General features: G+C 68.6%; 55 protein-coding genes (2 of these 55 cut by a window edge). 24 read left to right on the forward strand and 31 right to left on the reverse strand.

Going from position 1 to position 55559, the window contains the following annotated elements; translation table 11 throughout:
- Positions 1-1047, reverse strand: the 5' portion of a protein-coding gene (locus tag FB475_RS22390) for an acyl-CoA carboxylase subunit beta (RefSeq protein WP_141858532.1). It extends 531 nt beyond the left edge of the window; the window shows 1047 of its 1578 coding nt (coding positions 1-1047); it begins with the start codon at positions 1045-1047; the stop codon falls past the left edge of the window.
- 89 nt (positions 1048-1136) lie between these two features.
- On the opposite strand from FB475_RS22390, the gene FB475_RS22395 reads away from it, so the two are divergent.
- On the forward strand, positions 1137-2876 hold the full coding sequence (locus FB475_RS22395; protein ID WP_141858533.1) for a hypothetical protein: 1740 nt from the start codon (positions 1137-1139) through the stop codon (positions 2874-2876).
- Here FB475_RS22395 and FB475_RS22400 read toward each other — a convergent pair.
- A complete protein-coding gene (locus FB475_RS22400) occupies positions 2873-3355 on the reverse strand; it encodes an SCP2 sterol-binding domain-containing protein (RefSeq protein ID WP_141858534.1) in 483 nt (160 codons plus the stop codon). The two genes, FB475_RS22395 and FB475_RS22400, sit on opposite strands and share 4 nt — an antisense overlap.
- 158 nt (positions 3356-3513) lie before the next feature.
- Here FB475_RS22400 and FB475_RS22405 point away from each other — a divergent pair, with 158 nt between their 5' ends.
- The 3 genes from FB475_RS22405 to FB475_RS22415 all read left to right on the forward strand — a co-directional run bounded on the left by FB475_RS22405 (position 3514) and on the right by FB475_RS22415 (position 7694).
- Positions 3514-4140 carry a TetR/AcrR family transcriptional regulator gene (locus FB475_RS22405; protein ID WP_141858535.1) on the forward strand — a complete coding sequence of 209 codons (627 nt, stop codon included), beginning with the start codon at positions 3514-3516 and terminating at the stop codon, positions 4138-4140.
- A gap of 120 nt (positions 4141-4260) precedes the next feature.
- Positions 4261-6888, forward strand: coding sequence for a phosphoenolpyruvate carboxylase (locus tag FB475_RS22410; protein ID WP_141858536.1), 2628 nt, complete (start codon positions 4261-4263; stop codon positions 6886-6888).
- Complete coding sequence (locus tag FB475_RS22415; protein WP_141858537.1) at positions 6885-7694, forward strand: biotin--[acetyl-CoA-carboxylase] ligase; 810 nt, start codon at positions 6885-6887, stop codon at positions 7692-7694. Before FB475_RS22410 ends, FB475_RS22415 begins: the two co-directional genes overlap by 4 nt.
- On the opposite strand, the gene FB475_RS38410 is transcribed toward FB475_RS22415, so the two are convergent.
- Both FB475_RS38410 and FB475_RS22420 read right to left on the reverse strand, forming a co-directional pair.
- Positions 7687-7791, reverse strand: coding sequence for an MFS transporter small subunit (locus tag FB475_RS38410; RefSeq protein ID WP_420359228.1), 105 nt, complete (start codon positions 7789-7791; stop codon positions 7687-7689). The genes FB475_RS22415 and FB475_RS38410 overlap by 8 nt on opposite strands.
- A complete protein-coding gene (locus tag FB475_RS22420) occupies positions 7788-9191 on the reverse strand; it encodes an OFA family MFS transporter (protein WP_141858538.1) in 1404 nt (467 codons plus the stop codon). The genes FB475_RS38410 and FB475_RS22420 overlap by 4 nt, the downstream gene beginning before the upstream one ends.
- A gap of 141 nt (positions 9192-9332) precedes the next feature.
- Between FB475_RS22420 and FB475_RS22425 the strand changes: the two genes are divergently transcribed.
- Both FB475_RS22425 and FB475_RS22430 read left to right on the forward strand, forming a co-directional pair.
- The gene (locus FB475_RS22425) at positions 9333-9950 is read left to right on the forward strand and encodes a PH domain-containing protein (RefSeq protein ID WP_141858539.1); all 618 of its coding nucleotides are present in this window, start codon (positions 9333-9335) and stop codon (positions 9948-9950) included.
- A 38-nt stretch (positions 9951-9988) separates the two neighbouring features.
- Entirely contained in the window at positions 9989-10627 is a 639-nt protein-coding gene (locus FB475_RS22430; RefSeq protein WP_141858540.1) for a DUF1345 domain-containing protein, read from the forward strand.
- Here FB475_RS22430 and FB475_RS22435 read toward each other — a convergent pair.
- Positions 10624-11835, reverse strand: a complete 1212-nt coding sequence (locus FB475_RS22435) for a GNAT family N-acetyltransferase (protein WP_141858541.1) — start codon at positions 11833-11835, stop codon at positions 10624-10626. The genes FB475_RS22430 and FB475_RS22435 overlap by 4 nt on opposite strands.
- Positions 11836-11911: 76 nt before the next feature.
- On the opposite strand from FB475_RS22435, the gene FB475_RS22440 reads away from it, so the two are divergent.
- Positions 11912-12838: a hypothetical protein gene (locus FB475_RS22440; protein WP_238332340.1), complete on the forward strand. Its 927-nt coding sequence runs from the start codon at positions 11912-11914 to the stop codon at positions 12836-12838.
- A gap of 1 nt (position 12839) precedes the next feature.
- Here the strand turns inward: FB475_RS22440 and FB475_RS22445 are convergent, their stop codons facing one another.
- Positions 12840-13400, reverse strand: coding sequence for a GtrA family protein (locus FB475_RS22445; protein ID WP_141858542.1), 561 nt, complete (start codon positions 13398-13400; stop codon positions 12840-12842).
- A 155-nt stretch (positions 13401-13555) separates the two neighbouring features.
- Between FB475_RS22445 and FB475_RS22450 the strand changes: the two genes are divergently transcribed.
- The 3 genes from FB475_RS22450 to FB475_RS22460 all read left to right on the forward strand — a co-directional run bounded on the left by FB475_RS22450 (position 13556) and on the right by FB475_RS22460 (position 16532).
- Positions 13556-14728 (forward strand): 5-(carboxyamino)imidazole ribonucleotide synthase, encoded by a 1173-nt coding sequence (locus FB475_RS22450; protein WP_238332341.1) that lies wholly within the window; start codon positions 13556-13558, stop codon positions 14726-14728.
- The gene (gene purE / locus FB475_RS22455; RefSeq protein WP_185759395.1) at positions 14691-15236 is read left to right on the forward strand and encodes a 5-(carboxyamino)imidazole ribonucleotide mutase; all 546 of its coding nucleotides are present in this window, start codon (positions 14691-14693) and stop codon (positions 15234-15236) included. The genes FB475_RS22450 and purE overlap by 38 nt, the downstream gene beginning before the upstream one ends.
- Before the next feature lie 75 nt (positions 15237-15311).
- A complete protein-coding gene (locus FB475_RS22460; protein ID WP_141858545.1) occupies positions 15312-16532 on the forward strand; it encodes an MFS transporter in 1221 nt (406 codons plus the stop codon).
- 3 nt (positions 16533-16535) lie between these two features.
- On the opposite strand, the gene FB475_RS22465 is transcribed toward FB475_RS22460, so the two are convergent.
- Positions 16536-17873, reverse strand: a complete 1338-nt coding sequence (locus FB475_RS22465; RefSeq protein ID WP_141858546.1) for a UDP-glucose dehydrogenase family protein — start codon at positions 17871-17873, stop codon at positions 16536-16538.
- A gap of 124 nt (positions 17874-17997) precedes the next feature.
- Between FB475_RS22465 and FB475_RS22470 the strand changes: the two genes are divergently transcribed.
- Entirely contained in the window at positions 17998-19161 is a 1164-nt protein-coding gene (locus tag FB475_RS22470; protein WP_141858547.1) for an acyl-CoA dehydrogenase family protein, read from the forward strand.
- Positions 19162-19193: 32 nt separating this feature from the next.
- Here FB475_RS22470 and FB475_RS22475 read toward each other — a convergent pair whose 3' ends face one another.
- The 3 genes from FB475_RS22475 to FB475_RS22485 all read right to left on the reverse strand — a co-directional run bounded on the left by FB475_RS22475 (position 19194) and on the right by FB475_RS22485 (position 22605).
- On the reverse strand, positions 19194-20225 hold the full coding sequence (locus tag FB475_RS22475) for a YncE family protein (RefSeq protein WP_141858548.1): 1032 nt from the start codon (positions 20223-20225) through the stop codon (positions 19194-19196).
- Positions 20226-20425: 200 nt separating this feature from the next.
- Entirely contained in the window at positions 20426-20992 is a 567-nt protein-coding gene (locus FB475_RS22480; protein ID WP_202878473.1) for a polysaccharide deacetylase family protein, read from the reverse strand.
- A gap of 251 nt (positions 20993-21243) precedes the next feature.
- Positions 21244-22605: a sensor histidine kinase gene (locus FB475_RS22485; protein WP_141858550.1), complete on the reverse strand. Its 1362-nt coding sequence runs from the start codon at positions 22603-22605 to the stop codon at positions 21244-21246.
- A gap of 131 nt (positions 22606-22736) precedes the next feature.
- Here FB475_RS22485 and FB475_RS22490 point away from each other — a divergent pair, with 131 nt between their 5' ends.
- From FB475_RS22490 to FB475_RS22510, 5 genes are read left to right on the forward strand one after another with little or no spacing between them, the layout of a single operon-like run.
- Complete coding sequence (locus FB475_RS22490) at positions 22737-23405, forward strand: cyclin family protein (protein WP_141858551.1); 669 nt, start codon at positions 22737-22739, stop codon at positions 23403-23405.
- Complete coding sequence (locus FB475_RS22495; RefSeq protein WP_238332342.1) at positions 23369-24067, forward strand: ABC transporter ATP-binding protein; 699 nt, start codon at positions 23369-23371, stop codon at positions 24065-24067. Before FB475_RS22490 ends, FB475_RS22495 begins: the two co-directional genes overlap by 37 nt.
- On the forward strand, positions 24064-24735 hold the full coding sequence (locus FB475_RS22500) for an ABC transporter ATP-binding protein (RefSeq protein WP_141858552.1): 672 nt from the start codon (positions 24064-24066) through the stop codon (positions 24733-24735). The genes FB475_RS22495 and FB475_RS22500 overlap by 4 nt, the downstream gene beginning before the upstream one ends.
- Entirely contained in the window at positions 24735-27392 is a 2658-nt protein-coding gene (locus tag FB475_RS22505) for an ABC transporter permease (RefSeq protein ID WP_141858553.1), read from the forward strand. The genes FB475_RS22500 and FB475_RS22505 overlap by 1 nt, the downstream gene beginning before the upstream one ends.
- Positions 27393-27432: 40 nt before the next feature.
- Entirely contained in the window at positions 27433-28155 is a 723-nt protein-coding gene (locus FB475_RS22510) for a response regulator transcription factor (protein ID WP_141858554.1), read from the forward strand.
- On the opposite strand, the gene FB475_RS22515 is transcribed toward FB475_RS22510, so the two are convergent.
- Together FB475_RS22515 and FB475_RS22520 are read right to left on the reverse strand one after the other, a co-directional pair.
- Positions 28097-28810 carry a phosphatase PAP2 family protein gene (locus FB475_RS22515; protein WP_185759397.1) on the reverse strand — a complete coding sequence of 238 codons (714 nt, stop codon included), beginning with the start codon at positions 28808-28810 and terminating at the stop codon, positions 28097-28099. The genes FB475_RS22510 and FB475_RS22515 overlap by 59 nt on opposite strands.
- Before the next feature lie 46 nt (positions 28811-28856).
- On the reverse strand, positions 28857-29534 hold the full coding sequence (locus FB475_RS22520; RefSeq protein ID WP_141858556.1) for a response regulator transcription factor: 678 nt from the start codon (positions 29532-29534) through the stop codon (positions 28857-28859).
- Between the two features lie 112 nt (positions 29535-29646).
- Between FB475_RS22520 and FB475_RS22525 the strand changes: the two genes are divergently transcribed.
- Positions 29647-31695 (forward strand): hypothetical protein, encoded by a 2049-nt coding sequence (locus tag FB475_RS22525; protein WP_141858557.1) that lies wholly within the window; start codon positions 29647-29649, stop codon positions 31693-31695.
- Between the two features lie 156 nt (positions 31696-31851).
- Here FB475_RS22525 and FB475_RS22530 read toward each other — a convergent pair whose 3' ends face one another.
- From FB475_RS22530 to FB475_RS22575, 10 genes are all read right to left on the reverse strand, one after another.
- Complete coding sequence (locus FB475_RS22530) at positions 31852-33105, reverse strand: COG4705 family protein (RefSeq protein ID WP_141858558.1); 1254 nt, start codon at positions 33103-33105, stop codon at positions 31852-31854.
- 49 nt (positions 33106-33154) lie between these two features.
- Positions 33155-34411: a sensor histidine kinase gene (locus FB475_RS22535; protein ID WP_141858559.1), complete on the reverse strand. Its 1257-nt coding sequence runs from the start codon at positions 34409-34411 to the stop codon at positions 33155-33157.
- Positions 34402-35049: a response regulator transcription factor gene (locus FB475_RS22540; protein ID WP_238332460.1), complete on the reverse strand. Its 648-nt coding sequence runs from the start codon at positions 35047-35049 to the stop codon at positions 34402-34404. Before FB475_RS22540 ends, FB475_RS22535 begins: the two co-directional genes overlap by 10 nt.
- 45 nt (positions 35050-35094) lie before the next feature.
- Entirely contained in the window at positions 35095-35934 is an 840-nt protein-coding gene (locus FB475_RS22545; protein ID WP_141858561.1) for an HTTM domain-containing protein, read from the reverse strand.
- The gene (locus FB475_RS22550) at positions 35931-36392 is read right to left on the reverse strand and encodes a hypothetical protein (protein WP_238332343.1); all 462 of its coding nucleotides are present in this window, start codon (positions 36390-36392) and stop codon (positions 35931-35933) included. The genes FB475_RS22545 and FB475_RS22550 overlap by 4 nt, the downstream gene beginning before the upstream one ends.
- Positions 36393-36517: 125 nt before the next feature.
- Complete coding sequence (locus FB475_RS22555) at positions 36518-37723, reverse strand: ROK family transcriptional regulator (RefSeq protein WP_238332344.1); 1206 nt, start codon at positions 37721-37723, stop codon at positions 36518-36520.
- Between the two features lie 40 nt (positions 37724-37763).
- Positions 37764-39263 (reverse strand): glycoside hydrolase family 36 protein, encoded by a 1500-nt coding sequence (locus FB475_RS22560; RefSeq protein WP_141858563.1) that lies wholly within the window; start codon positions 39261-39263, stop codon positions 37764-37766.
- A 27-nt stretch (positions 39264-39290) separates the two neighbouring features.
- Positions 39291-40643 (reverse strand): ABC transporter substrate-binding protein, encoded by a 1353-nt coding sequence (locus FB475_RS22565; protein WP_141858564.1) that lies wholly within the window; start codon positions 40641-40643, stop codon positions 39291-39293.
- 36 nt (positions 40644-40679) lie between these two features.
- Positions 40680-41594: a carbohydrate ABC transporter permease gene (locus FB475_RS22570; RefSeq protein ID WP_238332345.1), complete on the reverse strand. Its 915-nt coding sequence runs from the start codon at positions 41592-41594 to the stop codon at positions 40680-40682.
- Entirely contained in the window at positions 41591-42472 is an 882-nt protein-coding gene (locus FB475_RS22575; RefSeq protein WP_141858565.1) for a carbohydrate ABC transporter permease, read from the reverse strand. The genes FB475_RS22570 and FB475_RS22575 overlap by 4 nt, the downstream gene beginning before the upstream one ends.
- Before the next feature lie 132 nt (positions 42473-42604).
- On the opposite strand from FB475_RS22575, the gene FB475_RS22580 reads away from it, so the two are divergent.
- Positions 42605-44548 carry a DUF4832 domain-containing protein gene (locus FB475_RS22580; protein WP_141858566.1) on the forward strand — a complete coding sequence of 648 codons (1944 nt, stop codon included), beginning with the start codon at positions 42605-42607 and terminating at the stop codon, positions 44546-44548.
- Between the two features lie 25 nt (positions 44549-44573).
- Here FB475_RS22580 and FB475_RS22585 read toward each other — a convergent pair whose 3' ends face one another.
- The gene (locus tag FB475_RS22585) at positions 44574-45026 is read right to left on the reverse strand and encodes an SRPBCC family protein (RefSeq protein WP_141858567.1); all 453 of its coding nucleotides are present in this window, start codon (positions 45024-45026) and stop codon (positions 44574-44576) included.
- Between the two features lie 79 nt (positions 45027-45105).
- Between FB475_RS22585 and FB475_RS38165 the strand changes: the two genes are divergently transcribed.
- Positions 45106-45702, forward strand: a complete 597-nt coding sequence (locus tag FB475_RS38165) for a TetR/AcrR family transcriptional regulator (protein ID WP_141858568.1) — start codon at positions 45106-45108, stop codon at positions 45700-45702.
- 304 nt (positions 45703-46006) lie between these two features.
- Here the strand turns inward: FB475_RS38165 and FB475_RS22595 are convergent, their stop codons facing one another.
- Positions 46007-46945, reverse strand: a complete 939-nt coding sequence (locus tag FB475_RS22595) for an NADP-dependent oxidoreductase (RefSeq protein ID WP_141858569.1) — start codon at positions 46943-46945, stop codon at positions 46007-46009.
- A 113-nt stretch (positions 46946-47058) separates the two neighbouring features.
- Between FB475_RS22595 and FB475_RS22600 the strand changes: the two genes are divergently transcribed.
- Positions 47059-47553: a MarR family winged helix-turn-helix transcriptional regulator gene (locus FB475_RS22600; protein WP_141858570.1), complete on the forward strand. Its 495-nt coding sequence runs from the start codon at positions 47059-47061 to the stop codon at positions 47551-47553.
- A 100-nt stretch (positions 47554-47653) separates the two neighbouring features.
- Here FB475_RS22600 and FB475_RS22605 read toward each other — a convergent pair whose 3' ends face one another.
- Together FB475_RS22605 and FB475_RS22610 are read right to left on the reverse strand one after the other, a co-directional pair.
- Entirely contained in the window at positions 47654-48133 is a 480-nt protein-coding gene (locus tag FB475_RS22605) for a pyridoxamine 5'-phosphate oxidase family protein (RefSeq protein WP_185759398.1), read from the reverse strand.
- Positions 48134-48143: 10 nt separating this feature from the next.
- Positions 48144-48956, reverse strand: a complete 813-nt coding sequence (locus tag FB475_RS22610; RefSeq protein ID WP_141858571.1) for a phytanoyl-CoA dioxygenase family protein — start codon at positions 48954-48956, stop codon at positions 48144-48146.
- Between the two features lie 70 nt (positions 48957-49026).
- Here FB475_RS22610 and FB475_RS22615 point away from each other — a divergent pair, with 70 nt between their 5' ends.
- The gene (locus tag FB475_RS22615; protein ID WP_185759399.1) at positions 49027-49857 is read left to right on the forward strand and encodes a helix-turn-helix transcriptional regulator; all 831 of its coding nucleotides are present in this window, start codon (positions 49027-49029) and stop codon (positions 49855-49857) included.
- On the opposite strand, the gene FB475_RS22620 is transcribed toward FB475_RS22615, so the two are convergent.
- From FB475_RS22620 to FB475_RS22630, 3 genes are read right to left on the reverse strand one after another with little or no spacing between them, the layout of a single operon-like run.
- Entirely contained in the window at positions 49835-50233 is a 399-nt protein-coding gene (locus FB475_RS22620; RefSeq protein ID WP_141858573.1) for an MAPEG family protein, read from the reverse strand. The genes FB475_RS22615 and FB475_RS22620 overlap by 23 nt on opposite strands.
- Entirely contained in the window at positions 50230-51180 is a 951-nt protein-coding gene (locus tag FB475_RS22625) for an ATP-grasp domain-containing protein (protein WP_141858574.1), read from the reverse strand. The genes FB475_RS22620 and FB475_RS22625 overlap by 4 nt, the downstream gene beginning before the upstream one ends.
- Positions 51131-52012, reverse strand: a complete 882-nt coding sequence (locus FB475_RS22630) for a glutamate-cysteine ligase family protein (RefSeq protein ID WP_141858575.1) — start codon at positions 52010-52012, stop codon at positions 51131-51133. The genes FB475_RS22625 and FB475_RS22630 overlap by 50 nt, the downstream gene beginning before the upstream one ends.
- 59 nt (positions 52013-52071) lie before the next feature.
- On the opposite strand from FB475_RS22630, the gene FB475_RS22635 reads away from it, so the two are divergent.
- A complete protein-coding gene (locus FB475_RS22635) occupies positions 52072-52566 on the forward strand; it encodes a MarR family winged helix-turn-helix transcriptional regulator (protein WP_141858576.1) in 495 nt (164 codons plus the stop codon).
- Here the strand turns inward: FB475_RS22635 and FB475_RS22640 are convergent.
- Positions 52530-53105, reverse strand: a complete 576-nt coding sequence (locus FB475_RS22640; RefSeq protein WP_141858577.1) for an ArsR/SmtB family transcription factor — start codon at positions 53103-53105, stop codon at positions 52530-52532. The genes FB475_RS22635 and FB475_RS22640 overlap by 37 nt on opposite strands.
- A 55-nt stretch (positions 53106-53160) precedes the next feature.
- Here FB475_RS22640 and FB475_RS22645 point away from each other — a divergent pair, with 55 nt between their 5' ends.
- Entirely contained in the window at positions 53161-53733 is a 573-nt protein-coding gene (locus FB475_RS22645; protein WP_238332461.1) for a dienelactone hydrolase family protein, read from the forward strand.
- Between the two features lie 62 nt (positions 53734-53795).
- On the opposite strand, the gene FB475_RS22650 is transcribed toward FB475_RS22645, so the two are convergent.
- Positions 53796-55223, reverse strand: a complete 1428-nt coding sequence (locus tag FB475_RS22650) for an MFS transporter (protein ID WP_238332346.1) — start codon at positions 55221-55223, stop codon at positions 53796-53798.
- A 97-nt stretch (positions 55224-55320) separates the two neighbouring features.
- Between FB475_RS22650 and FB475_RS22655 the strand changes: the two genes are divergently transcribed.
- On the forward strand, positions 55321-55559 hold the beginning of the coding sequence (locus FB475_RS22655) for a TetR/AcrR family transcriptional regulator (RefSeq protein WP_141858578.1). The gene runs 403 nt beyond the window's last position; 239 of the gene's 642 nt are visible here — the first part of the coding sequence; it begins with the start codon at positions 55321-55323; its stop codon lies off the right edge, out of view.

Here is a 55559-nt window from a genome sequence, read left to right on the forward strand (position 1 = left end):
GGACGCGTCGATGTCCAGCGTGCCGGCGAACTGCAGCGGCTGGTTCGCGACCACGCCGACCGGGCGGCCCTCGACCCGGCCGAACCCGACGATGATGTTCGGCGCGAACAGCGTCTGCACCTCGAGGAAGTCGCCGTCGTCGACGACCGCCTCGATCGCGGTGTGCATGTCGTACGGCTGGTTCGGGGAGTCCGGTACGAGTTCGTCGAGGGCGAGGTCGGTCTCGGTCGGCTCGAGGTCCGCGGGAGCGTCGTACACCGGCGGGTCCTCGAGGTTGTTCTGCGGGAGGTGGGCGACGAGCGCCTTCACCCACTCGATCGCGTCCTCTTCGTCCGAGCCCAGGTAGTGCGCGTTGCCGGACTTGGTGTTGTGCGTCCGGGCGCCGCCGAGCTCCTCCTGGGTGACGTCCTCACCGGTGACGGTCTTGATCACGTCCGGGCCGGTGATGAACATGTACGACGACTCGTCCACCATCACGGTGAAGTCGGTGACCGCGGGGGAGTACACCGCGCCGCCGGCACACGGGCCCATGATCAGCGAGATCTGCGGGATCACCCCGGACGCGCGGACGTTGCGGCGGAAGATCTCGCCGTACAGGCCGAGGCTGACCACGCCCTCCTGGATCCGCGCACCGCCGGAGTCGTTGATGCCGATCAGCGGGCAGCCGATCTTCATCGCCAGGTCCATCACCTTGACGATCTTCTCGCCGAAGACCTCGCCCAGGCTGCCGCCGAAGACGGTGAAGTCCTGCGCGAACACGCACACCTGGCGGCCGTCGATGGTGCCGAAGCCGGTCACCACGCCGTCGCCGTACGGACGGTTCGCCTCCAGGCCGAAGCTCGTCGACCGGTGCCGGGCGAACTCGTCCAGCTCGGAGAACGAACCCTCGTCCAGCAGCAACTCGATCCGCTCGCGGGCGGTCTTCTTGCCGCGCGCGTGCTGCTTCTCCACGGCCCGCTCCGACCCGGCGTGCACGGCCTCGTCGAGCCGGTGCTCGAGGTCCGCGATCTTCCCGGCGGTGGTGTGGATGTTCACGGTCTCTCCCATGAACGCGCAGCCTACGCGCCAGTACGCCGTACCGCCTGTGACGTCGGCCGCAACCTGCGGGTGAACCTGCTCCCCGGTAGGTTCCGGCCGTGGCGGACGCGCAGGTGAGTGCTCTGATCCGGAGAATCAACGAGCTCGTCGAGGCGGACACCGGGAGCCGGTCGCTGGCCGTCGGCGACCGGATCACCGGGGTGGTGACGCGCTCGGACCAGCGGCGGCTGCGGCTGTTCGCGGACAACCTAGACATCCCGGTCCGGCTTGCACCGCGGCACGGCGAGCCGGACCCGCGCGAGGGGATCCGGGAAGCGCTGATCGAGACCGTCGCGAGCTGCGCCGGTGTGCTGGAGCCGAGGGAACCGGCCGAGGAGTCGATCTATCCGTACGGGCGATCCCGCTTCGAAGCGGCGGTCAACCGGCTGTACGCGCAGTACGAGACGCCGCGCCTGGCCGCGGGCCTGCGTCCTGACGGGCGGCCGGACGATCTCGGCATCTTCGCGCCGCCGCGGATCGAGGGTGACGTGCTCGCCGCACATGCGGCGGTCGTGGCGATCAGCGCTCGCACCGGACGCACCGGACGGGAGGTGCTGGGAGGGCTCGTCGCGGCCGGCCGTGGCGCCCACGCTACGGCGGCGGCGCGGATGCTGCTGCAGGCGCGCCCCGATTTCGCCGCGTTGCCGGCCTCGGAGCGCAACGCGCTCACGGCGGCGATCGCCGACCACCTCGAAGCGCAGTTCGAGAACCACGAACGCGAACAGCCCGGGCCGGAGATCGGCGCCGTCCTCGCCGATCGGCAGCAGTTGGCCGAGTTCGGCTCCACCGCGATCACCACCGCGAGCCGGGACGCCGGGGAGGAGATCGACCACCTGCACCGGTTCTTCGACGAGATCGGCCGTCCGCCGGCCGTCGAGCGGGCGGAGTCCGTCCGTGAACTGTGCGTACGGATCCAGGGCGCGGTGGCCGAGCTGACCGACGCGCCCAACTCGCGGTGGGACGGGACGATCGAGCCGGACCTGGGCCAGCCGCTCGACACCACGCTGCGGCTCACCGAGCGACAGGAGGCGGCGCTCGAGGACCTGCTCAAGAGCAGCCGGACGCGCCCGCTCGCTCCGGCGGACGCGACCGCTGCCCGCGAGGCGGTCCAGGTGGTCGCGGCGTCATACGCGCGCTGGGCCGTTCCGGAGGAGTACGACGCCCGACACGAGGCCGCCGCTGAGCCGGTCGCACCGCGGTTCGCCACGATCGAGCACGCGGTCGCTACGGCCTTCGCCGAGGACCACCTGCGAGACATCGCCGACCGATCGCTGCCGTACGACCTCGCAACCCAGGTACGACAGGCCCAGCCGCCGCTCCCGGACCAGCGGTTGGCGCCGGCGGCTCGTGCGTTCGCTGCCGTTGTGGACCGCGAGGCAGGCCTCACTGCGGGCGAGACGCTGCGCCGGATGGCCGGCGAAGGTCCGGTCACGATGATCGACCCGGCCGCGGAAGAGTTGGTGGCGGTCGCCGGCGTACCGAACGTCGAGCGGCCGTTCGCGGTCCGCCGGATCTGCGACGAGACCGCCGGGCAGCTCGCGGACCTGCCGGAGGCCGCCGCGGCGGACTACGGAACCCAGATCGGCAAGGTCGCCGTCTCGATGGCCGAGCTCTACGCGGTGAATCCCGGGATGGCCCGGCGTGAGTCGCTCGTCGCGGACCGGCAGGATCCGATGTCCCGCTTCGCGTCCGGCGACCCGGCCCTGACCCGTCCGCAAGCACAGCCCGGCGCTGTCGCGCCCACGGCGAACCGGCCCGCGTCCGGACCCGACCAGAACCGCTCGGTCCTCGACCGTTAGGCCGGGCCGGTGGTGAAGAGTTTGGGGAGTCTTGCTGCTTGGGCGAGGTCGCCGCGGACCGAGAGGCGTTGTTTGAGGACGGCGAGCACTGGGTCTTCGTTGCCGGTGACGATGCGCAGCAGGGTGGTGGGGTCGGTGCGGATGGTGATGTCGGGGGCAGTCGATCCGGGCGGTACCGGCGTACAGCGGCCGTTGTGGACCTGGAGCCAGTACTCGTCGACGGCGTCCGGGCGACCGGCCCCGCCCGCGCCGGTGATCTGCCAGTTGATGACAGCATCGAACCCGGCGGCCCGGGCGGGTCGGAGGTACTCCGGCATCCGGCGAAAGATCTCGCGCAACGCGATCTCTCGTACTCCCCCGATGAGTCGATGCCGAAGCTCCCGCTCCGACGTCCGGTCGACCAGCCGAGCCAGCTCGCTCGCGTCCAAGGCGATCACACCCTCGGACTCGAGCCAACCGGCACTGCCTCGTTCGGTCATCGACCACCCCCGCGGCAGTTTGAGGAACGTTCGCCGGGCGTCCTTCGGTGCTTGCGGCGCCCATGCACGCACCTGGACACCGCAATCACTCGAAGTGCGCCCGGCGAACGTTCCTACCAGACCGTAGGAATTTCCTACGGGGCTGTTAACTTTGTCAAGTGGTCGAGGATGCCGAACGCCGGAAACGGGCGCCGCATCTCGGTCCGGAGCGGCGCCGGCCGCTGATCCTGGATGCGGCCCTGGAAGTGTTCTCCGCGCACGGGTACGCCGGTACGACGATGCAGTCCGTCGCCGATGCCGCCGGAGTCACCAAGCCGGTCGTCTACGACTGCTTCCCGAACCGCGACGAGCTGCTGCTGGCGCTGCTCGCCCGCGAGGAGCAGCACCTGGTGATCACGATCGTCGCCGCGCTCCCACCGGACCCGAGCGTCGGCACCCCCGCCGAACACGTACTCGACGGCGTGACCGCGTTCCTCACCGCCGTCGCGCAGCAGCCGCACTCGTGGCGGATCGTCTTCGGCGCCCAGTACGGCGCCGCTCCGGTCGTCGCGGAGCGCGTCCGCGCTGCCCGCGCGTTCCTGGTCGAGAGCCTCCGGCTGACACTGCTGAAGTCCCTCCCCGGCGTGACCGACCCGGACGCGAACCTCCCGGTCCTGGCCGAACTGCTCGCCTCGATGATCGAGGCCTGCGCCCGGATGCTCGTCGTCGACGGCACCGACCGCACCCCGGCCGAGCTGGCCCGCACCGTCTCCCAGGTCGTCGACGGCGGTTTCGGTGCCGTCTGACCACCTTCTCACCACCGTCCGATGCACCTACTGTGAAGTAGCTGAACGCTCGGTCACGATCGGCTTCCAGTGGGCGGACTCGGGAGCGTGATCGGGCGTCCGCCGATAGGGTGGGCGAACGTGAGCGAGACCGGAAGTGAGACCCGTACCCGCGCGCGGTTCGAGGTGCCTGAAGAACTCAGGGCCGACGTCCGCCTGCTCGGCGAGATCCTCGGCAAGGTTCTGGTCGAGTACGCCGGTCAGCCGCTGCTCGACGACGTCGAGAAACTCCGCGAGCTGACCATCGCCGGTGACGGCGCGGCGGCCGAGGAGCTGGTCGCCTCGTGGCCGCACGAACGCGCCGAGGACGTGGCCAGGGCGTTCACCTGCTACTTCCACCTGACCAACCTCAGCGAGGAGCTGCACCGCGCCCGGGTGCTCCGCGAGCGTGACCGGGCCGGCAGCGAGGCGGTGGTGTCCGAGCTGGCCCAGGCTGTCGAGCAGATCACCCGCGACAGCGGCGAACAGCAGGCCCGCGCTCTGCTCAGCGGCCTCGAGTTCCGCCCGGTGCTGACCGCCCACCCGACCGAGGCCCGGCGGCGCGCCGTACTGGCGACGATCCGCCGGATCTCCTCGCTGCTCGACGAGCGCCACGACCCGCGCGCCGGTGACAGCGACCTGGCCGAGAACCGGCGCCGCCTGGTCGAGCAGGTCGACGTGCTCTGGCGTACGTCGCAGCTGCGGACCAGCCGCCCCACGCCGCTGGACGAGGTCCGCTCGGCGATGGCGGTGTTCGAGGAGACGCTGTTCAACGTCGTCGGCAACGTGTACCGCCGGCTCGACGACGCGCTCGCCGGTGACGCGGCCGGTACGCGTACTCCGGTCGTCGCCCCGTTCGTCCACCTGGGCTCGTGGATCGGTGGCGACCGCGACGGCAACCCCAACGTCACCGCGGCGATCACCCGCGAGGCCATGCAGATCCAGGCTGACCACGTGCTCCGGGCACTCGAGCAGGCCACCGAGCAGCTAGGCCGCGCGCTGACCCTGGACGCCGCGACCACCCCGCCGTCCGCACCGGTACGGCGGATCCTGGAGGACGCCCGGGCCGTCAACCCGGAGCTGATCACCGACATCGAGACCCGCTCGCCGTCCGAGCCGCACCGGCAGCTCCTGCTGCTCGCCGCTCGCCGGCTGGCGGCCACGCGTTCCCGTGACGCCGACTTCGGGTACCCGCGAGCCGCCGACTTCCTGCACGAGCTCAAGGTCCTGCAAGACTCGCTGGTGAGCGCGGGCGCACCACGGCAGGCGTACGGCGATCTCCAGCAGCTCATCTGGCAGGTGAACACGTTCGGGTTCCACCTGGCCGAGCTGGAGATCCGCCAGCACTCCTCGGTGCACGCGAAGGCGCTGGAGGAGGTGCTCGGCGGCGGCGAGTTGTCCGACCAGACCGAGGAGGTGCTCGCGACTCTCCGGGTGATCGCCCAGATCCAGCAGCGCTTCGGTCCGCAGGCCTGCCGTCGGTACGTCGTGTCGTTCACCCGCAACGCGGGCGACCTGGCTGCGGTGTACGAGCTGGCCGACGCGGCGCTCGACGGCCGGCCGATCGAGCTGGACGTCGTACCGCTGTTCGAGACCGGCGAGGATCTGCAGAACTCGGTCGAGGTGCTCGACAACGCGATCCAGCTGACCCGGGTCCGGCACCGGCTGACCGCCAACGACCGCCGCTTCGAGGTCATGCTCGGCTACTCCGACTCCGCGAAGGACGTCGGCCCGGTGTCGGCGACGCTCGCGTTGTACGACGCGCAGGCGCGGATCACCGCGTGGGCGCAGCGGAACGCGATCCGCCTGACCCTGTTCCACGGCCGCGGCGGCGCGCTCGGCCGCGGCGGTGGCCCGGCCAACCGCGCCGTACTGGCGCAGGCCCCGGGGTCGGTGGCCGGGCGGTTCAAGCTGACCGAGCAGGGCGAGGCGATCCCGGCCCGGTACGGGAACGCCGCGATCGCGCAGCGGCACATCGAGCAGGTCACCGCGGCGACTCTGCTGGCGTCGACGCCGGCGATCGAGGAGCGGGCGGCCGCTGCGGCGGACCGGTTCGCGGTTGTCGAGAAGACGCTCGACGAGGCGGCGCGGACGGCGTACCACCGGCTGGTGAAGGCCGAGGGTTTCGCGGAGTGGTTCAGCACCGTGACGCCGCTGGAGGAGCTCGGCCAGCTGCCGCTCGGTTCGCGGCCGGCGCGGCGCGGTGTCGCGGTGTCCTCGCTGGAGGACCTGCGGGCGATCCCGTGGGTGTTCGCGTGGTCGCAGGCGCGGGTGAACGCGCCCGGTTGGTACGGTCTCGGTACGGCGCTGGCGGCCGTCGGTGACGTCGACCTGCTGCGCGACGCGAACCAGAACTGGCCGCTGTTCCAGGTGATGCTGGAGAACGCGGAGATGTCGCTGGCCAAGACCGACCGGCGCATCCTCGGCCGCTACCTGGAGCTGGGCGACCGGCCGGAGCTGACCAAGCAGATGCTGGACGAGCACGCACTGACCACCGAGTGGGTGCTGAAGGTTCTCGACGAGGAGCGGCTGCTCCAAGGACGCCGCGTGCTGGGTCGCGCGGTCGAGCTGCGGAACCCGTACGTCGACGCACTCAGCTACCTGCAGCTGCGGGCACTCCGCACACTCCGGACCGACGACTCGCTGAACGAGGAGCAGATCGTCCGTACCCGGCGGCTGCTGCTGCTGACCGTCTCCGGCGTTGCCGCAGGTCTGCAGAACACCGGATGAGTTTCAGCGATCTGGACCGGCCCCCGCTGGACGAGAAGTTCCTGCGGGGGCGGTTGGTGCGTCCTGGATCGTTCTGGACGCAGCTCGACGTTGTCGCCGAGACGCCGTCGACGAATGCTGTTGTAGCGGCCGCAGCCGCGGCTGGTCAGCCAGAGGGCCTTCTGGTCGCCGCTGAGTACCAGTCGTCGGGCCGTGGTCGGCTGGGACGTACGTGGACCACACCGCCTCGCTCCGCGTTGCTCATGTCGGCCCTGCTGCGCCCGACAAGCGTTGACGCGGCACGGTGGCAGTGGCTTGGTCTACTGGTTCCGCTGGCGGTAGCGGCCGCCGTACGGAAGGTTGCTGAGGTCCCGGCGCAGGTGAAGTGGCCGAACGACGTACTCGTCGAGAACCGCAAGCTGGCCGGCATCCTCCTCGAACGCGTGGAAGGCCCCGCCGCCGTCGTAGGCATCGGCCTCAACGTCACCCTCCGCGCCGACGAAAAGCCCCACGAGGCCGCCACCTCGCTAGCCCTGGAAAACGCAACCACGACAGACCGCGCCACGGTCATGGCCGCCGTACTCCGCGAACTAGCTGTTCGCTATCAGTCCTGGCTACACGCCGACGGCGATCCCGCGGTGGTGCTTCCCGAGTACCGCGAACTGTCGGCCACCCTCGGTCAACCAGTACGCGTAGAACTCCCGGACGGCACCTTCCTGGAAGGCACCGCCCGCGACCTGGCCGACGACGGCCGCCTGATCGTCGACACCGCCGACGGCCCGCACCCGTTGGCCGCCGGCGACGTCACCCATCTGCGGACTACTTGAAGATCTTGGCCGCGGTGATCAGCGTCTCGATGACGCCGTAGCCCAGTAGTACGGCGACCAGTAGCCAGGAGAGGACCAGGCGTGGGGTCTGGTTCATGATGCGGCCTCCACCGTGGACGAGGACTGCTCGTGGAATCGTTCGGCGACCGAGCGGATCAGCAGGTTCGCGACGAAGCCGACCGCGAGTACGCCGACCATCGTGAACAACGCGGGTCGGTACGCCGACGCGGTCAACGTGCCGGGTTTGCCCTCGTGGTCGAGGAAACCGTTGACGATCAGCGGACCGGCGATCCCGGCGGCGGACCAGGCGGTCAGCAGCCGCCCGTGGATCGCGCCGACCTGGTACGTACCGAACAGGTCCCGCAGGTACGCCGGAGCGGTCGCGAAGCCGCCGCCGTAGAACGAGATGATGATGGCCGCGAGCAGTACGAACACCACAGTGTTGGTGTGCCCAACGGTCGCGAGCAGCGCGTACGCGATGATCCCGACACCGAGGTACAGCGCGTAGATCGGCTTCCGGCCGATCACGTCGGAGGTCGACGACCAGCCGAATCGCCCGCCCATGTTGAAGATCGACAGCAGGCCGACGAAGCCGGCCGCCGCCGCGACCGCGACCGTCGACTTGCCGCCTGTGACACTGCCGCCGCGGAAGAAGTCCTGGATCATCGGGCTGGCCTGTTCGAGGATGCCGATGCCGGCGGTGACGTTGCAGAACAGCACGACCCACAGGAGCCAGAACTGCGGCGTCCTGATCGCGTTCGCCGCGGACACGTTGGCCGTGGTGACGAGCGTCTTCGCCCGGACCGCCGACGGGTCGAACCCGTCCGGCGCCCATCCGTCGGCGGGCACCCGGATGGTGAAGACGCCGAACATCATGATCACGAAGTAGCCGACGCCGAGGGTCAGGAACAGCCCGACCAGTGCGCCGCCGCCCGCGACCGACGTACTGACGTTCGGGTCGTAGTTGCCGTCGTACAGGCTGAGCAACTGGCGGGACAGCGGGCTGGCCACCAGCGCGCCGCCACCGAAGCCCATGATCGCCAGGCCGGTCGCGAGGCCCGGCCGGTCCGGGAACCACTTGATCAGCGTGGACACCGGGGAGATGTACCCGATGCCCAGTCCGATCCCGCCGATCACGCCGTACCCGAGGTAGACCAGCCAGAGCTGGCCGGTACCGATGCCGAGCGCTCCGACCAGGAACCCCGACGCCCAGAAGCAGGCGGCGACGAACATCGCCTTCCGCGGGCCGTTGCGTTCCACCCAGGTGCCGCCGATCGCGGCGGACAGGCCGAGCATCACGATCGCGATGCTGAACACCACGCCGACAGCAGTCTGGCTGCTGCCGAAGTGCTTCACCATCGAGGTCTTGTAGACGCTGGTCGCGTACGCCTGGCCGATGCAGAGATGAACGGCCAGCGCGGCCGGCGGGATCAGCCAGCGGCTGTACCCCGGCGGTGCGACGGTGTGCTCCCGGTCGAGTATCGACAAGACTGCCATCACGGCTTCCTCTCGTCCCCAGCTGATAACCCCTCGCGCATCCTTGCTCACTGTATGCATTTTGTGAAGTGTTGAACCATCTCGTACGCCGGATCGTGTCGGGGCGGGACAACCGAACCCGGGACCTGTGAGACTGGGGTCATGGCGATCTCGGCGAAGTTGTTGGGCGAGGACGAGTACGTCGTCGTCAGCACCCGGACGCATTGGAAGGCGCTGATCGGCCCGGTCTTCCTGTTGCTGGTGGTGGCGGGCCTGGGTGGGTTCCTGGCCGCGATCGTGCCGTCGGGGTCGCTGCAGACCCCGGCCCGGATCGCGATCCTCGCGGTCGGGGTGGTGGTGCTCGCGATGTTCGCGCTGCGGCCGTTCCTGGACTGGTTCTTCTCGACGTACACGATCACCAACCGGCGCCTGATCACCCGGCACGGCGTGCTCACCCGCACCGGCCGGGACATCCCGCTGATGCGGATCAACGACGTGTCCTACGAACACGGCCTGATCGACCGGATGCTCGGCTGCGGCACGCTGCACATCGAGTCCGCCGGCGAACGCGGCCAGGTGGTGCTGCCCGACGTACCGCACGTCGAGCACGTCCACCTGCAGATGTCCGACCTGCTGTTCGGCGGCCCGGACGGCAAGCCGGGCGACGGCATCCTCGAGGACGAGGCGCCGCCGGAGCACATGCGCCGCCGCCCGGGCCCGCCGCCGGGCCGCGACACCGGGGACGGGGACACGATCTTCAGCTCCGGTGACGACCGTTGAGCACGAGTCCGGCGACGCGCGGGTCCGATCCCTGGTGGATGACCGCCCAGTCGCGCGCCCGATTGGCCATCTCGATGGGCGCCGGGGTGGTCGTCGCGGTGGCGGCCGGCCTGACCATCGGGTGGAGCTACGCGCCGCTGGCGGGCTGGGACGTCGCGGCGCTGCTGTTCCTGGTGTGGATCTGGCTGACGATCCGGCGGATGGATCCGGCGGCCACCTCGGCTCACGCGACCCGCGAGGATCCGGGCCGGGCCTTCGCCGACCTGATCCTGCTGGGCGCCGCCGTTGCCAGCCTGCTCGCGGTCGGCTACCTGCTGATCCGGGCCTCCGGTGCAAGCAGCGGCGAGCGCAACCTGCTCAGCGCGTTCGTCGTCGCGAGCGTCGTCGTGTCCTGGTTCACCGTTCACACGGTCTACGCGCTGCGCTACGCGCGGCTGTACTACGCCGATGCGGAAGGCGGCGTGGACTTCCACACGAACGTCTCACCTGACTACCAGGACTTCACATACCTGTCGTTCACGCTGGGCATGACGTTCCAGGTGTCCGACACCGACCTGCAGGCGTCGGTGATCCGGCACACCGCGCTGCGCCATGCGCTGCTGTCCTACTTGTTCGGCGCGGTCATCCTGGCCGGCACCGTGAACCTGGTCGCGGGTCTCGGCGCCGGCGGGCACTAGAACACCTCGATGCTCACCGGCGCGACCGGCCAGCCGAAGGCCGTGGCGGTGCGGTTCAGCGCGCCGGCGGTGTGCTCGGTGACGCGACCGGTGGCAGCGAACTCCGTCAGCGGACGCCCGCCGAGGTAAGCACCAGCAAGCTCGGTCACCGACAGGCTGAGGTCGGCGGCGTCGTCGGTGCGCTCACAGGTCACCGCGGACTCGTCGGTGGTCAGCCGGAACCGTCCGGTGTTCGACTCGATCAGGTGGTCGGTCACCTCCAGGACGACGTCCAGCGGTACGGCGTACCGGCGCTGCCGGAGCGCCCGCGGTACGTCGGTCACCCGCAGCCAGAGCGACTCACCGAGCCGGCGTTCGAGCGCTGTCGGGTACGTCACGAGTTGCTGGAGTGGCTCGTCCACCGCGGCGTGCGAGTAGTTGAGAGTGGCGCTCAGATCCATCGTCAACAGGTGCTGCCAGAGCGCTCGGTACGCCGCGGGCTCGGGCGCGACCAGCTCCTCGACGAGCACCTCGTTCGCCGGTCCGGTCGGGCCCCAGTTCAGCTTGCCCCGCCAGAGCGCGTACCCGTCGACGGTGCCGGCCTCGTCGCGGTGCACCAAGATGCGGCGCTCGGTCCGCCCGCCGCGGTCGTCCGGCTTGTCCTGCAGCCGCGCCTGCCACAGCAGGTCGGACCGCCCGGACACTCCGGACCGCTGACCCTGGAGGCGCCGCAGGAGCGCGGGCAGATCCTTGAGTGCCTCGTCCGCCGTCAGTACGGCGAGGGCGCCGGGGCGGATCGAATCGTTGGGTGCGCCAACACGATGCAGGTCGACGGCGTACTCGACTCCCCACGCCGCCGCGGCGTAGCCGAACCGGCCGTAGATCGCCGGCTCGCTCGCCCACAGCACGGCGATCGCCTCCGGCACCTCGCGCAACTGCCGTCCGATCAGCTGCGACATCACGCCGCGCCGCCGGTGCGTCGGTTGTACGCCGACGCCGGTCACGTGCGCCGCGTCGACCACCGCGCCCGGGACGGACAGCTCGCGGGTCAGGGCCCGCGTCGTCCCGATGATCTCGCCGTCATCGGTGGCCACCAGCGCCCGCTCGGGCTCGAACAACCGGGTCCAGAGCTCGTCAGGCTTCGGTTCGAACATCATCGCCCCGCCGAACACGGCCTGAACCTTCTCGTACTCCGCTGCCTGCGCCGCCCGCACCTGGATGTCCGTCATGCCCGCATCTTCACACGCCCCGCCGACAACCACAGCCCATTTAGGATCATCAAGGCAGGTAGGAAGGGGTGGACCAATGATCAAGCCACTCGCAACAACCGCGGCCGTCCTACTCGCCGCAACAGTCCTGGTTCCAGCCGGTAAGGCGTCCGCCACAGCAGCAGCAACAACGGCCACCTGTGGCCTGTCGGCCTCGTCGGTCACCGCGGCAGGTGACCACGACGCCTCGGGCATCGTGTCGACCGTGCCGCCCAAGGCGACAAGCAGCGTGCTGGGACGTGGTGCGTTCGCACCCGGCCAGGTGAAGGTGATGGCCTCGATGTCCGTGCTGATCGACCAGGGCCCGGACGGCTCCGAGCACGACGTCTACGGCTACGTCATCATCGGCGACGTGCTGTACCAGGCGGCGTACGGCGCGCAGCACGACGGAACCATCGTCAACCCGCCCGCGGCGTTGCGCCGGATCGGTGGCGGCTGGGGCAACTTCACGATGGTGGAGGAGGCCGAGTACCAAGGCCCGACTCAGGCCGGGATCTCCCGGTGGACGGTCTACGGGCTGCGGAACGACGGTGTGCTGTTCCGGTGGACGGTCAGCTCGAAGGGTGTCTGGCGGAGTGCCGGGTCCGCAGCCGGGTTCGCGGCGGTGAAGTCGATGGCGCTGGTGAGCAAGGCCGCGACGTACGACACGTTCGTCGCGAACACCAGGGGTGGCGCGCTCTACACGATCCACATCCCGACGAGCTCACCGATGAAGCCGGTCGTGAAGCAGGTCCGGAGCAGGACCTGGCAGGGCTTCGAGACACTGCTCACGCAGAAGTGCGGCGTGTACGGCACGGTCCTGCTCGGGATCGACAAGGACACCGACACGGCCTACCTGTACGCGGTCGGCCGCTTCACCGGGACCAGCACGGTCATCCAGTCGCTCGGCAAGGTGCCGGCGGCGTTCGCCGACAACGTCTACGCCCGGTTGAAGGATCCGGGGGCGCCGCTGACAGGCGAGTGAGTCAGCGTACGACGGGGAGGTCGCCCGTGGACTCGCCGTCCAACGCGGCCGGCGAGTCGGGAGCGGGGACGTGCTCGGCCTCGTCGAGGGCGATCTCTTCCTTGAACACGAACTTCCGGTACGACCAGAAGCGGAACAGGGTGCCGAGGCCGAGGCCGATGAAGTTCGCGGCGATGTTGTCGGACAGCCAGGTGTGCAGGTCCAGCACGTAGCGCGAGAAGGCCAGACAGCCGGCCGCGATCAGCAGGCCGATGCCGTTCAGCACGAAGAACAGCACGTACTCACGGTGCAGGCCGGAGCGCTCGCGGTGCCGCCACGTCCAGTAGCGGTTCCCGAAGTACGTCACGATCGTGGCGATCGTGGTCGAGATCAGCTTCGCGGTCAGCGGCTTGTGGTGCATCACGCCGATACCGGAGTCTCCGAGCACCAGCGGGTTGTTGAACACCAGCCAGTTGTAGATCGGCAGGTCCACTACCAGCCCGAGGACACCGACCAGACCGAACTTGGCCACTTCGTGCACCAGGTGCTGGAACTGGTGGTACAGCGTGGTGACGAGCTTCAACGGGGTTCGGAACCTTCTGTGATCACACCGCGACGGGGAGGGCAGCTTCCCACGGTACCCGGCGAACGGGCCGGTTCCGAAATCGACTGCGCGTCGGAGAGTGTCAGACCTGGCCGCTTGAGGGGCCATGATGTATGGACATTAGGCTCACGGCTGTGAAGTTCGATCGAAAAGACCTCCCCACCGGCACCCCCGTGGTCGGCATGGTCGGCGGCGGCCAGCTGGCCCGGATGACCCAGGAGACGGCCGTCGCGCTCGGCATCCAGTTGCGCGTACTCGCCGAAGGCCCGGCGGTCTCGGCTGCCCAGGCCGTCGCCGATGCCCCCGTCGGCGACTACAAGGACCCGGAGACCGTACGGCGGTTCGCGGCCGAGTGTGACGTGGTGACGTTCGACCACGAACACGTACCGACCGACCTGCTGCACGCGCTCGAGGCGGACGGGGTCAAGGTCCGACCCGGCCCGGACGCGCTCGTACACGCCCAGGACAAGGCCGTGATGCGGGCCAGGCTGGACACTTTCGACGTCCCCGCGCCCGCGCACCAGGTGGTCGCGACGGCTGCCGACGTCGCGGACTTCGCCAAGCGGGTCGGCGGCTTCCCGGTCATCCTGAAGACCACCCGCGGCGGGTACGACGGCAAGGGCGTCTGGTTCGTCGACGGGCCGGACGATCCGCAGGTCGCGACCGCGTTCGGCAGCGGCGTACCGATCCTGGCCGAGGAGAAGGTCGACTTCGTCCGCGAGCTGTCCGCGATCGTGGCCCGCTCGCCGCACGGCCAGGCGGTCGCGTACCCGATCGTCGAGTCCGTGCAGCAGAACGGCATCTGCGTCGAGGTCACCGCACCGGCGCCCGGCCTGGCCCCCGAGCGGGCCGCGCAGGCGCAGCAGACCGCGCTGCGGATCGCCGGCGAGCTCGGCGTGGTCGGCATCCTCGCGGTCGAGATGTTCGAGGCCCGCGACGGCCGGCTGCTGGTGAACGAGCTCGCGATGCGCCCGCACAACACCGGCCACTGGTCGATCGACGGCGCGGTCACGTCGCAGTTCGAGAACCACCTGCGCGCGGTGCTCGACCTGCCGCTCGGCTCCCCGGCCGCGCGAGCGCCGTACACCGTGATGGTGAACGTCCTCGGTGGCGACGTCGAGGACATGCACCGCGGGCTGCTGCACTGTATGGCCCGCGACCCGGGTCTCAAGGTGCACTTCTACGGCAAGTCGGTGAAGCCGGGCCGCAAGGTCGGCCACGTGACGGCGTACGGCGACGACCTCGAACAGACCCGGGAGCGCGCGCGGCATGCGGCGGCGTACCTCACCGGCACCATCGACGAATAGGACAGCAATGATCGGGATCGTGATGGGGTCGGACTCGGACTGGCCGACGATGAAAGCGGCCGCCGAGGTGTGCGCGGAGTTCGACGTGCCCTTTGAGGCAGACGTCGTCTCGGCACACCGGATGCCGGCCGAGATGATCGACTACGGACGGTCAGCCCACGAACGCGGCCTCAAGGTGCTGATCGCAGGGGCCGGCGGTGCCGCGCATCTGCCCGGGATGCTCGCCTCGGTGACTCCGCTGCCGGTGATCGGGGTACCGGTACCGCTGAAGTACCTCGACGGAATGGACTCGCTGCTGTCGATCGTGCAGATGCCGGCCGGTGTTCCGGTTGCGACCGTCTCGATCGGGAACGCTCGGAATGCGGGACTGCTGGCGGTGCGGATCCTGGCCGCCTCCGACGAGGTGCTGCGGGACCGGATGATCGGTTTCCAGCAGTCGCTCGCGGAGGTCGCCCGGGGGAAGGGGAGCACGGTGCGTGACGGGGCGGCAGAGTTGCGTAAAGGCTGAGCTCGGCGCTGGTTTCCACAGGACGGGGGCGGGTAGTCATGAGATCCCATCGGTTGTCGTTTAAGGTCGTCGATCGTGACTCCGCCCACTGAATCGGATACGCAGCGCATTCCGGTCCGCTATTGGATCTGGCTGTTCGGTGCTGCCGTGTCCCTCCTCGGCGACCTGACGATGAGCTTCGCCATCGGCTGGTCCGCCACCCGGCACGGCGGAAGTGTCGCCGGGCTGATCCTGCTGCTGGCCGCGGCTCCCCGGGCGGTGCTGCTGCTGATCGGCGGTGCCATCGGCGACCGGTACGGCGCCCCGCGCGTACTGCTCGTGAGCTGCACCGCGATGTTCCTGGTGACGGCGACGCTGGTCCCGGCGACGCGGGCCGTGGGGGAGCCGGTCTGGTTGCTGGCGATCCTCGCTGTGGTGGTCGGAATCATCGACGCGTTCTTCCTGCCCTCGTCGCGTGCGATGCCGCGGCTGCTGGTGCCCGCGCCGCAGGTGCCCCGGGCGCTGGCGAGTTTCCAGGTCACCGGCGTCGTGTTCGCGGTCAGCGGTACGGCGGTCGGCGGCCTGCTGGTCAACTGGGCCGGGATGTCCGCGGCGGCCGGCTTCGACGCGATCACCTTCGCCATCATGCTCGTGGTGCTGTACCTGTTGCGCGGGACGACGACCCCGCACGGCACCCGGCGGGGCGGCATGTTCCGCTCGATCGCGGAAGGCGTCCGGGCCGCGTTCGGGCGTCCACTCACCCGCGCGCTGCTGATCACGATGACGATGGCCGCCGGCCTGCTGATGCCGATGGACGCGCTCTTGCTGCCGCTGCTGGCCCGCGATCACCACTGGGACGCGAAGACGGCGGCGATCCTGATCGCGACCCGCAGCATCGGCGTCGGGGTCGTGTCGATCCGGATCCTGATGCGGGGCGCGTTCCAGCGCCCCGGGATTGTCGCGATGCTGGGTCTGCTGGTGGCCGCGGTCGGGTTCGCCGGCCTGTCCATGGTCCAGGTGCTGCCGCTCGCGATCGTCTTCGCGGTGATCAGCGGCATCGGTGTCGGCGCCTTCACCGGCCACGTCCTGCCGCTGCTGATGAACTCGGTCGAGAGCGAGTACCAGTCCCGGCTGCAGTCGGTCATCGTGCTCTGCCAGAGCCTGGCTCAGGTCGTGATGAACCCGCTGCTGGGCAGCCTCGCCGACGTGCGGGGGATCCGGATCACCGGCGTCTGCCTCGGGATCGGCGTCGCGATCACGCTGATCGGCCTGACCGCGCTCAGCCGCCCGGTGATCCGGAACGCCCGCGTCTCCTGACGGCTACGGCTTACCCGGAGCGCGGTAGGTCCATCCGGCGCGACGCCAGGTTTCGACGTTCAGGTTCAGCCGGGCGTCGATGACGACCGGCGTACTGACGACGTCGCGGAGCGCGGCCGGGTCGAGTTCGCGGAACTCGGGCCACTCGGTCAGGTGCAGTACGGCGTGGGCGTCGCGGCAGGCCTCGACGGCGGACTGGGCGTAGCGCAGCGTCGGGCGGACGCGGCGGGCGTTCTCCATCGCCTCGGGGTCGTACACCGTGACGTTCGCGCCGTGCAGTTGGATCCGGCCGGCCACGTCGAGCGCGGGGGAGTCGCGGACGTCGTCCGTACCGGCCTTGAACGCCGCGCCGAGCACGGTGACGTTCTTGCCGGACCACACGCCGCCGAGCATCTCGTGGGTGAGGTCAACGATCCGGGCGCGCCGGTGCTGGTTGATGTCGTCGACCTCGCGGAGCAGCGTGATGATCTCCTCGACGCCGAGCTCACCGGCGCGGTGCATGAACGCGCGCAGGTCCTTCGGCAGGCAGCCGCCGCCGTACCCGGGGCCGGCGTTCAGCATGCCGCGGCCGATCCGCTTGTCGTACCCGAGCGCGTCGGCGAGCTGGGTGACGTCGGCGCCCGTCGCGTCGGCCATCTCGGCGAGCGCGTTGATGAACGAGATCTTCGTGGCCAGGAACGCGTTCGCGCCCGCCTTCACCAGCTCCGCGGTCGCCAGGTTGCAGACCACCACCGGCGAACCCTCGTCGATCGGGGTCGCGAACACCTCGCGAAGCCTGGCCTCGGCGGCCTCGGACTGGACGCCGAACACCAGCCGGTCCGGGTGCAGCGTGTCCTCGACGCCGTGTGCCTCGCGGAGGAACTCCGGCTGCCAGGCGATCTCCACGGCCGAACCAGCCGGCGCCTGGCGGTGCAGGCGTTCCTCGACGGCCTTCGACGTACCGACCGGGACCGTGGAGCGGCCGACCACCAGGGTCGGCTTGGTGAGCAGCGGGGCGAGCATGTCGACGACCGAGTAGACCTGGGACAGGTCGGCTGCCTCGCTGCCCTCGAGCTGCGGGGTGCCCGCGCAGATGAAGTGCACGTCGGCCCAGTCGGCGATCTCCCGGTAGTCGCTGGTGAACCGCAGCCGGCCGGAGTCGACGTGCTTCTTCAGCAGCGGGTCCAGCCCGGGTTCGAACAGCGGGGCCTTGCCGTCGTTGAGCAGCTTCAGCCGGTGCTCGTCGATCTCCACCCCGATCACGTCGAAACCGAACTCGGCCATCCCGGCGGAGGTGTTGCAGCCGAGGTAGCCGGTACCGATCACCGCGATCCGGAGCGGTCGGGAGGTCGCTTCACTCATGTCCGGGACTCTACCCATCGTGGTTATCGGCCGGTGACCGGCTCATGTCTGCAGAGTGCGTACTTGCTCACTTTCGGCGTACGACGTCCCCCGCGGGCGGGATGTTCGTCGTACAGTGCAACTCGTGAGTAACTCATTCGAGCTGTACGCGCTGTCCGAGGAGCACCAGGCGATCCGGGAGGCCGTCCGCGACGTCTGCGACGCCAAGGTCGCCCCGCACGCGGGCGACGTGGACGAGCTGGCCGAGTTCCCCAAGGCGTCGTACGATGCGCTGAAGGCGTCGGACTTCCATGCACCGCACATCCCCGAGGAGTACGGCGGAGCAGGCGCGGACGCGCTCGCCACGGTGATCGTGATCGAGGAGGTCGCCCGCGCCTGCGCGGCGACGTCGCTGATCCCGGCCGTGAACAAGCTCGGCTCGCTGCCGCTGTTGCTGTCCGCGTCGGACGAGGTCAAGCAGCGCTACCTGCCGCCGGTGGCGTCGGGCGACTCGATGTTCTCGTACTGCTTGTCCGAGCCGGAGGCCGGTTCGGACGCGGCCTCGATGAAGACCCGCGCGGTGCTCGACGGCGACTCGTACGTCCTGAACGGCGTGAAGCGCTGGATCACCAACGCCGGTGTCTCGGACTTCTACACGGTGTTCGCAGTGACGGACCCATCGGCACGGTCGCGGGGGATCTCCGCCTTCGTGGTCGAGAAGTCCGACGAGGGCGTGTCGTTCGGCGCCCCGGAGAAGAAGCTCGGCATCAAGGGATCGCCGACCCGCGAGGTGTACTTCGACAACGTCCGGATCCCCGCTTCCCGGCTGATCGGCGAGCCCGGTACCGGCTTCGCGACCGCGATGCAGACCCTGGACCACACCCGCGTGACGATTGCCGCGCAGGCGCTCGGCATCGCGCAGGGCGCCCTCGACTACGCGCTCGGTTACGTCCAGGAGCGCAAGCAGTTCGGCAAGGCGATCAGCGAGTTCCAGGGCCTGCAGTTCATGCTCGCCGACATGGGCATGAAGATCGAGGCCGCCCGGCAGCTCACCTACGCCGCCGCCGCGAAGTCGGAGCGCAACGACGCCGACCTCACCTACTTCGGCGCCGCCGCCAAGTGCTTCGCCTCCGACACCGCCATGGCCGTCACCACCGACGCCGTCCAACTCCTCGGCGGCTACGGCTACACCCACGACTACCCGGTCGAACGCATGATGCGCGACGCCAAAATCACCCAAATCTACGAAGGCACCAACCAGGTCCAGCGCATCGTCATGGCCCGCCAACTCCTGAAGGGCCTCAGCTGAGTTTCCCCAGGTCAGGCGGTTCTTGGCCGTGCTCAGCGCAAGATGCCGGTGTGGCCGAGCGAGTACCGGCCGGGCTGTGGAAAGACCGCCAGGCCGTGTGGGCCTTTGCCGACCGGGATCCGGGCGAGCAGCTTGCCGTCGCTGAAGCGGATCGCGTACACGACCGCGTTGTACCGTCCGGATACCCACAGCACTTGGCCGTCCGGCGAGATCCCGCCCATGTCCGGGCTTCCGCCGCGGGGGATCTTGATCTTGCGGACCACCTTGGCGGTGACGAAGTCGAGCATCGAGATCGACCCCTCGCCGCGGTTGGTGATGATCAGGTACCGCGAGTTCCGGGTGACGTACAGCCCGTGCGCGCCGAGGCCGGTCGGGATGAACTTCAGGATCCGTACCGGCGGCTGCGCGGACAGGACCCAGAGGCCGTTGGTCATCATGTCCGCGACGTAGTAGAACCGTCCGTCCGGCGACAGCTTCACGTCCTGTGGCATCGGCGCGTGCATCCCGCGCTGTCCAGGTAACCGCAGTACCTGCAGGATCTTCTCCGCGGCGGTGTCCACGAGCAGCAGTTGCCCGGAGAACTCGCAGGACACCAGGAACGACGTACCGTCGGCTGAGAAGTCGGCGTGGTTCACTCCGGCGCACGGCACGGGTAAGACCTTCTGTACGGCCATCGTGTGCGGGTCACGGAAGACCAGTTGCTTGTCGTTGGACGCCATCACGACCGCGTGTTTGCCGTCCGGGGTGAAGTACAGGTTGTACGGGTCGTGGACGGCGACCGGCCGGCCGGGGAGCCCGGTGAGCGGGTTGATCGGGGTCAGCGTGTTGCCGAGGTCGTTGTTGACCCACAGTGTCTTCAGGTCCCACGACGGTACGACGTGTTGCGGTTCGCGCGCCGTTCGGAAGGTGCGGATCACCTTGTACGTGCGCGGGTCGATCTCGGTCACGGTGTTGCTGCCGCTGTTCGGGACGTAGATGCGGTACGGGTCCCGGCGGACGGCCGCGGCGAGCCGGCCCGGGCGGTCGGCGGCCCAGACGTCCTTCGGCGACAGCGGCAGCGGCATGCCCGGAAGCAAGTGCGGCTTGACCCGTGAAGCTGGTGCCGGAGGCGCGGTCGCCGATGGCGTGACCTTCGAAGGGCGAATCGACGGCTGCGCCGAACTCGGGACCACGGTGCCGGGCGCAGGCAGCTCGGCCGCGTGGCCACCGCCGGAGCAGGCGGTCGTCGTCAAGAGGAGGAGCGCGCACAGAGCGGGCCGAAGATTCATCGGAGTAGTGCAGTCAGGGTGACCGGCTCGAGCCGTCTGGCGGCGAGCTCGGACAGGATCCGCGGAAGGGCCGTGAGCGTCACCGGATGGCCGAGATGCAGGCTCACGATCGAGCCCGGGCGGACCGCACCCAGGACGGCCTTCACGACTGTCGCCGCGGGCGGGTCCTGCCAGTCCAGACCGTCGACGTCATACGACACACAGGTAGCGTATCCGGACGCGGCGGCCGCCGCTCTGATCAGAGGGGTCGTCTGCTGGGTCCCGGACGCGCGGAACCATTGGCCTTGGTGCTTCGCTGTACGGCGGAGAACGGCGGAGCAGTCACTGATTTCGCGACGAGCCTCGGCCGCGTCGAGTTGACGCATCGGCTTGTGGTGCATGGTGTGGTTGCCGAGATCATGCCCGCCCTTCAGGACCCGGGCCGCCATCTCCGGATGCGCGACCAGCCAGGTGCCGACGGCGAGGACGCTGATTTGGACACCGGCGCGTTCGACCAGGTTGAGCAGTGTGGTGGCCAGCGCCGGATCGCCGTTGCCGTGGAAGGTCAGCGCTACGCGAGGCACCGTGCGCGGTCCATGGCCGATCTCCACGGCCTCCGTCACTGGCGAGGTTGTCGATGAACCCGGGCCGGCGTGTGCCGTCGGCGAAATCGTCCGAGGGCCCACGGTCTCCGCCAGCACGGTCCGAGAGGTGTCCGGGTGAGCGGTCGGGGCGTCCTCGGCGGATTGTCCAGTCGTGCAGCCGGCCGTCGTGCCGGCGCCGATTGCCAGCAGGGCCGATGTGAGAACGACGCGGCGCTCGACAGGCATGTCCGTCAACGTATCGACGTCCGCCTGAGCGCCTGCTGAGCGTCGGACGAGCCGGTTGCGCCGCCGTCGGTGACGTCGGATCGCTCGGGGACCAGGAGCCGGAACCTGGTGGGCGATGACGACGCGAGGACCAGGCGGCCGCCGATCGACTCGGCGAGCTTCCGGGCCAGGGCGAGACCGATGCCGGAGCCCTGGTCGGTACCGGCGTGATTGCCACGGAGGAAGATGTCCGGAGTGTCGGCGGTGATGCTGCCTTCGTCCTCGACGTCGACGGCGGTCGTGGTGTCGAAGAGGTCGTGGGCCGTTACCCGGACGGTGCCTCGTCCGTGGGTCAGCGCGTTGTCGAGCAGCACGTCCAGGACCTGCCGGCAGTTGGCGAGCGGTACGGCGCGGCGTACGACTGCGTCCTCGCCGATGAACACGATGCGCCGGCCCTGCTCGGCGAAGAGACCATGCCATCGGCTCTCGGTCTCGCTGAACAGTCCGCTGATCGTGCCCAGCCGAACCTGCGGGCCGCCCGTGGGCAGGTGGGACAGCTGCAGCACGTCTTGGACGGTTCGCTGCAGTTCGTCGGTTTGGCGCAACGCCTCGTCGATCGTGTGGCGGGCGTCGACCGCCGGATCGGTCAGCGCCGTCTCGAGCGTCAGGCGGAGACCGGCCAGCGGCGTTCGCAGTTGATGCGCCGCGTCGGCGGCGAAATGCCGGGCGTGATCCAGCACCTGTGCCAGTCGTTCGACCATGGTGTTCTGGGCGTTGGCCAGCGTGTCCACTTCGGCGATGCCGCTGGGTTCGGCGCGGGCGGACAGCTCGCCGGCAGTGACGGCATCGGCGATGCGTGCCAACGACTCGAGTGGCGCGCTGAGTCGTTTCGCGTGCCAGCTGGCGACGCCGACGCCGATCAGCAGCGCGAAGACCGCGCCGCCGAGCACGGCCAGCCAGGCCAGGAGGATTCGGGACCAGACGCCGCTGATCGGCGACGAAGCGCGGACCACGCCGATCACCTGTTCGGACGATGCCACCGGTACGGCTACGACCAGGGACCCATCGGACTGTCCCTGGACGACCTTGCCCGCGAGGCCGGCCCGGGTGGGACCGTCGGCGACCTGCGGCCCGGTGCCTGCTCGCAACTTCAACGTCCGGTCGTAGACTGCGACCTGGCCGTCTGTGGTCGTCGCCGGAAGCTCGACAGGATCCCCACCGGCGAAGTCGGGCCCGACCTGGACGGCCGCGGCGAGGGCCGCACGTTCGAGTTCGGCGCGCTCGTCGGCGAAGAACGAGATGCGGATGCCGATCGCCAACGGCACCGCAACCAGGACCAGCGAGACCAGGACGGCCGCGAGGGCAACCCGGCTGACACGTCGCCGCATGCCACCATCATGAGGGCACAGAAGGCGGTCGGCGCAACGTTTTGCCGTCCTCTAACCTGTCTCGGATCGGTTGCTTACCCGGCGGTTCCTAGGGTCTGTGGAGTCGGTTCCCGCTCTCCTGAGGACGATCCATGAAGCTCTGGCCGGTAGTCACGCTCTCTCTCAGCACCGCCGTACTCATCACCTCCTGCGGTGGTGGAGGCTCGTCCGGTTCGGCCGGGTCACCTGCCGCGTCGTCGAACCAGCCGTCCAGTACGCCAACCGCGGCGCCATCGACGACCGCGCCGGCCACCAGCCGGTCGGCCGTCCAGCCGTCGACACCGGTCGCCACAGAGTCGAACCCGCCGGGTGACATCCCGGACAACCAAGCGTTCGTCGCGTTCCACGGCCAAGGTTTCACGGTGAAGGTTCCGGAAGGCTGGGCGCGTACCGTGACGCCTACCACGACATCCTTCACGGACAAACTGAACCGGATCGAGATCTCGCCGTCGGCAGCGCCGGCCGCACCGACGACGCAGTCGGCGAGCAGCACGGTGGTTCCGCAGCTGCGCCGTACCGTTCCGCAGTTCGCGATGGGCAAGGTCAGCGAGATCACCCGACCGGCCGGCCAGGTGGTGCTGGTCACGTACCAGGGCGACTCTGCGCAGGATCCGGTGACCGGCAAGGTGATCAGGGACGCCTTCGAGCGGTATCTCTTCTACCGGGCCGGCAAGCAGGTCGAGTTGACGCTGGCGGGACCGGTGAACGCGGACAACGTCGATCCGTGGAAGACCGTCTCCGACTCGTTCCGGTGGGCGTGATGGCCGACAACGTGTTGTGGTGCCACGATCTGTATCGCTTCTACCGCTCCGGCGACGAGGAAACGCTCGCGCTGCGTGGCGTGAGCCTGAGCGTCGCCCGCGGCGAGGTCGTCGCTGTCGTCGGTCCATCTGGTTCGGGCAAGTCGACCCTGCTCGCCTGCTTGGCGGGCCTGGACGAGCCGGACGGGGGAGCGGTCACAGTGGCAGGCGACCGGGTCAGCCATCGGCCCGAGGCCGAACGCGCGCGGCTCCGGAGCCGCCGGCTGGGGGTCGTTCTGCAGTCCGGGAACCTGATCACCCAGCTGACGGTGCGAGCGAACATCCAACTGGTTCAAGCCGGAGCCAAGGCAAGCCGGCCGAGCCCCGACGAGCTCCTCGAACAGGTCGGACTCCGCAACCGGGCGTCGGCCCTGCCCCGCGAACTGTCCGGCGGCGAGCTCGCCCGGGCTGGTCTTGCCGTGGCCGTGAGCAACAATCCTGATGTGCTGCTGGCCGACGAACCGACCGGAGAGCTCGACGGGCAAACCGAGCAGATCGTACTCGACCTGATCCGGATGCGGGCGCGCGACGGACGCGGGGTGCTGCTGGTGACACACAGCCCGGCGGTGACCGCGATCGCGGATCGCGTGATCGCGCTGTCCGACGGGAGGATCACGGCATGACGCTGGTTCGGTGCGTCGACGCCTCCAGGACGTTCGGGCAAGGTGATCAAGCGGTGGTCGCCGTTCACGGTTGCACCTGCGGGGTCGAGCCGGGCGCGCGGATCGCGATCACCGGCTCGTCGGGTTCCGGCAAGTCGACGTTGCTGCATCTGATGGCGGGCCTGGAGGCGCCGACGGGAGGCGTAGTCGAATGGCCTGAGCTCAGCGACCGTGCGGTTGAGCGGTCACGCGACATCGCCGTCGTCTTCCAAGGTCCGAGCCTGCTGCCGGCACTGACCGTCGAGGAGAATGTCGCCCTGGCCGCGGTACTCACCGGAACCGGCGAATCCGAGGCGGACCGGCGCGCCGCAGCCGCGATGGAGACCGTGGGCGTCGCCGCGTTGGCCGGTCAGCTCGCCGACACCTTGTCCGGCGGTCAGGCCCAGCGAGTGGCGATCGCCCGCGCCATCACGTTGCGACCGCGGCTGGTGCTTGCCGACGAACCGACCGGTCAGCTCGATGCGGAAACCGGTGAGCATGTTCTCGAGGTTCTGCTTGCGGCAGTCCACGAGACGGGTGCCGCTTTGGTTGTCACGACGCATGACCCGGTGGTGGCCGGGCGCCTCGGGGAACACTGGCGGATGGACGACGGCCGTCTCGTCGTACCGGCTCGGGAAGGTGTGTTGTGATGGTGCTCTGGCTGCTCGGCTTGATCCGCCGTCGTGCCTGGCGGCTGCTGGCGACCTCCGCGGGGATCGGGCTGTCGGTCGCTCTGATCGCGGCGATCGGAGCTTTTCTGACCTCCTCGAAGGCAACGATGACTGCTCGCGCCATCGCGACCGTCGCCGTCGACTGGCAGATCGAGGTGCAGCAGGGCAGCGATCCGGGAGCGGTGCTGGCGACCGCGCGCCAGACGCCGGGCGTGGCGACGGCGATGCCCGTCCAGTTCGGCCGTACGACGGGATTCGAGGCGGCAATCGCCGGCTCGACGCAGTCGACCGGACCCGGCGTGGTGCTCGGCATGCCGAACGGCTACCGATCCGCGTTCCCGGGCGAGGTACGACAGTTGACGGGGCGATCGGACGGTGTCCTGCTGGCACAGCAGACCGCGGCGAATCTGCACGCGGCACCGGGTGACACGATCCGGATCGGCCGGCCCGGCCTCCCGCCCGTTCCGGTCCGGGTGGACGGCGTGATCGACCTGCCGCAGGCGGACTCGCTGTTCCAGAAGGTCGGCGCACCGCCGCAGTCGCAGCCGTCGGCACCGCCCGACAACGTGGTGCTGATGCCGGCCGAGCGTTTCGACCGGCTGATGGGACCGATCGCCGCTGTGGATCCGGCGGCGATCACGACGCAGATCCATGTGCAGCGAAACGGTGAACTACCGCACGCGCCGGCCGCCGCCTACACCGCGGTCGTCGGCGCCGCCCACAATCTGGAGGCTGCGTCGGCGGGAGCAGCCGTTGTCGGGGACAATCTCGCGGCAGCGCTTGATGCGGCTCGCAGCGACGCGGCGTACGCACAGATCCTCTTCCTCTTCCTCGGCCTGCCGGGCGCGGTGCTCGCGGCGCTGCTCACGGCCGCGGTCGCTGGTTCCGGCGCGCTACGACGGCGGCGCGAACAGGCACTGCTGCGGGTCCGGGGTTTCGGCACCCGACGCGTGGTCGGACTCGCAGCGCTGGAAGCCGCGGTGATCGGGGTTCTGGGCGGTGTGCTCGGCGTGCTCGTCGCCGCGTTCGTCGGGCAGTCGGCCTTCGGCAGTACGTCCTTCGTGGCGGGCACGCGGTCGACGTTGCTCTGGTTCGGTATCGCATTTGTGGCCGGCCTGGCGATCGCCGGGACGACGGTCCTGCTCCCGACTGTGCGCGACCTACGCGGCAGCAGCGTGGTCACAGCGCGGCGCCAGGTCGACCTGGTACGCAGCCCGTTGTGGATGCGCCTCGGGCTCGACATAGTCTGCCTGGTCATCTCGCTCCTCGTGTTCCGTGCGTCCAGTAGCAACAACTACTCCCTGGTGCTGGCACCCGAAGGCGTGCCGACCATCTCGGTGTCGTACTGGGCCTTCTTCGGTCCTGCCCTGTTGTGGATCGGCGGCGCTTTGCTCCTGTGGCGGCTGGTCGCGCTGGCGCTTGCTCATGGGCGAGGTGTGCTGACCGTTCTGGTGCGGCCGTTGACCGGCCGGCTGGCCCGAACCACTGCCGCGAGCATGTCGCGGCAGCGTGTTCCGCTGGTGCGTTCCGTCGTTCTGTTGGCGTTGGCGATCTCGTTCGCTGTGTCGACGGCGACATTCAACGCCACCTACCGGCAGCAGGCGGAGGCAGACGCCGTGCTGACCAACGGGGCGGATGTCACGGTGACCGAGTCGCCCGGAGTTGTCGTCGGGCCGAATGCGGCGGCGACGTTGGCCACGGTTCCCGGAGTACGGCGGGTGGAGCCGCTCCAGCACCGTTTGGCGTACGTCGGGTCCGACTTGCAGGACTTCTACGGCGTCCGTCCGGACACCATCGCCGGTGCGACCGCTTTGCAGGACGCGTACTTTGCCGGTGGCACGGCACGTGGACTGCTCCAGCAGTTGGCGCAGCGGCCCGACTCGATCCTGGTCAGCGACGAGACCGTGAAGGACTTCCAGCTCGCACCAGGAGACCTGCTTCGCCTGCGACTGCAGGACAGCCGTACGAAGAGTTTCCGTACGGTCCCATTTCACTACGCGGGAATCGTCAAGGAGTTCCCGACCGCGCCGCGGGACAGCTTCTTCGTCGCGAACGCGGCGTACGTCGCCAAGGCGACCGGCAGCGATGCGATCGGTTCGTTCCTGCTGGACACCGGTGGCAAGAACCAGGCCGCGGTGGCGGCGGACGTCCGGCGCAAGCTCGGCGACTCGGCGAAGGTCACGGATCTGACCCAGGTCCGGGCCCAGGTCGGATCCAGCCTGACCTCGGTCGACCTGGCCGGCTTGACCCGGTTCGAGCTGTCGTTCGCGGTGCTGATCGCGGCCGGCGCCGGTGGGCTGGTGCTCGCGCTCGGCCTGGCCGAACGGCGCCGTACCTTTGCCATCGCGACTGTTCTCGGTGCCCGCAGGCAGCAGCTGCGCGGATTGGTCCTGAGTGAGGCGCTGGCGGTGCTGATCGGCGGTCTGATCGGTGGCGCGCTGGTGGCATGGGCCCTCGCGGGCATGCTCATCAAGGTGCTCACCGGCGTGTTCGATCCACCGCCGTCGACGGCCGCCGTGCCGTGGCCGTACCTGGCAACAACCTTGGTCGCCGCGGCCGCTGCCATCGCTGTCGGGGCGTTGGCGAGTGCGCGAGGCTCGACGCGGCCGGCGGTGGAGGAGCTGCGCGAGCTCTGATTCAGGTTGTCCTCAGCAACGGGGCCGTACGGTCGAAGGTGTGAAGGCCACGGCCGAAAGCACGGCAGTCGTCATCGTCGAGGACGACGATGCGATCGGCCGGCAGCTCGATCGTGCGCTGACCAGCAGCGGGTACCGAACCTTCTGGTCGCGCACCGGGCACGCCGGCCTCGTGGCCGCGCGCCAGGAACAGGCCGAAGTCGTCCTCCTGGACCTCGGCCTTCCCGATATCGACGGTGTCGACCTCGCCAGGCAGCTCCGCGCGGACCTTCCCGAGACGTTGTTGATGATGCTGACCGCACGGGGCGAGGAGATCGACATCGTGTCGGGCTTGGACGCCGGCGCCGACGACTACCTCGTCAAGCCGTTCAGCCTCACCGTGCTCCTGGCGCGACTGCGCGCCCATCTTCGGCGTCGTCCGGTCGACCGAGTCGAGGACGCCCTCCAGATCGGTGACCTCACGGTGGAGACGGCGGCCCGTCGCTGTGTCGTTGCAGGCTCGGAGCTGGCCTTGAGGCCGAAGGAGTACGAGTTGCTCGAAACGCTTGCGCTCAACGCCGGTACGGCGGTCTCGCGCGAGGACCTGATGGCCACCGTCTGGGACGAGAACTGGTTCGGCTCGACAAAGACACTGGACGTGACGATGGCGGCACTACGCCGACGGCTGGAGGCAGCACAGACCGCCGCACCGTCGCCGCGGCTGCCTACGGTATCGACCCTCCGCGGTCACGGATATCGTCTCGATCCACCGGCCGAGGATTGAGCCCGTTGTCTCGGCGGCGCCCGATGAGGTGGATCGCGGTCGCGAGCAGGCACAGCCAGGTCAGCGCCATCGTCCAGCCGGCTACGACGTCGGTTGCCCAGTGATACCCGAGGTAGACGCGGCTGAGTCCCATGGCGATGCTCAGGACCACCGCGATGACCGTACCGCCGATCTTGAGACCTCGTGCGGCGTGCGAGCGCCACAGCAGTCCTGCGAGCAGCAGGAAGAAGCAGGTACCGCTGAGCGTATGGCCGGACGGGAACGAGAAGCCGTTGATGATGGCTCCGAGCATGAAGCTCGAGTCCGGGCGGTGGCGGCCGATCACTAGTTTCAGGACGGAGGTCAGGATCGCCGAACCGGCCATTCCGGCAGCGAGAACGGCCGTCGGTCGCCAGCGCCGCGTCACGATTCTGAGGAGAACCGCGACGATCACCGTCGCCGCGGTCAGCACGGGGATCTCCCCGAAGAACGTGACCGCCTGCGCGACCTTGCTCAGTGCGGCGCTGCGATGGTCGAAAAAAGCCTGCGTGAGCTGGGGGTCGAACGCCGCGAGCCCGTCACCCTCGACGGCGGCGTCCGCCTGCAGGATGAACGCGATCGTCCCGACTACGGTCGCCAGCACACCGACCAACGTCCATCGCGACAGCTGGCTCACAACCTTCGATCGTCGGGAAGCGGCAGAATTCCGCGGTTCCATAGTGTCAGCCGCCATCGGGATCGAGGCGGTAACCCATGCCTCGGACAGTTTGGATGGCGTTGCGTTCGAACGGTGCGTCGAGCTTGAGCCGCAGGTAGCGGATGTAGACCTCGACGACGTTCGGGTCGCCCTCGAATCCGGGGTTCCAGACGTTCTCGAGGATCTGGGTCTTGCTGACGGTCTCGCCGCGGTGCCGCATCAGGAACTCGAGCAGGCCGTACTCGCGGTGGGTCAGCACGATCTCCTGGCCGGCCCGTTCGACCCGGCGCCGGACCGGGTTCAGGTGCAGGTCGCCCGCAATCAGCACCACGGGCCGTTCCGGTGCGCCGCGGCGGATCAGCGCGCGCAGCCGGGCGACCAGGACGATGAAGCTGAACGGCTTGGTCAGGTAGTCGTCGGCGCCGAGGTCGAACGCGTCGGTCTGGTCGTAGTCGCCGTCCTTCGCGGTCAGCATCAGCACCGGCGCCCAGACGCCACGTTCGCGAATCTGCTCGAGCACCTTGTACCCGTTCAGCTTCGGCAACATGATGTCGAGCACGATCACGTCGTACGGGTTCTCGGTCGCGGCCCGGACGGCGTCCTCGCCGTTGTGCACGACCTCGACCACGAAGCCTGCCTGTGTGAGGCCATGCCGGACGGTTTCGGCCAGCGCGACTTCGTCTTCGACCATCAACACCCGCATGCTGCAGTGTCTCGCACCTTTGCTGAGAGCAATCTGAATCAGCTCGGTCCCTCAGCTCCTGCTCAGCATGCCGTCGGTAGGTTCCTGGCATTCGTACTGATCGGGGATTCAGTTGGCGTACGCACGTGGCTTCGCGGTGCTGGCCTGGGCGGTCGGATTGCTGATCCTGGCTCCGTCCGGAGCGGATGCGGTCCCGAACAATGCGGTTGTCGTCCTCGGGGTCGGAGGTTTGCAATGGAGCGACGTGTCGGCGGATGTGACCCCGAACTTGTGGCGCTTGGTCGGAGAATCAGCCACGGCAGCGGTTTCGGTGCGTACGGCGCAAAGCACCAACTGTCCGGCGGACGCGTGGTTGACATTGAACACCGGCGTACGGAGTGCCGCTCCGCGGGGTGAGGACGGCAGGTGCCTCGGTGCCGGCGAAGTACTGTCGTCGCGCGGCATCGTCAGCGCGCCGCGATGGGCTGATATCGAAGCGCTGGGCGCCGGTTCGTCGTACAACCCGGAATTCGGCTTGCTGACAGCGAACGCGTATCGTCGCGGGTGTGCGCTGGCGGTAGGTCCTGGAGCGGGACTCGCGCTTGCCGATGCGCAGGGCCGGGTGGCGAGGTACGCGGCGCGGCTCGAGACCGCTGATCTGACGGCCTGTCCGCTGACCGTCGTCGACCTCGGGAATCTTCCGGCCGCGGCCGACCCGGCACGGGGACAGGCGCTGCGACGACTGGACGCGGCCATCGGCCAGGTGACGACGTCCGCGTCGGCAGCCGAGGTTCTCCTTGTAGGTATGGGCAATGAGCCTGTCCCTCATCTGCAGGCGCTCGTGGCGCACGGCGGCGACTACCGAACCGGCTGGCTCGACGCCAACTCGACCAGACACCCCGGGTTGGTCCAACTGACCGACGTCACCCCGACCGTGCTCGCCGGTCTGGGGGTCGCTACGCCGGAACGAGCTGTGGGCTCGGTACTGCGGGCTGCGCCCGGCGCGCCGCAGGATCGACCGGCGCTGGTGCGCGCCCTCGGGCACTTCGACCGCGCCGCTCAGACCATCGATCGCCACATCGTGGCGTTCTACTGGCTCGTGGCCGGCGGTGCCGTGCTCTCCAGCGGACTACTCATCGCTTTTCGTCGGCCGCTGTGGCTGATCCTGATCACAGCCTCGTTGCCGGTGGCATCGTTCCTGGCGAACCTGCTTCAGTGGTGGCGATCTTCCTCTCCTGGTCTCGGTCTGTGGGCCGGCGTGATCGGATGGGCGGCGGCGGTCGGGACCCTGGCCCGGCTCGGTCCGTGGCGGCGGCAGCGGTTTGGTCCGGCAGGTTTCGTGGCTGCGGTGACGGCGATCGTCCTGGCTGCCGACGTACTGACCGGGTCGCGTCTGCAACTGTCGAGTCTGTGGGGGCTGTCGCCCCTCGACGCCGGACGGTTCTACGGCTTCGGGAACGTCGCATTCGGCGCCTTCGCAATCGGTGTGTTGATCGCCAGCGTCTGGATCGGGAACCTGCTGATCCAGCGCGGACACCGCCGATGGGCCGTGCTGAGCGTCGCCGCAATCGGAGTGGTGGCCGTGGCAGTCGACGGGTGGCCGTCGTACGGAGCCGACTTCGGAGGAGTGCTCGGCCTGGTGCCTGGGATCGCTGTGCTGATCGCGGCGGTTGCCGGAATCCGGTTGCGAGCCCGGTGGCTGGTGGCAGTCGGTGCGATCGCGGTCGTCGCTGTCTCGGGGATCGCGGTCGTCGACTGGTTGCGGCCTGCAGGGAGCAGGTCGCACCTTGGGAACTTCGTCCAGCAGTTACTGGACGGCGGGGCCGGAAGCATCTTCGGCCGCAAGGTCGGAGCCAACGTGCACTCGTTCACGGATCGGCCGCTGTTGAGCATTCTCATCGCCGTGCTCGTGGTGCCGACCGCCGTGCTCGTTCTGCGGCCAGACCGGCTTGCGGTGGTGAAGGCGCGTCGGGTGTTCGCGGCCGAGCCGTTGCTGCGAGCCGGCATCGCGGCCTGTCTGGTGACCGCTGTGGTCGGCATGGCAGCCAATGACTCCGGTGTCATCGTGCTCGGTGTCTGCTACGCAGTCGCGGTTCCACTGCTCGTCCAGGCCTGGACCTTCGCGCCGACGGTCGTGGCGCAGCCCTCCACTCGAGTGACCGCGAGGAAGCCGGGTCCGTGACGCGCTGACGGCCTCGCCGGTCGCTAGCCGATCAAGCCGGCCTCCCCGGCGGCGCTCGGCGAAACCCAGGGACGAGGGTGGTGGCCGGATCGGCTCACCGGCACCGAGCCAGTGAGCCGATCCGGCCGGCCAAGACGGAACGGCAACCTTCTGCTATCAGCCCAGGGTCTTCAGCAGGGCTGCGATGGCAGTCTTCTCGGCGGTGGGGTTCTTGGTCTTGCGGACCGAGTTGAACAGTGCGTCGTTCTGGCCGTCGATGAAGTCCCAGGCCTTGCCGTCGAGCGGCTGGAGCTTGTCCTGGTCGTCGTCCCAGGCCTTCTCGTAGGCGTCGACGTCCTTGTTGAGTGTGGCCTGGTCGCCCTTCGCGAGCGCGGTGTCCATGCCCTTCACGAGGGTGCGGAAGTGCCTGACATCCGTGGTGGGGAAGTGCGCGAGCGCTTGCTGCGAGGTCAGGTGGACATTCGACTTCGGGGCCTCGCCCTCGCCTTCGGCGGCCGCGTTCGCGTGCGGTTGGGCCGAGGCCCAGTTCAGGAGGATGCCGGCGGCAACGGCTGCCGCGGTCATCACGCCGACCATCGGCCACTCGAGGTGTGGGCGGTGGTACTTCGACGTCCGGGCGCGGTCTTGGTGGTCCTCGATCACGTCGGATTTCGTCAGGGTCAGGTAGACGACCGTGGCGAGGATTGCGGCCAGGAAGATGATGCTGGTGACGAGCGTGCCGAGGCCGAGGCCCTGGTCTGGGACCTTGGGGGAGGCGAGCCAGTCGCCGAGGTTGGCGCCGAGCGGGCGGGTGAGGATGTAGGCGAGCCAGAACGCCAGTACCGGGTTGGCGCCCATCCGCCAGCAGGCCACGATGATCGCGATCAGGGCGAGCGGGAGGAGTACGGAGACGCCCGGGCTCCAGCCGGTCAGCTCGAGCGTCCAGTCGCCGGCCGCCGTTCCGAGTGCGAACGTGACGAGGACCGCGAGCCAGTAGAACGCCTCGCGCGGGCGGCTCACGATGCTGTGGATGGACAGCGTCCGTTCCCGGGCGTACCAGATCCCGAAAACGATCGCGAGTCCGACCGCGAACACCGAGGTGCTGATCCACAGCGGTACGCCGAGTTGGTCGGTGAGGATGTCGGTGTACAGCGTGCCGGTGACGCTGACGACCACGACGGTCAGCCAGTACGCCGCCGGCGTGTAGCGCGACGTCTTGAACTGCCAGACCAGGACGGCTGCGAAGACGACGGTGAAGATGACGGCGGTGGCCATCAGCCCGACGCCGAGCTGCATGTTGATCCAGTCCGCGAAACTCTCGCCGACCGTGGTGCACAGAATCTTGATGAGCCAGAACCAGATAGTTACCTCGGGCACCTTGTTCAGCAGCACCCGAGGTGCGGCTGTCCGGGATGCGGTGTCTGTAGTCATGTGGGCCAGGCTTGCGCACAGTACCTGCAGATAACCTGACTGTCGTCGGTCAGGCGCGTGGGAACCGGACTTCGAGATGCCCGCGGCCGTCAGCCACGGCGCGGACGGTGAGACCGGTCGCGGTGGCGATCCGGCGGACCACGGTGAGCCCGAGTCCGTGTCCGTCCGTGCGGCTGTGGCCTGGGGCAAAGGCCCGTTCGAGCTCGTCCTCCTGGAAGCCGGGGCCGTCGTCGAGTACGTGCACCAGGACGTCGTCGTCGGATGTCTCCGCCGTCAGCGACACGGTGCTCCGTGCGTGCCGGGCCGCGTTGTCGAGCAGCGGTGTCAGAACCGCGGTGACCACTTCCGTGGGTACAGCCACCTCGAGGTCGTGCGGTATGGCGAGGCTCACACTCCGGCCCTTGGCGATGTGCAGCAGGGCCGTCTCCAGGTGGCAGCTCGCGCCTCGGTGCTTCCGTGAGCGGGCGGCGTTGAGGATAACCATGACCGCGTTGCTGAGCCGATCGGTCTCGGTGAGAACCAGTTGCGGGTCGACCTTCGCTCCCGCCAGTTCAGCCAGCTGTGCCTCGCCACGCAGTACGGATATCGGTGTCCGCAGTTCGTGGGCGATCTCGTCGGTCAACCGGCGCTCGTCGGCAATGGTGTCCGAGACCCGGTCGAGCAGCCGGTCGAACGTCTGCGCGAGCTCGCCGAACTCGTCCCTCGGCGGTCCCATCCGGAACCGCCGCCCCGGGTCGTGGTCGCCCCACTCGTCGGCCAGCGCCGACATCCGCCGTACCACGCGCATGGCTCGGCTGACGCCGAGATATGCGACAACTGCGGACAAGACGACCACAAGAGCGCCCAGCACGAGCGACATCACCAGGCTCCGCTGCTCGGACCGTTCGTACGGCGTGAGATCCACCATCACGACGACGGTGACGCGATGACCCTGGACCGGCAGTGGCTCGCCGTACAGCAAGTAGTGGCCGATGGCCGCGAACTCCCGGCGCTCGGCCCGGCCGAGGCGATCAACGGTGTCGGCGGTGGGCGCGTGCAGCGTCCCATCCGCGAGCCGGCCGTCGGCGTACACCCAGGCGACGGTGTCGAACGCGTCGCCGGTGCCTTCGACCAGCTGGATCTTTCCGTCGATGACCTCGACCGTCGCGGCCACGGCCTCTGCCCGGGTCCGCGCCAGGGTGCGTGTGTCCGCTTCGGTCGCGCGGCTGAGCAGCACGTGGCTGAGCACCACCAGGACGGCGACGACCAGTGTCGCGGTCAACACTGCCAGCGATACGACCCGGGCGCGAAAACCGGTCAGTCCCATCGGTAACCGACTCCACGTACGGTCGCGACGCGGTCCGCGATTCCGAGCCGGTCGAGCTTCACCCGCAGCCGGCGCAGGTACGAGTCGAGCGTGTTCTCGCTGACGTACGCACCGTGCGGCCACCCGGCGGCGATCAGCGCGTGCCGCCGTACGACCTCACCCGGCATCGAGATCAGCCGCCCGAGCAGCCTGAACTCGGTCGGTGTCAGGGCCTCGCCGTCCGCGCCCCGCCGTACCTCGTGACTCGCTGGGTCGAGTACCACCTCGTCGACCGCTACCGCAACTGTGGTCCGACGGAGCAGAGCGCGGGTCCGGACGAGAAGTTCGCGGATGTCGAACGGCTTGGTCAGGTAGTCGTCGGCTCCGGCTTCGAACCCGCTGACCTTGTGATGCGTCTCGCCCAACGCGGTCAGCATCAACACGGGCGCGTCCACCCCGTGTGCTCGCAACGCCAGGCACACATCTCTGCCATCGGCGTCGGGAAGACCGATGTCGAGGATCACGACGTGCGGCGCCGGGTCCAGTTGCGCCAGCAACTCGGCACCGGTACCTGCGGCAAGCACCGAATGCCCGTCGCCTTCCAGCGCACGCCTCAGTACTCCGCGCAACGCGCGATCATCTTCACAGACAGCAACCATGGCCACATCAAGAACCGTACCGACCCGGTCGACTGTCGTACGCCGCTAGGTCGTTGTGGCAACCTCGTCCGTCTTGGCTCGGCGTTGAGCGACGCTCCCAAGACGCTCCAAAGGCGCGAAAGCCAGCCAGCACACCACGGTCGGCAGGAAATGGATGCCCAGCATCGCGGTGTTCGCTGCGTGGAAACCCAGGAAGAACAATGCCGCGAGCGACAGCTTGCGGCCTTTCAGCCAGAGCACTGCCGGCGACAACAGCTCGCCGATGAAGCCGATCCATTGCAGAATGTGCAGCAGCCACGGGTAGCCCAGCAGCCGTTCGCCGACCGGGTTCGGGCGTCGCACGATCGCCCAGGTCAGTACCGAACTGCCAGGCCACGTGAATGCCCATCCGGCGCTGCGGATTTTGGCGAGCGCGGACAGCGCGTACGTCGCGACGACGGCAATCTGAATGCACTTCACCGCCCAGCCGGCGACGTCGCTTGTCCGGAGGTCGCCGTACCGCGCCCGGCCGGCGGTAGGGAGGACCCATAGGGCCACGACCAGGGCAAGGTGGTCGTGGTCGACCTTGCCGTCGCTCATGCCGATCAGCACCCACCAGGTGAATGCAGGCGCGACGATCCAGCCGGCCAGCCGCGGGAGCCGGTTCGTCGCACCGACCAGGCACGCCACGATCAGGACGACGTACAGGATGTACGTGAGCGGCACACTTGGCCGCGGGAGCTCGAGGAGCCGAGCCAGAAACAGCGGCTGGTACAACTCCGGCGTCCGGCCCTTCTGCAGGGTGTCATTGACGAACGCGTGCATGTCGAGGATGACGAACAAGTAAAGGATCGTCCGCAACCAGGCGATCCGGGCGATCGGGACCGGCGGAAGGAACCAGTTCATCGGCGCACCGGCCAGACGGCCAGTATCTTCGAGGCCGGCGGGCCGGAGACCCGGCCGTCGATCAGCGTGGTGGTGTCGCGAATCAGCTCCAGCCGGACATACTGCGGCTTGTCCGGGTGCTTGTGCGCCCAGCCGTCCGCGACCGGCTGCAGCAGTGCGGGATCGGCGACGATCTCGCCGGTCCGGGCCTCGATCTCGGCTCGCCCGATACCCACACCGCCGCTGTCCAGCGGTACGTCGACCGTCGTGCCGGCATCGGTCAGCGCCGAGATCCGGATGTCGTCGATCGAGGTGTTGCCGGGCACGGACATCGCGTACTGCGACATCGGACCGAACGGCCACAGGTCGTCGGTGCCACGGACAGACCCGTGAATCAGCAACCCGACGCCGGCGAGGACTGCGACCAACCGGGCGACGCGTCCCTTCTTGCTCGCCCGAACCGCTGCCTGATCGACCACGGGGGTCATTACACACCAACCGCACGGTGTTTGCCGGAGGCACGATCGCGCTGCGCAGGACATGTCAACGAACCGCGGCTTATCAGGGTCGGCGCATCGTCATGGCCGCCAGCTGCTGAAGGGCCTCAGCTGACCGCGTTTCCGCGGGGGGCGGACGGGGACGAGAGGGTGGAGTTGAAGAGGCGGTTGTCGAGTTCGTTGAGGGCTAGGCGGACTGCGCCTAGTGCTACCGAGTCGGCGCCGAGGGTGGAGGCGCGGAGTTCGGGGACTCGGAGGCACAGGCGGGCCAGTTCGCGGTGGAGGGGTTCGAGGACGATGTCGGCGGAGCGGGAGAAGCCGCCGCCGTAGATGACGACCTGCGGGTCCAGCGTCAGGACCAGTGCCGCGGCCCCGACGGCAAGGTCCTTCACATACTTGGTGACCGCTGTCTTGGCGTTCTTGTCCCCGCGTCGGGCGGCGTCGAACACCCAGGCCGCGGCATCATCCGCGCTGACGCTTTCGGGTACGCCGGGACAGTTCTCGAGATGTGACGGCGCCGCGAGCCAGCGGACGTTCTTCAGGGCGCCGATCTCGCCGGCGGCCCCGCCGTGACCGCGCCGCAGCACCCCGTCGATGATCAGGCCGGCGCCGATCCGCATGCCCGCGAGCAGATAGACCACGTCGCTCGCGTCGCTGGCCGCGCCCTTCCACCGCTCGGCGAGCGCTGCCAGCTTGCAGTCGTTCTCGACCACGACCGGACAGCCGAAGGTCCGCGCGAGATGTGCGGCCAGGTCCACGTCCGCCCACCCGGGGATCGGCGTGAACAATCTCGTCCGGCCGGTGGCGTCGACCGGACCGCTGACACCGGCGGTCACCGCCCAGATCTCAGAGGCCGACAGACCCGTCGCGGCCAGGCTCTCGCGGATCACGTCATCCAAGGCGGCAAGACGCTGTTCCGGCTCGGCGTCTGCCGAGACGGTCCGGCGTTCGCTGTGTACGACTTCCCCGCTCAGGTCGGTCAACAGCAGCAGGACTTTGTGTACGCCGATGTCCAAGCCGATCACGTGTCCCGCCGTACTGCGGAACCGGTAGCGGCGGGCCGGCCGTCCGACGGTGCTGCTGGAGCCGGGCTCGATGACGGTCGCCCAGCCGCCGGCCACCAGGCTCTGCGCGATGACGTCGGCGGCAGGCCGGGACAGGCCGGTGCGCTGGGACAGCTCGGTGACAGTGGCGGGCGAGTTGTCCCGGAGCGCGCGCATGACGGTCAGCGAGTTCAGCTCGCGCAGCCCGGAGAGGTCTACGCCGGTGCCGGCGGCTTCTGTCACGGCGTCGTACCCTTCGACCTCGACCAATGGACGCCAATAATACTATGAAGTTTACAAATGCCCGGCGTCAGCTGATCGGGTAGGCGTGGCTCGCCTCGGAGTCGATCGCGCCACCGAAGTCGACCGGGCGGCCGTCGATCAGGAACGTGTAGCGGCCCGTCCGCTCGATCCGCGGGGCGGCGAGCAGGTACTCCGTCATCGCCTGCAGCTCGTCGCCGGTCAGCCATCCCACCGGATCCGACACGGCCCGGAAGCCGCAGATCGCGGCCAGGTCGCGAAGCCAGTGCTGCTGCTCGTCGGTCAGCAGGTTCAGCCGGCTCCGGAAGTAGACGACATCCGGGTCGACGTCGGCCAGCGGAGCGTGCCAGAGGCGGTGCAGCGTGTTGACGACCGCGTTGCGGGCCATCGCGTCGGACGGGTCGTCGGTGGCGTAGTTCTGCCACATCGGCGCGACGTCCGGCCCGCTGCGTAGCCCGTCGAGAATGCCGAGCGACGGGAGCAGGATGGCTCCGCTTCCCAGCAGGTACACGTCGTCGCCGGCCGTCCGGCGGATCAGGGCGAGGCCTTCGCGGTACGCCTCTTCGCGACCGCCGCCGTTCGCCCGTACGCCGGGAACCGCGGCCGCGTTGACGAAGTCGAGTTTGAGGTAGCGATAACCCCACTGATGGACCAGGCGATCGATCAGGTCCGCGAGATGGTCCTGGACCGCGGGCAGCGTGACGTCGAGGGCGTAGTACCCGGTTCCCCAGTTGTACCCGGCGACGACCGGGTCGCCCGCGGTGTCGCGCAGCAGCAGCTCGGAACGGTTGCGGGCCAGGTCGGAGTCCGGAAGCGCGATGAACGGCGCCACCCACAACCCCGGCGTCATCCCGCTGTCGGCGATCCGCTCCGACAGCGCTCGCATGCCGGACGGGAATTTCTGGTTGGGATGCCAGTCGCCGACCTCCCGCTCCCATCCGTCGTCGACCTGGACGACGTCGAACGGCAGCCCCCGTAGCGCCTTGATGTCCTTGTCCAGCTCTTGCTCGGTGATGTCCTCGTAGTAGGCGTACCAGGAGCACCACACGTTGCCGGCCCGGTTCTGCCCACGCCCTAGGTGCGTGGCGAGCTGCTCGACGTACGCGCCGAACACCTCCTGCTCGGTGCCGTAGGCAAGGAACCACGGGGCGCCACCGCTCTCGTACCAGCCGGCCAGCGTGTCGTGATCCGCGGTCAGCCGGGGGGTGCCGACACCCAGTGCGCCGAGCAGCAAGACGTTGCCGTCGGCACCTTGGATGGCGGCGACCGCCGACGAGTGGTGCCGGCACGGGTCGTCCCACGCGGCGTCGTCGGCCGTGACGCGGCGCCGGGCGTCGGCGATCCGCAACGGTGGCTCGGACAGCCGCCGCCAGCCGCAGGGGCTCCAGGAGTTCTGGCCGTGCCGGTAGAAGAGGCCGTCGCCGAGCCCGTGCAGCAGGGCGACGCGTCCCGCAGGCAGGATGATGCCCGTTCCGGCGGCGAGCGGGTCGCCCGGACCGTCGTACTGGAGTGCGAGAGTGCGTCCGGCCAGCTCGATGAGCGATGCCATGGATCTCCTTTTCAGGACGTCGTACGGCTACTTGAACAGGGCGTTCACTTGGTCGTTCGCCTTCTTCAAGGCCGTCGCCGAGTCGGTCTTGCCGAGCACCGCGGACTGGATCCCGTCCTGGACGAGCTGGGAGATCTCGTTGCCGTGCTCGCTGACCGGCAGGAAGAACGTACCGCCGGGCGCCTTCGCCTCGTCGATGAAGGCGCTGATGTCCTGCCCCTTCGCCCGGTGCGCCGCGGCCGCCTTCTCACTGGCCGACGTGATCGCGGGGAACACCACACCGTTGCTCCCGACAATGTTCTGGCAGTCGGCGGATCCCAGGTACTTGACCCACTTCCAGGCCTCGTCCTTGTGCTCGGTGCCGGCGAAGATCGCGTCCGAGAGACCGTTGATCGCGGTCTTGCGGCCCTCCGGCCCGACCGGCAGCGGGCTGAACGCGAACTTGCTCTTCGCGTCCGGGCCGAGGTAGGTGTTGATCATCCACGAGCCCGCGAACGTGATCGCGCCCTTCCCGGCCGTCATCAGCGCGTCCCGGGACAATGTGGACGCCTTGTCGAGCGGTGGCGCGTAGCCCTTGGCAATCAGCGACTTGAACCAGTCGATGGTCTGCGCCAGCTTCGGGTCGTCGTACTTGTACTGCGTTCCCCACGGGTTCTTGTCCAAGTAGCTGAACCCGTTGCTGACGGCAAGGTTTCCCCAGCCGTTCTGCCCTTGCGAGCCGTCGGCCCACTCCGGCAGGAACCCGAAGACCTTGACCTTGGTCTTGTCGAACGCCGGGTCGAGCCCGTTGTGTCCCTTCTCGTCGACGGTCGCCTTCGCGATCAGCTGCTCGAAGGTGCCGCCGTCGGCCGGGTTCCAGGTCAGGTTCGCGAGTGCCTTCGCGTCGATCCCTTGCGCCTTCAGGTACGCCGTGTTGTAGACGAGCGCCATCGTGTCCCAGTCCTTCGGGAGGCCGTACCGCTTGCCGTCCTTGACGTACATGTCGGCCAGCCCGGCCTGGTACTGGCTCAGGTCGACCTTGTCCTGGTCGACGTACGGCTGGATGTCGAGGATCTGGTTGCTGGTCACGAACTGCGGGTAGTACGAGGCCTGGTCGGTCCACACGTCGGGCGCGTCTCCGGCGGCCAGCTGGGTGGTCAGGTTCTGCCAGTACTGCGCCCACGCGGTCTGCGTGATCTTGATCGTGATGTCGGGGTTCGCGCTGTGGAACGCGTCCGCGCAGGCCTGGTACGACGCCTTCTGGTTGTCGTCCCAGAGCCAGTAGTCGAGGGTGACGGCTTTCCCGGAGCCGGACCCGCCGGAGCTGCCGGAGCTGCAACCGGTCAGCGCGGCCAGGGCCAGCGCCAACGAGGCCGCGCCGGTCTTCAGGATGTGTTTCATGACCCCTCCAAGGGTTCGTCGCCGTTCAGGCGGGAGTTACTTGCCACCGGTGAAGCTGAGCGATTGCACCAGCCGTTTACCGAGGAAGATCAGCAGCAGAAGCACCGGAACCACGGACAGGGTGGACGCGGCCATCAGGCCGGTCCAGTCGGGCTGGGTGTTGGGGGACTGCTGCAGGAAGACGCCGAGTGCCACCGTGACGAGCCGGTGCTCCTCACCGCGACCGACCAGCAGCGGCCAGAGGAAGTCCTTCCACGCCCAGACGGTCGTGGTCAGCGCGATCGTGATCAGCGGACCGCGGCTCATCGGCATCGCGACGCGCCAGAACAGGCCCCAGGCGCCGGCGCCGTCGAGGATCGCGGCCTCCTCGACCTCGCGCGGGATCGAGAGGAAGAACTGCCGCAGGAAGAACACCGCGAACGGCGTCATCAAGATGCTCGGGGCAACCATTCCGGCCATCGTGTTGATCCAGCCGAGCTGCTTGACCAGCACGAAGTTCGGCAGCAGCGTGAAGATCGGCGGCACCATCAACGCGGAGACCAGCAGCGTGAAGGTGAGGTCGCGGCCGGGGAACCGCAGCCGGGCGAAGGCGTAGCCGGCCAGCGCGCACAGGAAGGTCTGCACGAAGGCGATCAGACCGCAGTAGATCACCGAGTTCATCAGGTACCGGGCGAAGTCGAGGTGTGCGCCCGAGCCACCCGCCGCTCGGGCTTCCGCCTCGGTGGTCAGCCCGAGCACCCGGGTGAAGTTGATCAGCGTCGGGTGCGCGGGCAACAACGAGCTGTTGTCGCCGAACAGCTCTGCCGCCGGCGTGATCGCGGTCCGCACCATCCAGTAGAACGGAAACAGCGTGACGACCAGGAAGACGATCAGCAGGGCCCAAGCAACCGCCCGGCCGGGACTTGTTTTCCTGAGACGCCCGTGGGATTCCATGGCTAGCAGGCCTTTCATGCCAGGTCCGACCGCGAAGCACGGAGCAGCCGCAGTTGGAGGAACGTGAACACGCCGAGGATCAAGGCCAGGAAGACGGCCGCGGCCGCGGCGTAGCCCATGTGGAAGTACGTGAACGCCTGCTGGTAGATGTAGAAGTAGATGACCCGGGTCGCGGACACGGGGCCGCCCTTCGTGGTCACCGCGACGGTGTCGAAGATCTGGAACGAACCGATCAGCGACACCACGAGCACCAGCGCGAGCACCGGCCGCAGCAGCGGCACCGTGATCCGCGCGAACATCCGTACTTCTCCCGCGCCGTCGATCGCGGCGCTCTCGTACAGGTGCTGCGGTATCTGGAGCATCCCGGCGTACAGCAGGAGCGCGGTGTAACCCGTGTAGGCCCAGGTGTTGATGCCGGCCACGGTCGGCATCGCCCAGTGCGCATCGGTGAAGAACCCGACCGGTCCGAGACCGATCGCGTGCAGCAGGTGGTTGACCAGGCCGAGGTTCGTGTCCAGTAACCACATCCAGAGCAGCCCGATCGTCACGTTCGGAACCAGCCACGGGACGAGCAGGGTTGCCCTGAGCACCACCGACCGGGTCAACCGGTGCATCAGAGCGGCGAGCCCGAGCGCGAGGATCGTCTGCGAGGCGATGTTCAGTACGACGTAGTACGCCGTCACCAGCAGCGAGCTCCAGAACTGTCCGTCAGCGACGAGATCGGTGTAGTTCTTGGCGCCGACGAAGCCGGGCGAGCCGAGCATCGTGTAGTCGGTGAGCGAGTACCACGCACCGCGGATCGCCGGATAGGCGTAGAAGACCGCGAATCCGACCAGTACCGGAGCGACGAACCACCATGCGACCCGTCGGTCGTCCTGCTTGCTGACCCTGGCCATGCGCGTCCTTCGATCGGCGGTGCCGGTGAGCTCTTGCTCTCTCGGCCGTTCGGGATTAATGATGTAGACATTCAGAAGTTTGTCAACAGTGCATCGTAATAAGCGCTCCCGAACCGCCCAGAAGGGAACCCCATGAGCCCACGACTGCGCGGTCGCCGCCTGTTGGCGGCACTTGTCGCTGTTGCTGTGGTCGGCCTTGCCGGCCTGTACGGATCACCCGCGACGGCAGCTCCCGCCGGGCCGCCGCCCCGGCCCGCACCGCCGGCCGCGCCGGACCCCTCGCTGCAGGCGCACGCGCTGCAGTCCGCCGACGGCCCGCTGGACAATCCGCTCAAGGGGTTCGCGCGGTTCTACTCGCCGGGCGCGAATCAGAACACCGGCTATCCGCATTCGCTGACCTGGGGCTACTTCGGTCTGTCGGAGGTGATGACGAACCCCGGCAACTGCGGCAGTTACGACTGGTCGATCGTCGACAACATGCTCAACGAGACCGCGAGCAACGGCAACCAGGCGGCGATCCGCTTCTACATGGTTTATCCCGGCGGTACCGGCACCCATCCGGCCAATGCGATCCCGTCGTGCTTCGACGGCCATGTCGGCTACCGCTCGGACACCTACTGGAACGTCACCGAGCCCGACTACGACAGCCCGTACCTGGTGGCCGCGCTGAAGAACTTCATCGCCGCGTTCGGCGCCCGCTACGACGGTGACCCGCGGCTCGGGTTCGTTCACCTCGGCCTGATCGGACTCTGGGGCGAGTGGCACACCTGGCCGTACGACACCGACACCTCCGACGGGCGGCCGAACTACATGCCCACCGACGCCAACGGCGCGCAGATCATCAGCGCCTACGACAGCGCGTTCGCGAAGACCAAGTTGGAGATCCGTTATCCGGATGCGGCCGGCGCAGCGGCCACCAGCCGTGACATCGGCTACCACGACGACTCGTTCTGCTACCGCGAAGGCTCGCCGCTCGCCGGTGTGACGCTGCCGCAGTCGCTGGGCGGAGCGTCGTACGCCCAACTGCAGCGCAACCTCGACACCGGCACCGAGAACAAGTGGGTCACCGACTCGATGGGCGGTGAGGTCCGGCCGGAGATCCAGTCGACAGCTTTCGACAACTGGCCTGGGGGATCGGGTGCCGTCGACAACATGAAGGCGTGCATCGAACTTGAGCACACGACGTGGAAGATCAACGAACAGTCGGCGGGCTACTCACCGACCAATGCCAACGTCGGCGCCGCGGTGCGGCTGATGGGCTACAACCTCACCGTCAACAACGCTTATTACAAGGATGCCGCGAGCGGCAGCACGACTGTTGGCGTGCAGATCAGTAACACGGGTGTCGCGCCGTTCTACTATCCGTGGACAGTGACCCTGGGCCTGAAGAATTCCTCCGGCGCCGTCGTACGGACCTGGGACACCAGCTGGGATCTCCGCACGGTCCAGCCACTGAGCATCCGTGCCTTCCCGGACTGGAACGTCGGCTCCGATCCGACCTACCGCAACTTCGGCTATCCGCAGTATTTCCAGACACCGGTCAGCCTGGCCTCGGTTGCGCAGGGCAACTACCAATGGGTGCTCCGGGTGAAGAATCCGCTCGAGACGATCTCGGTCAACGCCAAGAAATTCAGGTTCGCCAACGCGGCCCAGAATGCCGACGGCTGGCTCAACCTGGGCGCTGTCAGTGTCGGGGCCTCGACCGGCGGGAAGGTCAGCTACGAGGCCGAGGCAGCGGGCAACACGCTGGCCGGCGGCGCCGTGGTGGCCGCGTGCACCGCCTGCTCGGGCGGATCGAAGGTCGGCTACATCGGCAACAACTCGGGCACCCTCGCCATCAACGGCGTCGACGGAGCGAGTGGCGGCGCGAAGACGATCACCATCTACTACGCCTCGGCCGTCGCCCGCACCGCGGTCGTCAACGGGCAGTCGGTCAGCTTCCCGGCCACCGCTGACTGGAACACCGTCGGTTCCGTGACTATCACCCGCACCCTCAATCCCGGAACCGCCAACGCCATCACCTTCTCGAACCCGACCGGCTGGGCACCCGACATCGACTGCATCACCGTGGAATGATCCTGAACCGCCCGTAGGGCCGGGCTCAAGCGAGGCGGGTCGCGTGGTACGCCGCCAGGACCGGCGGGAGGCCGTCGGTCATCATCTTGCGGCGTACCTTGCCCAGCAATCTGGACATCGCGAACCCGCCCGCACCGGTGAAGCCGGTGTGCGCCCAGGTGAACCGCGTGCCGTTCGCCGTCTCCTCGAGCAGATACTTCACGTCCGTGACGTCGTCGTCGTCCTTGTCCCCGCGCCAGGTGTAGTGCAGGGACCGGGGCGGGTCGACGGCGATCACCTCGCAGTAGACGATGCCGGCCCAGCCGATGGTCGGTTTGCCGATGAAGCGGAACTTGGTTCCTGGTACGGCGGCGAACCCGTCGGGACGGCCGCCCTGCCCGGTCGTGGTCCACTGTGCGACGTACTCCGGATCCGTCAGCACGGTCCAGACCTCGTCGATCGGGTAGTCGTAGTCGCGGACGACGGTGTACTGGCTCATTGCTCCTCCTCGAAACCTCGTGCACTGTAGCCTACCTAACGGTAGGTAGCCTAGCCTACCTTGCGGTAGGCTAGGCTCCATGGAGGAGCACATGATCGGGCGCCGCTCCGGGCCCGCCACGCGCGCCGCGATCCAGCGGGTTGCGCTCGAGCTGTTCACCAAGAAGGGATACGAGGCGACCTCGCTGCGTGAGATCGCCGACGAGTTGGGCATTCAGAAGCCGTCGCTCTACTACCACTTCAAGGGCAAGGAGGACATCCTCCGCGCCTTGCTCGACGAGCGCGGCGACGAGGCCGAGCAACTGCTGGAGTGGATCAGCCGGCAGCCGCAGCGTCCCGAACTGATCAGGGCGGCCGTGCTTCGGTGGGTGCAGTCGTTCTCCGCCGAAAAGCTCCGCGGCATCCGCTTCCTGTCCGCCAACCCACTGGTCGCGCGCACCTTCGAAGGCCGCACCGATGACCGGATCGGTTCGACACTGAACCAGCTGATCGACGCGCTGGCCGGCCTGCTCCCAGACCGGTCCCCGGCCAAAGTGCTCCAACTCCGGATGGCGCTGCTGAGCATCAACGCGGCCGTCGATGCGGCCACCTCCACACCGTTCACCGACGAGGACATCCTGGCAGCCGCCAACGCCGGCGCGATCGCCCAGATCGACGCCCTGCTCGCCACCGGTTGAGGGCCCGTCCTACTCTGCGTAGCTCCGCGGGGCTCTGGCGTGTGCGCTCCGTCAAAGATCAGCCGTCGCTGAAACATCTGCCCGGCGTTGCCCGATACAACCAGTTGAGAGGAGCTGGTTGGGGTTGTGTGAGACGTGTGCTCGGTTGCTGGCGCTGCGGCGGATGATCGAGCGTCCGGCAGCGCTGTTCGGGACGATCGGGACCGATGCGATGCTGGACGCCTGGTTCGGTCCTCGGTCGCCGATCTTTCCTGCCCGCAAGGCGCCGCGCCCCTCGCTACCTCCCGGGACTGCGCGCTGATCGTCAGACAGCCGGCGGGACGGCGACGACCTTGCCGTGGAGCCGGCCTGCTTCGGACTGCTCGTGGATCTTCGGTAGCTCGCTCAGCGGTACGCGCTGGGCGATCTCGACGTGCAGGTCGCCGCTGTCGATGAATGCGACGAGTTGCGAGAGCACGTCCGCGTCGGGGTGGACGAAGATCGTGACCGCGCGGACGTTGCGTGCTTCGTCGCCGGGCGTCGGTACGGTCGGTGTCGTGGAGACGACCACGCCGCCGTCGCGGACCAGTGCGACCAGAGCGGTGAACCGGTCGGGGGTGATCGGCGCAAGGTTGAGCAGTACGTCGACGGGCTCGGTGACCGCGTCCAGTACCGACGTCGTCGTGTGGTCGACGATCTCGTCAGCGCCCGCTGCCTCGACGATTTCGCTACTGCGCGGGCTCGCGGTGGCGACGACGTACGCACCTGCGCGCTTGGCCAGCTGTACGGCGTAACCGCCGACCGGGCCGCCCGCGCCGTTGATCAGCACCCGCTGACCGGCGGTGAGGCCGCCCGCTTCGAACAGTGCCTGTGAGGCGGTGAGCCCGACCGACGGCAACCCGGCGGCATCGGCGAGCGGGATGCTCGTCGGGGCCTTCACGAGTGCGTCCGCGGGAGCGACGACGTACTGCGCCGCCGAGCCGTCGGCGGTCATCGGGATGAATCCGACGACGGTGTCGCCCACCGCGAGGCCGTGCACCTCGTCGCCGAGCGCGTCGATGGTGCCGGAGACGTCGTACCCCGGGATGTGCGGCAGCGGCACCGGGATCGGCAGAAAACCGCCGCGGATGCCGCCGTCGGCCGGGTTGAACGCCGACCCGGCGACCTGGATCCGCACCTCGCCCGCGCCGGGCAGCGGCTGGTCGGCGTCCTCGTACCGCAGAACCTCGGGGCCGCCCGTCGCGTGGAACCGTACTGCCTTCATGATCTCTTCCCTTCGCCAATGTGCTTCGGATTCGAAGCAACTGCCCTTGAGGGTAAAAGTGCTTCGAACTCGAAGCAAGTACTTCGACTTAGAAGCACTGCTACGCTGCGGACATGACTCCGTCGCTGGATGCCACGCAGCTCGGTGCGTACTTCGCCCTGATCGAGGCGAGCAGCCTGCTGAAACATGCCGTCGAGCAGCAGTTGCAGGAGGCCGGCCGGCTGAGCTACGTGCAGTTCCAGCTGCTGGCGACCCTCGGCGACGCCCCGACCGGCAGTCGGCGGATGACCGATCTGGCCGACGGCGTCGTCTACAGCCGCAGCGGACTGACCTATCAGGCCCAGCTGCTGGAGAAGCGAGGCCTGGTGACCCGTACGCCGTCGCCCGACGACGAGCGCAGCGTCACCGTCACCATCACCGAGGAGGGACGTGGTGTCCTCGCGGGCGTCTTCCCGGGCCACATCGCGATCCTCGACGACCTGCTGTTCGCGCCGTTGTCCCGCCGCGACATCGAAACCCTCGCCGACATCCTCGGCCGCGCCCGGGACCACATGCGCCGGACGCCGCCGCGGTCAGCACAACCGCGGCGGCGCAAGAAGACTTCCTAGGAAAGCTCGGCGGGTTAGGAAAGCTCGGCGGGCGGGATCGCAAGATGTGCGAACGGACAGAGGAGGTCCGACCACACCTGGATCGTCCCCGCGGCGACGTTCACGCGTCGTCCTGGTGGTCGGCGCCGGTCGGGTTGGTGCTGAAGTGCTCCGGCGCGATCAGTACCGCCGTACGACGGTCCGCGATCATCTCGGCGTCGTATGCCTCGAGGTCGGGATGTACGCCGGCCGCGGCGTGGTAGATCTCCCGCAGGAGGAGCCGCAATCGCTCCGCGTCGATCCCGGGCAGCGGGTCGTCGGGGCCGGCCAGCTCGACCGGGCCGCTGACGCCGATCCATTCCCACCCGGCGCGGAAGACGAGCGTCGCCCGCGGGGTTCTCCGCAGATGGGCGAGTTTCGCCGTCCGGCCGCGGGCGACAAACGCGACCACCGGCGAGCCGGTCAGCGGGTGGTCGATGACGCCGGCGTTGATGACGGACGCGGCGGGTTCGCCGGAGCGGCGCTGGGTGACGGCGACCGCCAGGAAGTGATCCCGGCGGCCGAGTTCGTTGATGCGGGCCAGACCTGCAGACGTCTCCATACCGCAGACGTTAACGGACCACGGTCCGGTTATCAACAGGCCAGAGCTGCGGCTGGATCGTGGGGTCGGTGTAGTCGGGGTCGGGGTTGTGCCGGACGAGTTCGTCGTTCGGGTGCGCGGAACCGGGGCGCCAGCGGTTTCCGGCCGGCTGCAGGTGGATCGCGATCGACCGGCGCGGCGCCGTACTCAGGTTCGCCGAGCTGCCGTGCACCGTCCGGCAGTGGTGGAAGCTGACCTGCCCACGCTTCATCCGCGGTACGACCGGCGTCGGGTCGTAGCCCTGGGCAACGATCGAGGCCTCCAGACCGGCCGCGTCCTGGGAGAAGAAGTCCAGCCCGGTCACCGACCACCGATGGCTGCCAGGCATGAACGCGACCGCCCCGTTCACCTCGTCGACGTCGTGGAACCCGACCCACGCGGTGAGCATGTCGTCCGACGTACACGACTGCCAGTACTGCCGATCCGTGTGCCACCCGACCTTCGCCGCGGATCCGCCAGGTGGCTTGTAGAGCAGTTGGTCGTGCCACAACCGGATCCCGTCCGCGCCGGACAGCGCGGCCGCCGCCTCGGCGATCGCCGGATAGTGAACCAGTGCGGCGAGCTCATCGACCCGCAGCGAGGAGTAGTCGTTCTTCCGGAGTACGTCGCCGTGCTCGGGCCGCCAGCCCCGCGTCGCCGGTACGTCGGGAAGCACGTGGTCGTGGTTGCCCGCATAGAACCGTTCCATCCCGCGTTCGGCGGCATCGAGTACGTCGGGCGGCACGATCACCGGCGAGATCCAGTAGCCGTTGTCCCGGTAGAAGGCAATGTCGTCAGCGTCCATGCAGACCACGGTAGGAACGCGCGGGCGCCGGGGCGTTGCCGATGTTCAGCCGGATGGACACAATCTTCAGGTGTCTCTGTACCGCCCCGACGGGCTCCGCGCCGGCTTCCACGCCGAGGGTTTCGGGCCGGAGAGCGGCCTGTTGCACGGTGGCGAGCAGTGGGTGCCCGAACGGTTCCTGATCGAGCCGCACGAGCACCCGGTCTGGGAGATCTACCTGCAGCAGCACGGCACCACGCACTGGGTCGCGGGTGGGGAGAGCTACGCATTGCACCCAGGCCACCTGTTCGCCGTACCGCCCGGGGTCACGCATCACCTCGCCGGCCGGTCCGGTAATCACCACTTCTACTTCGCCGCTGTCGACCTCGACGTGGTCGCCCGGCGGCATCCCGGTCTCGCGATGCCGTCGGGCGTCGTCCACCGGGAGGCCGGCGAGCTGACGTACGCCTTCGCGCAGTTGGTCCGTGAGCTCACCACGCGGTACGAGTACGCCGACACCGGGCTGACGCTCGCCGTCGACCACCTGGTGCTCGCGTTCTCCCGGTCGCTCGCGCCGTCGGCCGTACCGCAGTTGCCGATGCATCCCGCCGTACGGACGGTGAAACGCCTGCTCGACCAGGAGTTCCACGAGCGCTGGACGTTGAAGGAGCTGGCCGACCGGGCCGGACTCGCATCGGCATACCTGGCCGAGTTGTTCGCCGCCGAGGTCGGTCAGCCCCCGCACCGCTACCTCAACGAGCGCCGCATCGACCGGGCCCGCCAGTTGCTGGAGTCCAGCGACGTGCCGGTCACCGCGCTGGCGCTGAGCCTCGGCTTCAGCTCGAGCCAGCACTTCGCCCGCGTCTTCCGGCAGTTCACCGGGACCACGCCGACCGCCATCAGATCGTCACGAGCGCGGTGACGCCGAGCGCGAGCCCGACCAGATAGGTGCCTGCGGCACCGAAGTCGCGGAGCGGTCCGTGCGCCGCGAGTGTTGCCGACCGCAACATGGCGATCGCGTGGGTGAAGCGGACCAGGACGCAGGCCACGGCAAGTACGTCGATCACCCAGCTGCTCGACAACGCCGAGCAGACCAGCAACAGCACGATCATCGTCGGGATGTACTCGGCCGCGTTGCCGTGCGCGCGGACCGCGATCAGCAGCCGATCGGACGGATCGGTCGGTAGTTGGTTGCCGGCTCCGCGGATCGCGCGGTTGCGGGTCACGTTGGCGCCGAGCAGGAAGAGCAGGATGCCCAGCAGGGCGATGCAGACAACGGTGACGGTGTCGAGTTTCATACCAGTGCTCCTTCGAACAGGTGGCTCACGATGGTGTGGCTGAGGTGGGTCCCGAGCAGCGCGTCGGTCTTGTGCATGCCGCCGGGGCAGGTGACGTTGACCTCGATCAGCCGGCCGTCGATGACGTCGACGCCCGCGATCGCCAGGCCGTGGTTGCGCAGTTCCGGTCCGAGCGCGGCGACGATCGCGCGGTCGTGGTCGTCGATCTCGGCCGCCGCGACCGGCGGACCGATCCGGAAATCTCCGGCCGCCGGGCGCCGGATCACCGCGCCGACGAGTTCGCCGTCCAGCAGGAACAACCGTTTGTTGCCCTGCGCAACCGCCGCTAGGTACTGCTGGGCGATCACCTGCCGCCGTCCGCCGTACGTCGCGGACTCGAGCAGCGCGATCGCGCCCGGATCGTCGCGCACCAGCCAGACACCGTGTCCGGCGAATCCGTCGACCGGTTTCACGACCGCCGTACCGACCTGGGCGACGAACGACCGCAGCGCGTGCGGGTCCGTGCCGACGTACGTCGGTGGGCAGAGCTCGGGAAAACGGAGGGCGATCAGTTTCTCGTGCAGCGCGCGGATCCCTTCCGGGTGGTTGATCACCCGGGTCCCGGCGTGGTCGAGCAGGTACGTCGTGTGCAGGTAGCGCGCGTCGACCGGCGGATCGATCCGCAGGTGCACCAGGCCGAAGGACGCCACGTCCACGACCGCCGTACCGAGGTCGTCGAACCAGGTCGCGTCGACGATCCACCGATGGTCGGTACCGGCGGCCCGTGGGCGCAACCGGATCCGCCGCGCGCGGGCGCGCACCCGGCCGTCGGCGAAGGCCAGCTCTTCGGGCTCGCACGTCCAGACGTCGAGGCCGAGGTCCTGCGTCGCGACCATCAGACCGATGCTCGCGTCGATGTCAGCCTGCAACCCGGGCAACGGATCGGTGATGAACAGTGCGCCGGTCATCTCGCCACATCCCTTCTGTGCAACGGGTTTGCCGGAGTACGTGCCGCCGGTGCACGTCGTCGTACATGAGTCGCCGAAGGACTGCGACCGCTTCCGCGACGACTGCGGGTTCGAGTGCGTCGAGGAAGCGGACCTCGAGGTACGTCCCGCGTGGGCGGACCGGTGGGAAGAGCGTGCTCAGGTGCCCGGCCGGACCGTCGACGAAGACGGTGGCGCCCGCCGCGAAGGCCGTGTACGCCGTGACTGGGTCGTCACCGTGCAGCAACCTGTCGTCGAACGCGGTCCGCGCCGGGTCGACCGCCTGCCAGGTGGCGAGCCGCGAGCTGTGGTTGAAGCGGGCGGCCAGCGACGGCCCGGCGAGATTGAGTACCCGCCACTGCTCGAGTCCCGCGCGACCGGGCCACCAGTCGAGGCAGATCTGCGTCGACGCGGTCCGGCGCATCATCACCCGGCCGGACGGCCCGATCCGGTCGAAGTGCCGCTGCATCGCGACGTACCGAGGTGAGGTCAGCTGCAACGGCACGTCCTCGCGCGGATCGACCGGGATCGGCCGCAGTGTGATCCCGCCGAGCCGGCGGCGCAGGTCCGCGGTGGCCCGGCGCAGGTCACCGACCGGGTCGTGCGACGGCGGCAGGCTCAGTTCGAGTTGCCCGCCGGGCTCGAAGCTGACGTACGCCGACCCGTTCACAACCTGCCGGAGGACCTCGATCGGTACGACGGATCCGTCGGGCCCGGCGACGACGTACTCCTGCTCGATCGCGACCCGCGTCGACCGCTCACGCCCCCGCGTGAACAGCCCCGCGACCAGCGGTCGAAGCGTCCTGGGATCCATCCGGCCCTCCCTGATACTGTAAGGATTCCTGTCGAAAGAATGGAAGGTATCCTTACGGTATGTCAAGACCTCAGAGGCGCATTCCCAAGCACAAGCCGCTGATCGCACTGCTCGACCGGGCCAACCGGATGTTCCAGGCGGAGATGGTGCGCAAGGCGCACGCCGACGGGCACACCGAGGTGAAGATGGCGCACAACTCGGTCTTCGGCACCCTGCACGGCGAAGGTGCGCGGGCCGCCGACATGGCGGCCCGGGCCGGGATCACCCGGCAGTCGATGGGTGAGGTAATCAGGGAAATGGTCGCCCTGGACCTGCTCGAGATGAAGGCCGACCCGAACGACCGCCGCGCGAAGATCGTCACCTACACCGAGCACGGCCTGGAGGTCGCCTGGGACGGTTTCGAGTACCTGGCCGACCTCGAGGAGCTCTTCGAGCAGGAGTTCGGCGAACAGGAGTACGCGATCGTGCGGGATGTCCTCGAGCGGCTGATCGTGCTGCTGGACAAGCTCTCGAGCGATCAGGACTCGCCCTCGGCCGGCGGCAGCGTCGGGTAGTCGCCGATCGGGTAGAGCCCGACGGTGAAACCGTACGTCGTGCCACCCGCCCGCGGGAGCTGGTCGAACGCGTGGATCAGCGCGTCCACCTGCTGCCAGAACTCCGCCGCCCGGTCCTCCGGGATCCGCGCGTGCCGGATGAACGACCGCAGCTGACCTGCGTCGTACGCCGGCTTCGACTCCTGCGCGGCGACCTCGAAGTCGTTGAAATCGTGCGGCAACTGTCCGTCCGGGCCCTGGCGGCCGAGGCCGACGTAGAACATCCGCGCCGCACGCCCGTAGAACCGCTCCTCGATCGCGCGCACCCGCCGGGTCCGGACCACTCGCAGGATGCCGGCGTCGGCCAGCACCTTCACGTGGTGCGCGACCGTGCTCTTCGGCCGCCCGACCGCGGTGGCCAGCTCGGTCACGGTCGCCGCCCGTTCGTGCAGCAGCCCGAGAATCGTCGTCCGCAACGGATCACTGATCGCTCGCACCTGCTCGGCCGTGGTCAGCTCGACCGTCTCCGCGAGCTCGTAGTCGGGGACCTTGTTCGCCATGGTGCGAATAGACTAACATCGCCGATTGTTCGAGATATTTGGATCATTGGAGCTGATGATGGCCGAGGTCGTGCTGTACCACCACGCGCAGGGGCTGACCGACGGGGTGAAGGCGTTCGCCGACCAGCTTCGGCAGGCGGGCCACACCGTGCACACGCCGGATCTGTACGAGGGCAACACCTACGCGACCCTCGAGGAGGGGATGGAGTACGCGCAGGCGACCGGCTTCGGGACGATCGCGGAGCGCGGCGTCGCGGCGGCGCAGGACCTGCCGGCCGATGTCGTGTACGCCGGGTTCTCGCTCGGCGTCGTACCTGCCCAGCAGCTCACGCAGACCCGTCCGGGAGCGGTCGGCGGGTTGTTCTTCTACTCGTGTCTGCCGGCGGAGGAGTTCGGCGGATGGCCCGAAGGTGTGCCGGCGCAGGTGCATGCGATGGGGGAGGACCCGTTCTTCGCCGAGGAGGGCGGCGACATGGACGCCGCTCGCGCCCTGGTCGCCGCCAACAGTTCGGTCGAATTGTTCCTCTACCCCGGCAAGGAGCACCTGTTTGCCGATTCCTCCCTGCCGGGCTACGACGAAGCCGCTGCCAAGCTCCTCCTCCAGCGCACGCTGGACTTCCTCGCCTAGCCGCCGCTGACGGGTTGTCTCGCCCCTGACGCGTTACAACCCGCCATCCGGCAAACGACCCGCTAGCCGGCGACGGCCTCCGCCTCGATCGCCGGAGTCTCGGCCACTGCGTGGCGGCCCGGGATGAAGGACGCGACCGCCAGGGCGGTGAGGGCCGCGCCGGCGCCGATCAACAGGACGACCCGGAAGCCGGTCTGCGAAGGCAGGGTGTAGCCGCCGAGGCTGATCGTCAGGTTCGCCAGGATCACACCGGCCACCGCACTCGACACGGACGTACCGATCGAGCGCATCAACGTGTTGAAGCTGTTCGCCGCCGCGGTTTCCGAGACCGGTACGGCGGACATGATCAGCGCCGGCATCGCGCCGTACGCCAGACCGATACCGGCGCCGATCAGCAGCGACACCAGGACGAGCTCCCAGACCGAACCCATCAGCACACTGCCCACGCCGTACCCGAGGGCGACCACGAGTGCGCCGAGCATCAGCGTCACCTTCGGGCCGCGGGTCTTCGAGATCTTCGCCGAGAACGGCGCCGCGACCAGCATGATCAGACCCGACGGGCCCATCACCAGACCGGACGCGAGCATCGACTGACCGAGGCCGAATCCCGTTGCCTTGGGCATCTGCAGCAGCTGCGGCAGGACCAGCGACATCGCGAACATCGCGAATCCGAACACCATCGACGCCAGGTTGGTCAGCAGCACCTGCGGGCGCGCGGTGGTGCGCAGGTCGACGAGCGGCTCGGTGGTACGGCGCTCCCACCAGCCCCAGGCGAGCAGCGCGACGACGGCGAGGACGAACAGGCCGACCGTACGGCCGCCGGTCCAGCCCCAGCTCGATCCCTGGGAGATTGCCAGCAGCAACGAAATCAGCCCGATCGACAGCCCGAGGCCGCCGAGCAGGTCGAACCGGCCGCCGGAACGTACCGACGACTCCGGCACGAACCGCAGCACCAGCCCGAAGACGATCACGCCGAGGCCGGCCGCCACCCAGAACAGCGTGTGCCAGTTGAAGTTCTCGGCCAGCAGCGCGGCCGCGGGCAGGCCGAGCGCGCCGCCGACACCGAGTGAGGCGCTCATCTGCGCGACCGCCGTACCCACCTTCTCGGACGGCAGCTCGTCGCGCATGATGCTGATGCCGAGCGGGATCACGCCGGATGCCAGGCCCTGCAGCGCGCGGCCGATGACCATCGGCGTCAGCGAGCTGCTCAGCGCGGCGACCACCGAGCCGAGGACGAGCATGCCGACGCTGATCAGCAGCATCCGGCGCTTGCCGTACATGTCGCCGAGGCGGCCCATGATCGGCGTCGCGACCGCGGCCGCGAGCAGGGTGGCGGTGATCGCCCAGGCGGTCCCGGAGGCCGACGCATGCAAGAGCCGCGGCAGCTCGGGAACGAGCGGGATCACCAGGGTCTGCATCAACGCGACCGTGATCCCGGCCGAGGCGAGCACCGGCACGACGGCCTGGGTGCGCACGGATGGAGTGGACACGACAGCCTCCTGTGGCTGAACTAGATAGTTGGTTTCTGCAACCAAAAGACTAAGTCAGGCAGTTGACTTAAACAAGTTCCCGAGAGAAGCTGTGGTGATGGCGAAGGAGGTCCGGGCCTCGCGCGTGAACGCGACCCGCGAGCTGATCATGGCGACGGCGGAGCGGATGTTCGCCGAGCGGGGCGTGCACGAGGTGTCGAACCGGCAGATCAGCGAGGCGGCCGGGCAGGGCAACAACACCGCGGTCGGGTACCACTTCGGCACGAAGACCGATCTGGTGCGGGCGATCGTCCGCAAACATGCGCAACCGGTCGAGGCGCGGCGACGGGAGCTGCT

It is taken from the genome of Kribbella jejuensis (assembly GCF_006715085.1).
Taxonomy (GTDB): domain Bacteria; phylum Actinomycetota; class Actinomycetes; order Propionibacteriales; family Kribbellaceae; genus Kribbella; species Kribbella jejuensis.

Excerpts from the sequence above, each read along its gene's own strand:
- FB475_RS22400 (WP_141858534.1), bottom strand. The coding sequence starts at position 3,355 with ATGACCGAACGAGGCAGTGCCGGTTGGCTCGAGTCCGAGGGTGTGATC.
- FB475_RS22415 (WP_141858537.1), top strand. The coding sequence starts at position 6,885 with ATGAGTTTCAGCGATCTGGACCGGCCCCCGCTGGACGAGAAGTTCCTG.
- FB475_RS38410 (WP_420359228.1), bottom strand. The coding sequence starts at position 7,791 with ATGAACCAGACCCCACGCCTGGTCCTCTCCTGGCTACTGGTCGCCGTA.
- FB475_RS22420 (WP_141858538.1), bottom strand. The coding sequence starts at position 9,191 with ATGGCAGTCTTGTCGATACTCGACCGGGAGCACACCGTCGCACCGCCG.
- FB475_RS22425 (WP_141858539.1), top strand. The coding sequence starts at position 9,333 with ATGGCGATCTCGGCGAAGTTGTTGGGCGAGGACGAGTACGTCGTCGTC.
- FB475_RS22430 (WP_141858540.1), top strand. The coding sequence starts at position 9,989 with ATGACCGCCCAGTCGCGCGCCCGATTGGCCATCTCGATGGGCGCCGGG.
- FB475_RS22435 (WP_141858541.1), bottom strand. The coding sequence starts at position 11,835 with ATGACGGACATCCAGGTGCGGGCGGCGCAGGCAGCGGAGTACGAGAAG.
- FB475_RS22440 (WP_238332340.1), top strand. The coding sequence starts at position 11,912 with ATGATCAAGCCACTCGCAACAACCGCGGCCGTCCTACTCGCCGCAACA.
- purE (WP_185759395.1), top strand. The coding sequence starts at position 14,691 with ATGCGGCGGCGTACCTCACCGGCACCATCGACGAATAGGACAGCAATG.
- FB475_RS22465 (WP_141858546.1), bottom strand. The coding sequence starts at position 17,873 with ATGAGTGAAGCGACCTCCCGACCGCTCCGGATCGCGGTGATCGGTACC.
- FB475_RS22475 (WP_141858548.1), bottom strand. The coding sequence starts at position 20,225 with ATGCCGCTGCCGCTGTCGCCGAAGGACGTCTGGGCCGCCGACCGCCCG.
- FB475_RS22485 (WP_141858550.1), bottom strand. The coding sequence starts at position 22,605 with ATGCGGCGACGTGTCAGCCGGGTTGCCCTCGCGGCCGTCCTGGTCTCG.
- FB475_RS22490 (WP_141858551.1), top strand. The coding sequence starts at position 22,737 with ATGAAGCTCTGGCCGGTAGTCACGCTCTCTCTCAGCACCGCCGTACTC.
- FB475_RS22500 (WP_141858552.1), top strand. The coding sequence starts at position 24,064 with ATGACGCTGGTTCGGTGCGTCGACGCCTCCAGGACGTTCGGGCAAGGT.
- FB475_RS22505 (WP_141858553.1), top strand. The coding sequence starts at position 24,735 with ATGGTGCTCTGGCTGCTCGGCTTGATCCGCCGTCGTGCCTGGCGGCTG.
- FB475_RS22520 (WP_141858556.1), bottom strand. The coding sequence starts at position 29,534 with ATGCGGGTGTTGATGGTCGAAGACGAAGTCGCGCTGGCCGAAACCGTC.
- FB475_RS22530 (WP_141858558.1), bottom strand. The coding sequence starts at position 33,105 with ATGACTACAGACACCGCATCCCGGACAGCCGCACCTCGGGTGCTGCTG.
- FB475_RS22535 (WP_141858559.1), bottom strand. The coding sequence starts at position 34,411 with ATGGGACTGACCGGTTTTCGCGCCCGGGTCGTATCGCTGGCAGTGTTG.
- FB475_RS22540 (WP_238332460.1), bottom strand. The coding sequence starts at position 35,049 with ATGGTTGCTGTCTGTGAAGATGATCGCGCGTTGCGCGGAGTACTGAGG.
- FB475_RS22545 (WP_141858561.1), bottom strand. The coding sequence starts at position 35,934 with ATGAACTGGTTCCTTCCGCCGGTCCCGATCGCCCGGATCGCCTGGTTG.
- FB475_RS22560 (WP_141858563.1), bottom strand. The coding sequence starts at position 39,263 with ATGGCATCGCTCATCGAGCTGGCCGGACGCACTCTCGCACTCCAGTAC.
- FB475_RS22565 (WP_141858564.1), bottom strand. The coding sequence starts at position 40,643 with ATGAAACACATCCTGAAGACCGGCGCGGCCTCGTTGGCGCTGGCCCTG.
- FB475_RS22570 (WP_238332345.1), bottom strand. The coding sequence starts at position 41,594 with ATGAAAGGCCTGCTAGCCATGGAATCCCACGGGCGTCTCAGGAAAACA.
- FB475_RS22575 (WP_141858565.1), bottom strand. The coding sequence starts at position 42,472 with ATGGCCAGGGTCAGCAAGCAGGACGACCGACGGGTCGCATGGTGGTTC.
- FB475_RS22580 (WP_141858566.1), top strand. The coding sequence starts at position 42,605 with ATGAGCCCACGACTGCGCGGTCGCCGCCTGTTGGCGGCACTTGTCGCT.
- FB475_RS22585 (WP_141858567.1), bottom strand. The coding sequence starts at position 45,026 with ATGAGCCAGTACACCGTCGTCCGCGACTACGACTACCCGATCGACGAG.
- FB475_RS38165 (WP_141858568.1), top strand. The coding sequence starts at position 45,106 with ATGGAGGAGCACATGATCGGGCGCCGCTCCGGGCCCGCCACGCGCGCC.
- FB475_RS22595 (WP_141858569.1), bottom strand. The coding sequence starts at position 46,945 with ATGAAGGCAGTACGGTTCCACGCGACGGGCGGCCCCGAGGTTCTGCGG.
- FB475_RS22600 (WP_141858570.1), top strand. The coding sequence starts at position 47,059 with ATGACTCCGTCGCTGGATGCCACGCAGCTCGGTGCGTACTTCGCCCTG.
- FB475_RS22605 (WP_185759398.1), bottom strand. The coding sequence starts at position 48,133 with ATGGAGACGTCTGCAGGTCTGGCCCGCATCAACGAACTCGGCCGCCGG.
- FB475_RS22610 (WP_141858571.1), bottom strand. The coding sequence starts at position 48,956 with ATGGACGCTGACGACATTGCCTTCTACCGGGACAACGGCTACTGGATC.
- FB475_RS22620 (WP_141858573.1), bottom strand. The coding sequence starts at position 50,233 with ATGAAACTCGACACCGTCACCGTTGTCTGCATCGCCCTGCTGGGCATC.
- FB475_RS22625 (WP_141858574.1), bottom strand. The coding sequence starts at position 51,180 with ATGACCGGCGCACTGTTCATCACCGATCCGTTGCCCGGGTTGCAGGCT.
- FB475_RS22630 (WP_141858575.1), bottom strand. The coding sequence starts at position 52,012 with ATGGATCCCAGGACGCTTCGACCGCTGGTCGCGGGGCTGTTCACGCGG.
- FB475_RS22635 (WP_141858576.1), top strand. The coding sequence starts at position 52,072 with ATGTCAAGACCTCAGAGGCGCATTCCCAAGCACAAGCCGCTGATCGCA.
- FB475_RS22640 (WP_141858577.1), bottom strand. The coding sequence starts at position 53,105 with ATGGCGAACAAGGTCCCCGACTACGAGCTCGCGGAGACGGTCGAGCTG.
- FB475_RS22645 (WP_238332461.1), top strand. The coding sequence starts at position 53,161 with ATGATGGCCGAGGTCGTGCTGTACCACCACGCGCAGGGGCTGACCGAC.